Below are 56,761 nucleotides of genomic sequence, written 5' to 3'. Positions count from 1 at the left end.
GCGCGAGGCGTCTTCGGGCGCCTCGCGGCCTTCGCCGGACAGGCGGCAAGCCCGTTTTCGTCGCTCAGACGGCCTGGTCGACGAGTTCCCGGTAGGAGCGGTTGCAGTAGACCAGCGGCTTGCCCGCGTCGCTCAGTTCGATGCCCTGGACATACCCGAACATCACGTGATGCGTGCCCTGGCGCTGGTGCCCGGCAAGGCTGCAGTCGAGAGCGGCGAGCGCCGTCGTCAGCCGCGGCGAACCCGAATTCGTATCCGCCCATTCGCCATAGGCGAATTTGTCGAACCGTTGCCTGGCGAGCCGGCCTCCGAACGCATCGGAGATCATCCGCTGATCGTTGCGCAGGATATTCACGCAAAAGGCCCGGTTTTCCAGGATCGATTGCACGGCGCGGCTGGCATCGTTGATGCAGACCAGCACCAGCGGGGCGCCCCCGTCCGCGGAAACCGGCGTCATCGCCGAAACGGTTATGCCGGCGCGCCCGGCGGGGCCGCCGGTCGTGACGACCGTGACGGTGGCCGCCGTCAGGCTCATCGCGTCGAGGAAGGACTGGCGTAACATGCTCTCTTCCCGGCTGTATCCCGGCATTGCCGGGTCGAACGCGCCCATCACTCCGCCGCCTGATGCAGGACGAGGGAGCGGCGGTCCGTCCCGTCGCTGCGGCCGATGCCGGTGTAGCTGATGCCCGCGACGCGCACCGTGGCTGCGTCGTAGATGTTGCGCAGGTCGACCATCACCGGGGCGGCCATCGTCTGTTTCAGGCGGGCGAGATCAAGGTCGCGGAAGACGCCCCATTCGGTGACGATGACGAGGGCGTCCGCGCCGGCGGCGGCGTCATAGGCGTCTTCGCAATAGGCTATGTTCTTCAGGATCGTCTGCGCCTGTTCGGTGCCTTCCGGATCGAAGGCGCGGATGCGCGCGCCGGCGTCCTGCAGGGCGGTGATGATCGGGATTGCGGGCGACTCGCGCACGTCGTCGGTATCCGGCTTGAAGGTCAGGCCGAGAATGGCGATCGTCTTGCCGCGTACCGTTCCGCCGCAGGCGCGGATCACCTTCTTCGCCATCGCGCGCTTGCGCTGGTCGTTGACGGTGACGGTCGTTTCGACGAGGCGCACCGGGCTGTCGGCGTCATGCGCGGTCTTGACCAGCGCCAGCGTGTCCTTCGGGAAGCACGATCCGCCGATGCCCGGTCCGGCTTGCAGGAATTTGCGGCCGATGCGCTCGTCCATGCCGATGCCGCGTGCGACGTCGAGCACGTCGGCGCCGACCTTCTCGCACAGATCGGCGATCTCGTTGATGAAGGTGACCTTCATGGCGAGGAACGAATTGCCGGCATATTTGGTCAGTTCGGCGGTCCGCCGGCTCATCATCAGGATCCGGTCGTCGTCGAGATTCAGCGGCGCGTAGATGTCGTGCATCACGCAGCGCGCGCGCGCATCGTCGGTGCCGATCACGACACGGTCGGGTTGCATGAAATCGCCGATCGCAGAGCCTTCGCGCAGGAATTCCGGATTGGAGACGACGGCGACATCGGCGGCGGGGTTCTCTTTCGCGATGACGCGTCCGATCTCGTCGCCGGTGCCGACGGGGACCGTCGATTTCGTGACCACGACCGTATGTCCGGTGAGGTGCGGTGCGATTTCGCGGGCGACCGCATAAACATGCGTCAAGTCCGCCAGCCCGTCGCCGGCGCGCGACGGCGTGCCGACGGCGATGAAGACGGCGTCGGCGTCTGCGACCGCTGCGGCGAGATCGGCGGTGAATTGCAGCCGGCCGGCCTGCATGTTGTCATGGACGATCGCTTCGAGCCCCGGCTCGTAGATCGGGATCTGGCCGCGCCGCAACGCCTCGAGCTTGGCCTCGTCCCGGTCCACGCAGGTGACCGCGTGGCCGATATCGGCGAAACACCCGCCCGAAACCAGCCCGACATATCCCGCACCGATCATCGTGATTTTCATGTCCGTATCCCTGTCGATTTCCCGGTCTTTCCGGATTGCGGATCGACCGGCTTGAACGGCGTCTCCGGCATCGCCCGCGCCGCGCCGGGCGGCCGGCGCGTGACGGCGATGTCAAACGCAATTGTGCGGCTCTGGAAGCGGGGAGGAGGTGGCGGGACGAAGGACAAGTTGAAAACCGCTCTTATGCAAAACAGGAAAGAACGAGATGGAACCGTCTATCCGTCCTTGTTGAAATCAGTCGCGCTCGCACCATCATGCCCATTGTCGAAGAATCCGTTAAATGCGCACCTGCATCATGCCCGGGCGTATAAGCCGGATCGCCCCGGTGGGGCGGTCAGGTGGCGGAAATATCCATGAAATTCAGGGGGTTGATCAACGAGCGTTTGGCGATTAGGAATATTCCATCCCCTTTCAGGGTTTCCAAATTCCTAATTTTCTTCCTCGCATTTTAATCAGTCCATTTTCGGGAATTTCGTTTCCCGCGCCGCCACGCGATCGCCGCCCGGCTGCTCACGCGTGTTTTGGCTCGCGCCAGCCCCGAACGGGAGTGTCGTTGCGCTCGAATTGCCGGCGTTTCCTGATCTCCCGGGCGGGATTTCCCGCGTAAACGGTCCAGGGTTCGAGATTTTTCGTCGTGACCCCATGCGTTCCGAGCACGGCGCCTTCGCCGACCTTGGCGCCCGGACCGACGAAAGCGTCAGCGGTGATCCAGGCATAGGCCCCGATTGTGATCGGAGAGGTCACGAGCGGGAAAAGCGCGTCGTTCATGTCATGGGTGCCGGTGCAGATATGCGCCCGCTTGGAGATGACCGCGTATTTGCCGACAACGATCGGCGCCATGCAGTAGATGTCGGCGTGATCGGCGATGGCGGCGAAATCCTCGAGAACGAGGTTGGCCGGATACCAGATCCGCGCCGAGGGCGCCACATAGACCCCCTGACCGACCTTTGCGCCAAAGGCTCTCAGAAGGAACCGGCGCCAGCCATAAAACGGCTGCGTCCATGACGCGAGAAGCACCCAGGTAACGCCCCAGGCCAGACGCAACAGCCTGTGCCGCAACCCGAATCTCGGTTCTTCGTCGGCGACCATCGTTTCCCCGGTGTCGAGAGATGCTGGCTTGATCCCCATTTCGGCCTCCGCGGCAGAGCCGTTCAAACGGCGCTCCGGCGTTGTCTCCCTGTGCCCGGCACATGCCGGGAAGGAGAGCTTTCACGCTTTCTTTAAGGCTCAATAGTAGATTTTGACTTAAGGAATGAGCCCGCCGTCCTTTCCGATGATCGAGGCCGCAGGGGGACTTGCGGGCCGGTTTCCCCACATCCCCGGGAAGGGAAGCTTGCCGGGTTCGGACGCGTCGCCGGGTGCTGTTGTGGCGCATTCCCGCAAAAAGGAGTCGATGAGGTTGCCCGCTAAGGAAACGAGACATGCCGGGCCTCGCATTTTGCATGTGAGCGCCGATTATCCGAACCCGCATCGGGGCCGGACGACCACCGCGATTGAACGTCTGGTGAAAAGCGCGGGTATCGGCGACCATGTGGTGGTGTCCCTGAACCGGACCAGCCTGCCGTGGAAGACCTATCTCATCGACTGCGGCGAAACGGATGGCATTCGCCTTTTCGCCTATCGCTATTTCGGATTGCCGATGGGACTGGGCCTGGCGGCAGCCATGCGCCGCGTCGCCCGGAAGATTGCGCGGGTGCTCGAGGCGGAGGATTGGCGTCCGGACCTGGTTCACGCGCACAAATTCGCCTTCGAAGGCATAGCCGGACTATGGCTGGTCGAGTATTTCGGGCCCGGGACACGGTTTTTCGTCTCGGTGCGGGGCGAGTCCGAACGCAATGTCTTCCTGCGCAAACCCGGCTACCGGGCCCTGATGCGGCGGATCGCGGAACGCGCGGACATGATCTATCATGTTTCCGCCTGGTTCCTGTCCACCTATCACCGGTATGTGCCCGATCAGCCCGCCAAGGAGCGGCTTTTGCCCAACATCGTCGGCAATACGGTGCCGGACCTTCCTTCGGTCGCCGCCGAGCCGCGTTTCGCCACTGTCCTGCATCTGGATTTGCGCAAGCGAAAGGGCCTGTCGGACCTTCTGCGCGGCTTCGCGGACTTCCTCAAGTCGAACCCGGGCATCGGTCTGGACGTCATCGGGCCCGGTGACGCGGCAAATATCGAGGCGGTGACCGGCGAGATCAGGCAGTTGGGACTTTCCGACAGCGTCCGCCTCCGAGGCGGCATGGACGGAAAGACGCTTTTCACCCACTTGCCTCACTATCTGGCGCTGGCATTGCCCAGCCACCAGGAGACCTTCGGAATGGTCTATCTGGAGGGCCTGTTCGCCGGGATTCCAATCCTGTACAGCCGCGGCACGGGCATCGACGGCTATCTGGACGGCATTCAGGCGGGCGTTCCGGTCGAGGCGGGAAATGTCGCCGAAATCTCGCAGGCCCTGACGGAGCTTTACCGGAACAATTCGTCCTACAGGGAAGCCATACGGCAGGCAGGCAAGGCCTTGCACGAACGGTTCGACCCGGGCGCCATCGCCGCAGGCTACCGCTCGGATATCGATCGGTTCTGTCCGGAAACGATACTGCGCAGTGCGGCGGAATGAGGCGGCCGTGAGCGCCGCGCGTTCGCACAGGCTCCTGCGCAACGTTCTGATCGGCATGGCGGCGGCCGCGTCGCTGGGTGCGGTCGCTCTTGCGGTTTTCGCGCCGAGTCCCGCACCTCCCGTCTGGACACCGCCGGCCGCGGTCCGGGACGGCGCCGCGTCGGCGGCCTCCGGGGCACAATCCGTTCCGGCCGCGCCGGTTCGCGAAGCGGAGCAGGTTCCGGCCTTCCGGCGCGGTGTCAACCTGTCACGCCTGCTGAGTTTTTCCAGCCGCGACCCCGCCCGGCCGGGCAAATACCTCTCGCCGCCGTTTCAGGGCGATCTCGCCGTCGTGACCGATGCCGAACTGGATCGCCTGCGCGGCCTCGGTTTCGACTTTGTCCGCCTGCCGGTCGATGTCGGCCCGTTCCTGGAAGCCGGCGAGGACGAGCTTGGTTCGCTGTTCGACATGATGCGCCAATCGGTCATGCGGCTGCGCCGTCACGGCCTGACGGTCCTGCTCGACATGCATCCCTCCACCTACCGGTCGAACTGGCGTCCGGAGGACATTCTGGCCGATCCCCGGGGCGCGAAGTTCGAACGCTACGGGAAATTCCTCGAGCAGGTGGCCGGACTCTTCGGGGATCAGCCCGCAGATGGTTTCGCTCTGGAACTGATGAACGAGCCGCAGCCCGCCTGCGACCGCAAGGACGGCGAGGACTGGACGATATCGCAGAAACGCCTGTTCGACGCGGTGCGCGCCGTTGCACCCGAAATGCCGGTCGTTCTGACCGGCGGTTGCTGGGCGTCCGCGGATGGCCTGATGCGGCTTGATCCCGTCGGCTACGACGCCGCGACGCTCTACGACTTTCATTTCTATGAGCCCTATTACTTCACGCATCAGTCAATTCCCTGGGCCTCGCCGCCCGGCCGCTATCTTGCCGGCCTGACCTATCCGGCGGCGACCGGCAGCCTGGAGGTGACGCTGAACAAGACGAAAGCCCATATCGCCAGGATGGAGAAGGACGGAACGCCTCAACCGGCCGACGCTTTCGCGTCCGCCAGGAAATATGCCTCGTCCTATTACGGCCGCGGGGAAGCCGGGCCGAAAACCATCGCCGCGCGCTTCGACGAGATAACCGCCTGGGCGAAGGCGAACGGCGTCGCGCCGGGCCGCATCGTCGTCGGCGAGTTCAGCGCCATCCGCTGGCCGGACGGCGTCGAGGACGACGGCAGCCGCTTGCGCTGGATCGCCGATGCCCGCGCGGCGGCGGAAGATCACGGGTTCGGCTGGGCCTTGTGGGACTACTACGAAGGCTTCGGCCTGCTCGCCGACAACGCCAGCCGCACCGTCGACAGCGGCACCGCATCGGCCCTCGGCCTGGACGTCGACGCCCTCAGGCAATGATGCCCGCGCCGGATTGTTACGGACCCCGCGGCGAATCGCATACAGTGGGCACAGGCGGGATATTCAGGCAGCGCTCATGACGGACGAACCATACCAGCAAGCGGGTCTCGCGACGGGCGAAGGCGAACACGCGCTTGCCCGTTTCGTGCTGCGCTGGATACCGGCGATTATCATCGCCTATGCGCTGATGATTTCGCCGGTCCTGATGCAATGGCGATCCTCCGGCGCGGTCACCGACATCAACGTCGCCGCCGCGCAATCCAATCCGCTCAATCAGCTGTTCTGGATCGGTATGCTCGCCGCCGCGGTGCTGTCGGCCTGGCGCAATTTTCGCGAGATCGGCCGGCTTCTGTCCGAACCGGTTATCCTGCTGGTGTTTTGCTATCTCGGCTTCGCGGCGCTCAGCGTGCTCTGGTCGCCGGTGCCGGCAATCGCCTTCCGGCGCCTCGCCTTGCAAGGCGTCGTCGTTCTGGCTCTCGGCATATCCACCGCGCTCGCCGATGACCGCGACGCCATGCTCGATCGCGTGCTGGCGATATTCGCCGTGACCGTCGTCGTGAACTTGCTGTCCGTCCTTCTGACGCCGCCCGGTCCGATCGGGCACGAGGGCATCTATTCGCAGAAGAACGGCCTCGGCGCCGCCATGGCGTTCAGCGTGCTGTTCTGCATCTATGGCGCGGCTATCAAACGCGGCCGGCTTCGCCTGTTCTTCATCGCGTTGATGCTCGCCGCCTTCTACGCCCTGGTGATGAGCAAGTCCAAGACCTCGCTCGGCCTCGCCGTCCTGCTGCCGGTACTCGTCTTTCTGACGATCGTGATCACCCGGCCATTGCGCATGAATGCCGCCCTGTTCGTTCTGTTCGCCGTCGCGACGGGGCTGGTCGGCTGGTTCTATTTTTCGGCGTTGACCGGTTTCGATTTCGCGGACCTGTCCATGCTGCTGTTCAACGACGAGACCTTCACCGGGCGTACCACGATCTGGGCCTTCGTCACCGACGTGATCTCCCGCAATCCGGTTTTTGGCCAGGGTTACGCATCGTTCTGGGGCATCGGCGCCGGATCGATCGTCGAGCGCGAGGCGCCCGGCTTTGTCGTCGGGCTTCTGCAGGCGCATAACGGTTATCTCGATACCCTGGTGGAGACCGGTGCCATCGGCCTTTCGATCCTGCTGGCGCTGGTCGCCGCCGCGCTGTTTTCGGCCGCGCGCGCCGCCGTCAGGCAGCCGGCCCTGTGCTGGCTGTCGATGACGGTGGTCCTGACCGCCGTCAGCCACAACATGCTGGAGAGCAGCTGGTTCCGCGGTTATTCACTGATCTGGATGGTGTTCCTGTTCGCCGTCTTGCTGCCCCGCGCCGCTGATTCCCGCCCTGGCGAAACAATCGCGTTAGCGAAGTCCTAACCAAAACCATCTACCGATCGTTAGGAATGTTTCGTAGTCATTAAGGACGCGGCCTTGCACGCTCGTCACCAAACATCTCCCGGCCCGGTTCAGTTCGATATCTGGGCGATTGTGAGAATTTTGCGCCGGCGGCTGTGGGTCGTGGCGCTGACGGCGTTCGTGCTGGCCGGCGCGACGGCGGCGTATACGCTGAGCGTGCAGCCCGTCTACCGCGCAAGCGCGCGCCTGCTGATCGAGCCGTCCGTCCGCCAGCCTTTCGATAACCCGAATGTGCCGACGCGCGGTGGCGACGACAGCCTCTTCGTTGACAGCCAGGTGGCGGTAATCGCCTCGGATACCGTGTTGCGGCCGGTGGCGCGTCAATTCGATCTCAAGAACGATGCCGAATTCGGCGCCGATGCCGAACCGGGCCTGCTCTCGTCGGTTCTGGCGCTGTTGCGCGGGCCGGGAGACGCGGGCACGCCGGCGGGCGAGGCGCGGCGCGAGAACGAGGCGGTCAGGGCCTTCGGCAAGGCCGTTGCGGCGAAGCGCGAAGGCCTGACCTACGTCGTCAGCGTCACCGTGGATTCGGTGAACCCGGACAAGGCGGCGAAACTTGCCCAGGCCGTCGCCGATAGCTACCTCGCCGACCGCAAGCGCCATCAGGCCACCTCGTCCATGGACGTCAACAAGCAGATCGAGCAGCGTCTCGTCGGGCTGCGCACGCGGCTGCGTGACGCGGAATCGGCGGTGGAGCGCTTCAAGGCGGAGAACCGCCTGCAGAGCACCGGCGACGCCGGCCTGCTGTCGAACCAGGAACTCGGTGGCCTCAACACGCAGCTGACCGAGGCGCGAGCCGCGCTGGCCGAGAAGCAGGCGCGCTACGACGAGATCACCGCCTTTCTCAAGAAAGGGATCAGCCCGAACTCGATCAACGAGATTTCCGTATTGCCGAATGTCTCCAATCTGCGCGATCAGTTCACGCTCGCTTCCCGGGCCGTCGCCAATCTGGAGGCCGAACTGTTGCCGCAGCACCCGCGGCTGATCCGGGCCAAGTCCGAGGTCAGGCGGCTCGAAGGCCTGCTGCGGGCAGAGGCGCAGGATGCGGCAAGCGCCGCAAAGGTCGAGCTCGGCGTTGCCCGGGAGCGCGTGGCCAATCTCGAGCGCGCCGTCGACACGTCCCGCTCGCAGACCAATGTCGGCAATACCGCGTCGATCCGGCTGCGCGAACTGGAAACGGAAGCCGAGACGACGCGCGCCCTCTACGAGAACGCGCTGGCCCGCACCAAGGAAATCTCGGAGCTTGACCAGGTCGTGGTTCCCGGCGCCCGCATCATCGCGCCCGGCCTTGCCTGGGACAGCGCGGTCTGGCCTAAGAAGAAGCTGCTGGTGGCGCTCGCCGGTTTTCTCGGACTGTTGCTGGGAACCGCCATCGCCATTGGCGGCGAGGCGATACGGCAGCTCTCCGCGCAATTCCGGCAGGCGGCTGGTGAAGCCGACACGTTCGCGGACGAAGACGTGCCCGGTCCGGTCAGGGAAACCGAAATGGAGCCGGTCGTGGCGGTCGGAGAACCGGACGTGTTTGACAACACCGTCGACCTCGACCAGGCGCCGCGCAAACCCTTTCGCCCCCATCGCGCCGGTGGCTATTCGCTGCTCAACGTCCCGCCGGCCGCGGAATAATCCCTTTTTCCGATCGGGCTATGCCAAGCGTGCCGCGAAGGTGCGCAGACGGCCGAGCAGTTCCGCCCGCGCGGCCGGAGGTGTCAGATTGTGATCGGCGTCCGCGATGAAGAAGAGCTCCGTATTTCGATACGGTGAAAGCCCGCCGAAATCGTCACCGAACCAGGTCTTGAGTTCCAGTACGCCGCGATCGCCTTCGCTGAAGACCATCGTCAGCGGCACGCCGCGATCCCGCAGGGTCCGCAAGCGCTGATGCACCACGCTGGCGAGCCGGTGGTGTTTCGAGAACCCGCGCAGCACCGGCGCCAGCTTCCTGTCCGCCACGCGTGTTGCCGCCCGGAGAACCTTCGACGCCGCGACGGCGGGTGACAGTTCGCCGGACAGGACGCGCGCAAACTGCTTCCGGTCGACCATTTTCCGGCGATAGGTGTCCAGCGTCTGGATCGGTTCCCGGATTGCCTTGTCGACGTCCTCGTCCGGATCCCAGACCAGCCGGCGCGGATTGAGGATGAACGCTCCGGCGATCCGCGGATCGGCGACGGCGGCCACGAATGCGAGATAGGCGCCGCTGCATCGCCCGAACAGCATGATCTTTTGCGCGCCGCCTTCTCCGGCCAGCCAGTCGATGGCGGCTTTGACATCTTCCAGTTGCCGGTCCGAATACAGAACCTGGCCGGTCTGGCCCGGCCAATGGAGGCTTTCGCCGATGCCGGCCATGTCCATGCGCAGCGAAGCGAAGCCGTCGCCGGCAAGCGCGCGCGCGAAGTCCACGGTCATCCGGCCCCAGCCGGCCGAATGATCCTGGCCCGAATTCACGAACAGCACAGCGGTCTTTTCCCGCTTGCCTGCCGGGGTCGTTAGTGCGCCGAAAAACATCCGCTCCGGCCCGAACCGCAACAGGGTCTGTTCGTAGTTTTCGCCTTTCAGCGCGGACGGCAGATCGGAGACGGCGGCAGCCGGTCTGGCGCCTTGCGGCGGCCCGAAATTGGCGGCGGTCCACGACACGATCCTGTCGACCGTCCCGGCCGGAACGATCGAAAGCGTCGGATCGGAAATGTAATCGAGATAGCCCGCAAACGGGATCCGGTCCGGCGTGAGACCGTTTGCGGATAGCCCGTCCGCCAGTTTGGCGTCGCTCGGGTGATCGGGGCGCTCGACCAGCAGGATCTTGTCCGTGCGGGGCTTCCAGTCCTTCACCAGGTTCAATGCCCGGAATTCGTTCGCGGTCGCCGCCGAGAGGACGAAGCCCCCGGCCATCAGGCCGCCTTCCGGGCCGTCCGACGCATCGACGAGAAAGGTCGGCTTCGTCATCGCCGTCCATGCGGCCAGTTCGCGCAGATAGGCGCGGCCCTGGGCGACGGGCGCCAGAAGGACGAGGCCGTCGATTTCGTTGTCCCGCGCGAGGTCGCCGGCAAACGCGCCGCCGATCCCCTGGCCCATGACGACGATGCGGGCCGGATTGCAAAGGGCGCGGAGTTCGGCCAGTGCGCGGCGAATGCCGTTCCGCCACGCATGGTCATCGTCAATAGCGGCGCTGTCGCCAAACGAATGCCCGGTCCCCGGATAATCGAACCGCAGGCACGGAAAGCCGGCCGCGGCGAGGGTCTCGCCCAGGATGCGGAAGGTCTTGCGCGAGCAGAGTTCCTCGTAGCCCCACGGGCTCAGCAACAGCACGGCCGTCTTTCCCGCCGCGGCATGGAAATAGCCGGCCAGCCCCTCGAAGGTTACCGGCGCGGCGGGCTGTACGGCAACGGCGTCCGGCGAAGCTTGCGCGTTCGAAAAGGAGGCGTGGGAAAGTTCCATCTGTTCGGCGGTGATCTCTCAAGGCAGCGCGATAGGCACGGCCACGCGGGCGCCCGTGCAAGGGACCATCTCAACACAAACTTCCTAGCCGTCCTTTAACGATGCTTCAAAGATCGTTCGGGCATAGTGCGGCCCGGTTCGACCGCCCCGGAACCCGGAGAGAAACTGCATGGAGAAGCTGGCGAAGATGGATGCCGTTTCGATTGCGATCGCCAGCATCGGCCGCCCGTCGCTCGCCGACACGCTGCGCTCGCTTGCGAAAGTGACGACGTCGCAAGCGGCCGCCGTTTCGGTCGTGGTCGCCGACGATTCTCCCGACGGCGCCGCGACGAGGCTCGTCGAAAGCCTCGACCTCGACGGCTTGCCGGTCACCTGCCTGGCCGTCGCGTCGGGCAATATCTCCACCGCGCGCAACGCGCTTCTCGACGCGGTGGCGGGCGACTGGATCGTCTTCGTGGATGACGACGAATGGGTCGAGCCGGACTGGCTCGAGCGTCTGTTCGTCTGCCAGCGCGAATATGCCGCCGATGTCGTGATCGGGCCGGTTCATCCCGCCTATCCGGACGATGCGCCGGAATGGCTCGTCAGGGCCAATTTGCTGCACCACGATTGGGGTCATCGCGGAAAACGCCTCATGACGGGACGCGGGGGCAACACGCTGGCTAGGATGGATCTGATCCGCGGACTCGGTCTGCGCTTCGATCCCGCACTCGGCGTCACGGGCGGCGAGGACACTGCCTTCTTCGCGCAAGCGGCCTCCAACGGCGCGGTCATCGTCGTCTGCGACGACGCGATGGCGCATGAACATGTTCCGCCCGAGCGCCTGAAACCGTCCTACATACTTCGCCGGGCGGTCAGGTCGGGGCAGTCCTATGCGATCGCGCGCAGGGCCGACAATCCGGGCTTCGCCTGGCGGGGTCTGTTCGCGCTCGACGCCGCGGCGAAATGCGCGGCCGCGGCCTTTCTGGCGCTGGTCTTCATGCCGTTTGACCGCGCCGCCCATTTCCGCATGCGGCACAAGCTCGCGCTGAACTACGGCAAGCTGCGCGCCGTCTTCGGCCTGCCGCTGGCGGAACTCTACCGGCGGGCTGACTAGATCCGGTAGCGCAGACGCCGCAAGGGCGCATAGGCGGTGCCGCGCAGGATCTGCCGCAAACCCAATCGCGGCGCGATATCGCGGTCGGGATCGAAGCTTTCGGTGACTGACCAGCGCGGACAAAACCAGGCGCTGTCATAGGACATGCCCATGGTGCTGGTGTAGACGCGGCTGTAACCGGCCTCCTTCAGGTGGCGCAGAACGTCCTTGTCGAAGGCCCCGAAAGGGATCGCCGCTTCGGTGACCGGCACGCCCGCCTCGTCCTCGATCCGCCGACGCGCGTCATGCAGTTCGCGCTTTCGCCCGGCTTCATCCAGCTTGCGCCAGTCGACATGGTCCCAGCCATGGCTTCCGATACGCATGCCGGCGGCGATCATGGCGCGGATCTGTTCCCCGGAGAGATAGCCCTTTTTGCCGATCCGGCCGGCAAGCACGAAGAAACTCGCGTCGCGCCCGGCTTCGGCCAGCGCCGGCAGGCCGGCGGCGTAATCGGACAGGTTGCCGTCGTCGAAGGTGACGCGGATGCGCACATTGTGCGCGGCTTCGAGGCCGGCAAGCGCGCCAATCGTCCGCCGCCAGGTCTCCGCCGTGATGAAATAGCGGCCTTCCCCGGGCGCGAGCGGCACGATCGGGTCGCCGATGCCGTGGAAGGTGAGAACGAGGGTCCGGGCCAGCATGGTCCGCCTATTCCGAGAAAAAGTTGCGGCGATCATGGCACGGGAAAATCAACAGCGGGTTAGCCGCAAGCGCGAATACGGCGGATTCGGAATATTAACCGCTGCTCCCTAATGATGGCCGCGGGCTGGCCGTATCGATTGCGTTCGTCAACGCCGATGCGGCCCGGATGGACACTCTCTCAATCGGGCTGGCTTTCTCCGCATTCCGGCGGACCGGCGATGCCCGCAAGACGCGGTACGGCAAATGGGCAACGACGAGGGGAAGCGCGGCACCGTTCTTGCGGATCTCGCAGGCAACGCGAAACGCCTCCACCGCTCGCCGCTGGTGCGCAATACCATCTATTACGGGATGAATTTCTCGCTGCAGATTTTCACCCAGTTCGGCTTCTTCGCGCTGATCAGCCGCGCGCTCGGCCCGGGCGGCTACGGCATTTTCGCAAGCGTTTCCGCCGTCGCGCTCATGGTCAGCGTGTTCGTCGGCTGGGGCAGCGATCACCTGCTCATCCAGCGCGTGGCGGTCAACCGCGACCAGTTCGCCGAATATTTCGGCCGGGCGCTGGTGCTCATCGGCGCCACGCTGCTTCCGGCGATCGCCTTCGCGTTCTTCGTCCTGTATTTTCTCGAAACGACGAATCTCAGCGCGTGGGGCATCCTGGCCCTGATCGTCGCCGAATGCGCTTTTCGCAAGATCACCTTCCTGGGCTCGGCGTCCTACATGGCGCACGACCGGGCGGGGAAGCAGTTCCTGATCGACAATGGCAGCCTGATCCTGCGACTGGTGGCGATATTGGCGCTGTTCCTGTCGTTCGACATCGTCACTATAGACATGTGGGCCATGGCGTATCTGACCGCCAGCGCGTTCGCGGCACTCGTTACCATGACCATGGTGCTCAGGGATTTCGGACGGCCCAAATTCGTCTTCACCGGCTTCGACTTCAAGCTGGGCCTTCTCTTCAGCCTCGAATTCGCGTCGGTTTCCGGCTTGCGCGACATGGACAAGCCGGTGATCGTACAGGCGCTTGGCGCCGAGCATGCCGGTCTTTATACCGCCGCCTTTCGCATCATCGACGCCGCCACGGCCCCGGTCAGGGCGGTGCTCTACGCGACCTACACCCGTTACTTTCGCCACGCCGACAAGGGCGCCGAACACGGCATCGCCTTCGGTATCCGCGTCATGCCGTTCATCCTCGGCATCGGTGTTCTCGTCGGCGTTTTCGTCTTTTTCGTCGCCGGCTACGTGCCGCTGCTGATCGGCAGCGAGTACCAAGAATCCGTCGGACTGATCCGGATGCTCGCGATCTACCCGCTGCTGCTCGGTGCTGCCGGCATCGGCGCCGACATCATGCGTTCGATCGGCATGCAGGGAACCCGCGTTGTGCTGATTTTCCTGTCCAACTTCGCGATTGTCGGCGTGGTCTGGGCCGGTTGCGTCTATGGCGGGCTCGAAGGCGCCGTCGCCTCGCGGATGGGGCTGCAGATCGCCATCGTGTTCACGACCTGGGCGATCATCGGCCGCAGGAAAAAGAACCCGTAATCGCCTCAGGCGTGGACGCGGCCCGTCCAGTAGGCCACGGCGTCCTTCAGTCGCCGCCGCGCGCGCCGGTGCCAGACATGCTGCTGCCGGGCGGACGACAGGTCGAACATCGAATTGTTGATGTCGTAGTCGCCGCGTTGCTCGTCCGGAATGTCGTCGCGCTCGATCCGGGCGATGATGTCCGGCAGCGCGTCGTGGAACGCCGGGAAATGGAGCGGCGGATGCAGCGAATACATGCCGGCGCCCGACCCCCGGAAATGCATGTTCCCCAGTCCGTTGGCCTCCAGTGCATTGCTGAGCACCCATTCCGCGCTCAGCGCCTCGATCGGATTGCCGAGCAGGAAGCCGCGCAGCCGCTGGCTGAAAGCCGGCGGGTCGAGGGGGAGGGAGCCGATCCTGGCCTTGAACCGCGCCATGTCCATCAGGAAAATCCGCGTGCTCACCGTCCTGAACCGGTAGGCCGGGCGATCGCCGATCGTCTCCGCTCTGAAGGCGTGCGACGCGTTCACATGCGCGCCTTTCAGCCCGTCGGGATGTGGCGGCCCGGCGAGCGGGCTGACGAACAGCAGGTCTTCGCGGCGCTGCAGCAGGTCGATCCCTTCCGCGATCCATGTCTGGCTCTGCCCGCCATAGAGCATGTCGGCGTCCATGTGCAGGACATAGCCGTCGCCGGCGGATTTCAGGCCCTGGAAATAGCAATAGAACGGGCCGCCGTCCCAGGCCTTGTCGGGAATGGAATCGCGACCGAAAAAGTATCGGGATACCGCCGACTTGGCGTCCGCGCCGTAATCGACTTCCTCGAACGACAGATTGTCGTATTTGGCCTCGAATTCGCGATAGAGCTGGCGGACCTTTTTCAGGCTCTCGGCATACCGGTCGCCCTTCGTATCGCCCTTGTAGCGTCCCGATTGCGGCGCGCGCACGTCGACGGTGACGATCGTCCGGTCCACCTGGCCGCCGAATGTGCGCATCTGGTGCGCGAGGCTGTGCGGCAGGTGCGGCAGGTCGAGCGGATAGGTATTGATCTGCATCGTGACCGGATGCTGCACCTTGCCCGAACGAGCCGTCATCATGTGTTCCCGTGTTTCGCTGTCAGTCATTCTTGTACGCGATCCGGCCCGTTGCATTAAGCGCCATGACCGTGCCGTTCGGCGCGACCTGTTGATCTGCGCCATCCCGCCGGATCATCCGCACGATCTTCTCCGCGCCCGGCGCCAGATGGAACCAGTCGTCCCCGGCGCGGAAATTGTCGTCTTCGATATGGATCGACTGGGCAAAGCGGTCTGCGGTCAGTTTCAGCCGCCAGTCGCCTTCGCTGTCCTGCCCGATCTCCACTTCGAGCGCCAGCGGCGCGCGTCCCTTCGGATAACCGAGCGGGAAGTGATAGGCGTCCGCCAGAACGGCGCCCGTTTCCGCGTCGAGCAACCGCGCCACCGTGACGTCGTGGGCGGGCGGGCCGAACCGGTAGGCATAAGTCGTATCGAAAAACGCACCGAAAAGATCTGTCGCGGCGATCTCTTCATTTGCCCGCGGCGCCAACGAAAGCTCCCGGCGCCCGGAGACGACCGGCGTCGCGCCGTCGCGCAGGCAGGAAAGCGTCGCCACGACGTCCCTTTGCGCTTCGGTCTCGTTGATCACGTGGACCGAAAGCCCGTTGTTGCCCTCGTCGGTGAGCATCACCTGCAGCGGCCGGAAGGCGCGTTTCAGCCCGTACCAGGCCGGTTTCGGTTCGCCGGTCGAGTCGATCACGCCCCAGCCGGCTCCGGGCAGCAGGTCCTGAAAAGTGAAGACCAGCGCGCCCTTGCAGGGCGAGGCGGCGCGGCGCCATTCGGCATAGGTCGCCTCCATCACCTCCCCGGATACGGCGCGCGACAGGTCGAGATAACGCGCCGGGTCGCCGTAGCGCATGTCGATCGGGTCGACATCGTGCAGCAGCTTGAAATAATGGTCGCGCACATCCTCGAAATCCCAGCCGACGCCCCTGTCTCTTGGAACCCTGTCCTTCCAGCGCGGATCGTGGACGGGCATCACCGGCAGATGCGCGTCGAGCGTGCGCTGCTGCGGCACGTTGGAAAACGCGAGGCATTCGCCGGCGAAACGCACATGGGCGCGGCGCGCATCCTCCAGCGGGCGGCGATAGGCGCCGACGCCGTAATAATGCGCGATGCCCTCGTTCGGCGAGAACGGCTGCGCGCCGTCGCAGGGCGAATTGGCGACATAGGGAACATCCGGGCGCAGCGCCGCGCAGATCTCCGGCAGGATGTCTTCCGTCAGCGGCCCTTTCCAGCGGTCTTCCGGCAGGCCGAGCATCGCGCCCTGCTGGTAGATCTCGCTGCCGCCGCACAGAACGGCGAGCGACGGGCTGGCCGCGCTGCCTTCGAGGAATTGTCTTGCCTCTTCGCGCACCGAGGCGGCGAAGGCCTCGTCGGCGACCGGATAGTCGTAATTGGCGAACTGGAAGTCCTGCCAGACCATCACACCGAACTCGTCGCACAGTTCGAAGAAGGCCGGGCTTTCATAGACCGTGATGCCGGCGACGCGCAGCATGTTCATGCCGGCTTCGGCGGCGAGCTCAAGCCATGGCCGGTAGCTCTCTTTGTCGCCGGGCAGCCGGACGATATCCGCGTTCGTCCAGACCGCGCCGCGGCAGAACACCTCGGTGCCGTTGACCTTCAGCCCGAAGCCCTTGCCGTCCGCGCTCCGGTCGATCTCGATACGGCGGAACCCCGTCTTTCCGAGATCGAAACGCTTTCCGCCGATGTCGAGACGGACGTCGTACAGCACCGGTTCGCCATGCGTGTGCGGCCACCACGGCGCGACGCCGGGAATGCGCAATTCCGCCGTCCAGGTGCCGTCTTCCTGCCCGGTCGCCTTCGCCGTTTCGCCGGCGCAATGCAGCACGGGAACTCCGGCCGTTCCCGTCACCGAAAACGTAACCGTAAGAATGCCATTACCATTCGTATCGAGCGCCGCCGCCATCGTCTCGACGGCAAGCCCGAATGCATCCTGCTTCACCAGCGAGACCGGCCGCCACGGGCCGACCGCGTGAACCTCCGGACACCAGCCCGGCATGTGGCCGAGCAGCGTCGTGCGCACCAGCCGGAGCCCTTGCGACACCGCCAGTTGCGGCCGCCAGCGGGCGCGCGGACCCTTCTTTTCCAGATGCGGCGCGAGCGCGCGGAAGCAGATCGCGAGTGTGTTGCCGGTCCCGGCCTTCACCGCCACTTCGTGGCGCAGAAACATGCTGTCGCTGTCGAGGACCTTTTCGCCGCCCCAGAACACCTCGGCGATCGTCGCGAGTCCCTCCAGGACGAGCAGATAATCGCCGGGCTCGTCGACGCGGATATCCGCGACGTACCAGACGTCCCGGTCGTGCAGCGGCGCGGGCGCTTCGGCGCTGAACCGGCCAGCGTCGGCGAGCGCGCCGGCCGCCGTGCCCGGAACGGGCGCGGCTATCCAGTCGGAAAGGGACGCGAGATCGGCTGGGACGGCGACGGCGCCGGGATCGCCCAGCGCCATTCGCCAGCCGGTGTCGAGCCGCAAGACGGTCGCGTCGGATGGCGTTATTCGACGTGTCATGGCCCGTCCTGTCCGGAAATTCGCGCGGTCAGGCCGCCTTCGATGCGGCCTTGCCGAAACTCTTGTCCAGCCCGGTCACCAGCGTGTCCCACGCATCGACGGCGGGTTCCAGCGCGGGCCCCAGCTTGTCGAATTTCTTGCGCATGACGGCGCGCGCCAGCTGGAACTGCACGACCTTGCAGGTCTCCGAGATCGTCTTCGCGTCCTGGACTCGCGCGGCGAGATCGGAAAAACCGTTTCCGGCCATCCATTCCAGATGGCTGGAAAACAGTTCGAAATTCGCTCCGAGCTGGCGCAGCGTGTTGAACGCGTAGAGATGGAAGAACCCGAAGGGGCGTTCGGCGATCGCCTCGACCTGTCGCGGAAACACCTCGGCGAAGGCGCGCACCGGATTTTTCACCGGCCGACGCGCGAGGTGATGGCGCAGCAATTCCTCCGCGCCCGTCGCCAGTTGCTTCGCCGACGGCAGTTTTTCGGGGAACTTCACGAACTCGGTATAGGGCAGGAACGGCAGCGCGCCTTCGGCCGCTTTCATGTGGAAGATGCCGTCGAAATCCTCGCCCTCCAGCCTGTGCAGGCCGAGATTGTGGAAATAGTCCATCACCCGGTTCTCGACGTCGAGCCGGTTGATGGCCACCGTCGTCTTGCCGTGTTCCTTGCGGTAGGCCGTGCCCTGCGTGTCCGGCAGGTAGAACGAGTCCATCTCGACCAGCGTCAGCCGGCCGCGCCGGATCTGCTCGCGAACGTGATTCTCGACGCGGTCGTAGATCGCCAGTTCCGTGACCCGGATGCCGTACAGGCTTTCCAGATCCTCCAGCGGCACCTTGAAGAAGGTGAACTGGTCGCCCTCGAAATCCTGCGTCACAGCATAGGCGAGGCAGGCTTCCGGCGGCAGGCCGAGGCTTGCCAGCACCTCGATCCAGATGTCGAGATAACAGTTGGTCTCCGGCCAGTCGCGCGTCATCGCATGCAGCGGATGGCGCGCGTAATTTTCGGGATCGAGTCCCGGAAAGACGGCCGGAATGTCGGCGCGTTCTGCCATGCTCAGCCCCACAGCGTCTTGCGGACGTTCGCCGGCCAGGCCTTCGGGTCGAGGCCGTGGCGCACGAACAGCGCCAGCGCGATGCGCTCGAGCCCCCAGCCGACGCAGGCGGTGTGGCAGGTTTCGCCGCCGGCGAAAGCAAGGCCCCATTTCGCGCCGAACGCGTCCTGATGGTAGTTGAAGCTCATGCAGGCCGTCGGCTTGGCCGCCGAGTTGACCGGAATCAGCAATTCGAATTTCAGGTTCTGGTCGCGCTGGTTGTTGGCGAGCATCTTGCCGGCGCGGCCGAAGAACGGATCGTTGGCGACATCGATCTCGACGTCGAGGCCGACCGACTCCATCATCTTCACGCCCCGGTCCATCCAGGTTTGGCGGAACTCGGTGACGGCCTCCTGCGTGCCGATGCGGACATATTCACGCATGCGGAACATCTGCTGGCGGTCCGGATCGGTCGAGGGCTCGTGGCGGAAGCAGTAGGACTGCAGGTCGTAGAGCCCGCCTTCCGGCGGCAGCGGTCCGCGTTTGGCGATGGTCGGATAGAGCGGGTAGCAGGCCGCCGGCGTCAGCGCGATGTCGGTCGCTTCCTGGGTTTTGGTCCAGTCGCCGCCCTCGTCGATGCATTTGAGCAGGTTCATGTGGTCGAGTTCGCAGCCGCAGAACGAGTGCACCGTGCCGGCGAGCTGCGGGAAGCTCTTCATGTAGCCGCTTGTCTCGAAATGGGCGCGGTTCATGCCGGGCGGAAAGCGGATCATTTCCGCGCCTTCCGCGCCGCCATAGGCGCTGATCAGCCCCTCGAAACGGGAAATCACGTCCTCGAAGACGCCCGACCGGCCATAGAGGCCGTCGACGCCGGTTTCGATCAGCAGGCCGGCGTCGAAGAGCCGGTCGAGAAGGGAAGTCTGCATGTCCATCGGATCACCCCAAAAGGCTGGTGTCTTGTTTATGCACGAGCAGCATATTCGACGTGTTGCCGAGGATGCGGTCGTTCGAGATCATCAATTGCGCCGAATGGGCATCGCGCAGATGCCGGCCGAGGCTGAAGGGCGTGCCGTTCTTGTAGCCGAGGATGCCGCAGATCAGCATGCAGTGGTTGATGATCGTGAGGATCGTCTGCGAGGAGGCGATCTTGACGTTGTTCATCGCGACCGCGAAGGCCATCGACGACAGCTTTTCCTCGTCAGCCTGGGCCGCCTCGAACTTTTCGAGCGCGGCCTGGACGTTCGATTTGACGAGCTGCAGCAGGCTCGACACTTCGGCGAGGCGCAGCGCGCCCGGCGGAACCGTGCCCGGCTGCTTGCGGGCGGCGCCGCGCACGAAGGCCTGGGCGCGGTTCACCGCGTCGGCGGCGATGCCGTACCAGACGGCGCTCCACAGGATATGCGAATTGGCAAGCATCGACTGGGCCGCGATTTCGGCGAACGGTTTCGGCAGGATCTGTTCGGCCGGCGCTTCCGCCTTGAACAGGAAGCCGTCGGAGCAGGTGCCGCGCATGCCGAGCGTGTCCCAGACATGGGTCTTTTCCAGCGTGTACTGGCCCTTCAGGAACACGGTCATCACCTGGTCGGACCCCGCAGCGTCCGCATGGGCGCGCGAGGTTACCAGGATGGCGTCGGCCTGCTCGCCGTAGGAGATGACGGTGGCGTCCTTCTCCAGCCGGCAGGTGTCGCCGTCGACCTCGATCGCGCAGATCGAGTTGCGCAGATTGCCGCCGATGCCGCCTTCCGTGGTCGCCGAGCCGAGCAGAAGCTGTTCCGCGGCGATCCGCTTCATGAAGTCCTGGTGCCAGGATGCGTCGACGCCGTGCGACACGACGCTCGACGCCTTGATCTGGTGCATCGAGAACGTCATCGCCGCGGCCGCGCAGGCCTGGCCGAGGATCGAGCAGATTTCGGCGATCTCCGCGGTCGAGGCGCTCTCGCCGCCGAAAGCGGCCGGGATCTGGATGCCGAGCAGGCGTTCCGCCTTCATCGCGTCGATGGATTCTTGGGGGAATCTCCCCTTGGCGTCGACGTCATCGGCATGTTTCGAGGCGACGGCCGCCACGCGGCGCGCGCGCTCGACAAGGCTCATGGCCTTGATTTCGGAGATCTTGTTCATCACGCCACCTGGCTGTCGGGGGCGATCGACGAGATGGCGGCGGTGATGGCCGCGATCGACTGGAACGATTTCCGGTTCAGGAGGTTCTCGGGGAATTCGACATCGAACTCGTCCTCGAGCGCCAGCATCAGCTGGACCGAGGCGAAGGACGACAGGCCTGCCTCGTAGAGATCGGCATCGTCGGCAAGGGTTTCGACGGATACCGGCAGGCCGCCGTGTTTGGAAAGCAATTCCCGAATGGTGGAGTTCATGCCTTTATTTCCCCGTTTTGATACGCGCCGTTGGCCCGGCACGCTTGTTGTCCTTGGGGAACGCAATAGGCGATTTTCTATAAAACCAGCTTAAGGCGGATGGTTAATTCCGCTTAACCGTGCGCGGACCGGCCTGGCCGGATTCGGGGCATTCCGGATGTCCGTCAGGGCCGTTGCGTAACGGTTACGCCCGTTTCGCGTTTTTCGGCCAGCGCGTGCGTGATGATCTGCCACGACGACGACAGGAACAGCGAGGCCATGACGGCGGCGACGATCAGGTCCGGCCAGCCGGTCGCGGTGCCCCAGACGCCGAGCGCGGCGGCCATCACCGCGACATTGCCGATCGCGTCGTTGCGCGAACACAGCCACACCGAACGCACATTGGCGTCGCCGTCCTTGTAGGCCATCAGCAGCAGCACGCTGGTGACATTGGCCGCAAGCGCCATGAAGGCGACGATGCCCATCACCTCGGCTTCCGGAACGCCATGGACGAAAACCCGCCACGCCGTCGAGCCGAGCACCCACAGGCCCATGGCGAGCAGGCTCGCGCCCTTGACCAGCGCGGCATTCGCGCGCGTCGATGCCGCCGCTCCGATCACCGCCAGCGAAATGCCATAGGTCGTCGCATCGCCGAGGAAGTCGAGCGCGTCGGCTTTCAGGGCCTGCGAGCCGGCAAGCTGGCCTGCAACCATCTCGACGGCGAACATCGCCGCATTGATCGCGATGACCATCCACAGCCGGCGCTTGTAGTCCGCCGACATGCCGTCGAATGTCTTGTTCTCTGTGCAACCGCAACTCATCGCGGGCTCCCTGCCGGGCTCCTTGTTTTGCCTTTTTGTCAATGTAACATCTATAGCCGCTATAGCTTCAAGGGGAGATCTCCATGCTGTCCATCGGCGAAATGTCGCGCCGTTCCGGCGTCAAGGTGCCGACCATCCGCTATTACGAGCAGATGGGCCTGATCGATGCGCCCGAGCGCTCGGCCGGCAACCAGCGCCGCTATACCAGAAAGGAACTCGACCGGCTGACCTTCATCCGCCATGCGCGCGATCTCGGTCTCTCGCTCGAGGCGATCCGCGAACTCGTCCGCCTCAGTGAACATCCAGACATGCCCTGCGCCGAGGCCCATGTCATCGCCACCGCGCATCTCGCCGCGATCCGCGAGCGCATCGCCCGGCTCAAGCGGCTGGAGAAGGAACTGACCCGCATCGAGGCGGCCTGCCACGCCGACCACGTCGGCGACTGCAACATCATCCAGGTTCTCGCCGACCACGCCCTGTGCGAGAGCGAGCACTGAGCCTTCAAACGGCCAGTTTTCCGAACAGGATCGGCAGCGTCGAGGCGAGCAGCAGCACGGCCATCGCGATATTGAACGCGTGCGCGCGGCGCGGCGCGTGCAGGAAGCGGCTGAGCCAGGTGCCGAAGATGATCCACAGCGTGGTGGCGAAAAGCGCCACGCCGGCCATGATCGCCGCGCCGGCGGCGACGGTCGGAAAGCCGGCGCTTTCGGGCATGTAGGTCGCCGCCGCGCTCATCGCCGCCGCCCAGGATTTCGGATTGACCCACTGGAAGGTGACCCCGGTGCCGAAACCGAGAATGGTGAGATCGTCGTGGTCGCGCTTCAGCGGCCCGGCCGTGGCGATCTTCCAGGCGAGCCATAGCAGGAACGCCGCCGACAGCACGCGCAGCGCCAGTGCCAGCGCGGGCAGGGCGGCGAAAGCCGCGCCGAGTCCGAGCCCGGTCGCGGCGAACAGCACCGCCATGCCGACGGCGACGCCCGCGGCAAGCGGCAGCGAGCGCCGCGTGCCGAAGCGTACGCCGGATGCGAGCATCATCATGTTGTTCGGGCCGGGTGTTGTGGCCATGATCAGGCAGAACACTGTATAGGATAAAAGCAGGTCGTGGCCGTTCATCGCGCATGTCCGTTTGAGCTTCTATCTTGCTGGGGAAGGGACCTCCGATCTTGTCGAAAAGTGACATGGTGACGATACCGTCCGACCCGGCCTTCGAGTCGCCGAACGATCGCGCCCGCTTCCGCCGCATGCCCGGATTTTCGGCCGTCGACCTGATGGACGCGTCATTTCGCGATCACCATTTCGCGCCCCACACCCATGACGTGCTGATGCTCGGCATCATGCGAGAGGGCGCCATGCGCTTTATGCGGGAAGGCGTGATGGAAACGATCGGACCGGGTGGCATCACCGTCATCAATCCCGGAGATGTCCACACCGGCGGCCGCTGCGCCGGCGAGAGGCTCGTTTATACCGGCATCTATGCTCCCGATCCCGTCCTCGCCAAGGCCGATCTCGGCGGCGGCCTGTCATTTGCCAGGGGCGTCGTGATCGACCCCGAATGCTGGCGGCTTCTCCTGCGCGCGACGGCGCCGGCGGCCGATCCGCTGGCCGCCCAGGAAGACATTCTGGAAGGGCTCTCCCGCCTCGGCCGTCACGGCGACCGCCGGCCGCCGCGCCAGGATCGCGCCTGTTCCGCCTCCGCCGCCCGCGCCGTCGACTATGTGCACGCCCATTACGCCGAGGCCTTCACCATCGAGGATCTGGCGGGCCTCGCCGGCATCACGCCGCGCCACATGATCCGCTCCTTCCGCAAGGCGACCGGCATGCCGCCGCATGCCTATCTGCGCCAGGTCCGCATCGAGCACGCCCGCGCACTTCTCCTGGACGGCATGCCGCTCGCCGAAATCGCGCTGGCGACGGGTTTCGCCGACCAGCCGCATTTCACCAAGGCCTTCCGGCAGATCTTCGGAACGACGCCGGGGCGCTACCGCACGGATGTCGCGCGCGCCTCGTAATCCTATCCGCGCAGCGTGCGCTCCAGGCAGGCAAGCCAGTTGTCGCGCGCCAGCTTCGCGAGCAGCGCGTCGTCGTAGCCATGTTCCCGGAACACCTCGAACAGCTTCTGCACGCCGGTCACGTCGCCGATCGGTTTCGGCACGATGCAGCCGTCGAAATCCGAGCCCAGACCGACATGGTCTTCGCCCAGATGCTCGATCAGATGGTCCGTGTGCCGCAGCAACTCGTCCCAGCCCATCTCCGGCGAAGCCCGCCCGTCCGCGCGCAGATAGAAGGTCGCGAAATTCAGCCCGACGAGGCCGCCGGTTTCGCGGATCTGCGCCAATTGCCGGTCGGTCAGGTTGCGCGGCGAGGCGCTGAGCGCATGCGCGTTGGAATGTGTCGCGACCAGTGGCGCGTCGGAAAGCGCGGCCACGTCATCGAACCCGGCCTGGTTCATGTGCGACAGATCGATCAGGATGCCGAGTTCGTTGCACAGCCGGACAAGATCCTTGCCGGCATCGGTCAGGCCGGGACCGGTGTCCGGGGTGCCGGGAAACTTCATCGGAACGCCATGCCCGAAAATCGTCGGCCGGCTCCACACCGGCCCGAGCGAGCGAAGCCCCATCTCGTGGAAGAGATACAGGGCGTCGAGGTCCGGCCCGATCGCCTCGGCGCCTTCCATGTGCATCACGCCGGCGATGATGTTTCTTTCCATGGCCGAGCGGATCTCGGCGGCCGTGCGGCAGACCTTGAAGTCGTCCGGCGCCGAGCGTTCCATCCAGTGCAGCAGCCCCGCCATCGTCAGCGCGACGGGTTGTGCGGTCTCGTGCGGCATCAGGTCGGGAAGCGGAACGTCATAGGGCGGGCTGGACATCGCCGCGCCCGGATCGGGCGGCGGACCTTTCGAGGCCGGCGGCACGAAGATCGCGAAAAGGCCGCCGGCAAAGCCGCCCTCCTTCATTCGCGCGAGGTCGAGATGCCCCTTTTCGCGCGGGCCGAACCAGACCTCGTCGCGCGGTTCCTTCGCCATCATCAGGCGCAGCAGGAAATCATTGTGTCCGTCGAAGAACGGTATGCGGTCTGTCATCGGATGTCCTTGGAATGCGGTGTGCCGGCCGGCGCGTTTTCAGGGAGCCTGGAGCGATTTCATGTAGGATTCGGTGTCACGGAGCAACGCCGAGACGTCCTCGTCCTCGATGCCCAGCGCCGCGAAATGGCTCGCGATGTTTTCAAGATACTCCAGGCTAGTCCCGAGGAATCCGGTTCCGGTCGCAAGATAGTGGATCTGTTCGTCGCGGGTCAGGCTGGCGTCGATGAGTTCGGCCTCGTGGTCCGCCACGAATGCGAGCGCCGGGACGCGCTCGCCCGAGACGACGGCGTCGACGAAGGTCGGTATGTAGGCGGGGCCGACCTTCTCGCGCCGCCATAGGACTTCCGTTTCCTCCTCGACATGGTCGTGGACAATCCTGAAAAGGAGCCCCTCGCAGCCCGGTCCCTTGTCGAGCGCGGCCATCAGGCCGGGCGCGTCGCGCGTCCCGCGTCCGCCAAGGATGTCCTTCAGGATGAAGCGCCGCGCGTAGCCTGGCACATGCGCACGCCGCACCTCGGCAAAGCGGAACGCCGGGTCCCACATCAGTGATCCGTAGGCGAAGACCCACAGGTCGCGGTCCCGGTTGCCGGCAAGCGCCTCGGCCCGTGAGGCCTCCCGTTCCTCGTCCGAATACCACCATCCACCCGGCAAGCCCTGCTCTTCGATTATTTTTGCCAGTCTCGCGGTCGTGAATGTCCGGAAAGACGACTGCAGCGGATCGACGATCTTTCCGCGCAGTTCGGGATGATGCGCGAATGGATCGGCAACAGGGGGCATCATGCGCTTCCTCGCGGTTGGGGCGTTGTCCGCCGACGATGTTGTATCCGAGATGCGCGGCGAAATCAGAAAAATGTCGGGCGGCATTGCGCCATTCCGTCTCCGCGAAGGGTCGAAACAAGGCTGGGCGAGCCGCGTTGCCGGTGCCGTCACCCGTTGACAAATCCGTATAAACATATCACGTTATATAACGTGTTATATTAATGGCGGGGCATGAGGATGATCAGGGATGTCACGAGGGAGCTCGGCTACCTGCCGCTCGGCAGCCGTTTGAAGCGCATAGGCGAACGCATGCAGGCCGAAACCGCGCGTTTCATGCAACAGGCCGGCATCGACGTGCCGCAAGGCGTCTGGCCGTTGCTGGTGACGCTGGATCAGGAAGGGCCGCTGACCGTCGGAAGCCTGGCCTCGGCGCTCGGCGTGTCGCAGCCGGGCGTGACCCGCAGCATCCGCCAGCTCGAGGCGGCCGGCATTGTCGAGGCGGTCCGCGAGGACGGCGATCAACGCCGCAAACCCGTGGCGATCACTAAAAAGGGCGCGGCGGTTCTGGCGAAGGCGCAGAACGATTTATGGCCGCATGTCGAAAACGCCGTGCGCGAGATGTGCCTGCCGCTCGACGGACCGATCCTTCGCCAGCTCGACAGGATCGAGGAGGAACTGGACCGGCTCCCGCTGGACCGCCGCGCCGCGGAGAAAAAGGAACAGGGAGGAGATCATGGCTGACCATCCGCTCGACCGGCCGGCATGGGCCGCATTGACATCCCGTCAGGCGCATTGGGCCGAGGGCGGTCCGGACGCCCTGCGATTTCCGTCCGACGTGTCGCCCTTCGCCGCGTCCCGCGATGACAGTCCGGAAAATCTCGCCAAACTGGCCGCGTTGACGCCGGAAGGGGGCGGCATCCTTCTGGCAAGGCGAGGAGGCGGCCCGATTCCGCCCGGGCTGGTCATCGAGGTCGAGGCCGAGATCGTCCAGATGCACGCCGTCGAACTCGTCGCGCCCGATCCTTCGCACGAGGTGATCCCGCTTGGCGACGCCGACGCGCCGGAGATGCTGGAACTGGCGACGATGACAAGGCCCGGCCCGTTTCTGCTGAACACCCACCGGCTCGGCCGTTTCATCGGTATCCGCCGCGAAGGGCGTCTGGCCGCCATGGCGGGAGAACGCCTGCATGCCGACGGCTACCGGGAGGTCAGCGCCGTCTGCACCCATCCCGATTTCCGCGGTCGCGGCCTTGCCGGCCTGTTGTCGCGCATCGTCGCGGACCGCATCGTGCGTGATGGCGAAACGCCGTTCCTGCATGCCTACACGACCAACGCGGCCGCGATCCGGCTCTACGAGCAACTCGGCTTTCGTTATCAGCGCACGATCACGGTGCAGTGGCTGAAGCGCGCCTGAGCGGCGCGGCCTGTCGCTTGGTTAAAACACGCTTGCGCCCTGGTCGGCGTGGCCCGCCACGCGGCGGAAGGTCTCGAACAGTTCCCGGCCCGTGCCGAAGGAATTGCCGGTGAGGTCCTCGCTTGCGGCATCGCGCGCCGTGAACTCATCTGCCGGAACCAGCACTTCCAGCGTGCCGGCGACGGCGTCGACGCGCACCATGTCGCCGTTCCGCACCCTGGCGATCGGCCCGTTGTCGAGCGCCTCCGGCGTCACGTGGATCGCCGCCGGCACCTTGCCCGACGCGCCCGACATCCGCCCGTCGGTCACCAGCGCCACCTTGTAGCCGCGATCCTGCAACACGCCCAGCGCCGGCGTCAGCTTGTGCAGTTCCGGCATGCCGTTCGCCTTCGGGCCCTGGAAGCGGATGACGGCGACGAAATCCTTTTCCAGTTCGCCCTTGCGGAAGGCTTCCTGCAGCGCCTCCTGGGTGTGGAAGATCACCGCCGGCGCCTCGATGACGTGGCGCTCCGGCTTGACGGCGGAGATCTTGATCACCGCCTTGCCGAGATTGCCGGTCAGCATCTTCAGCCCGCCATTGGTCTGGAACGGCGCGGAAATCGGCGCCAGGACCTTCTCGTCGCCGGATTTCTCCGGCGCCGGTTCGCGCACCACCGCCTCGCCGTCCAGTTTCGCCTCGATCATGTAGGGCTCCAGCCCCTTGCCGAAGACCGTGCGCACGTCGCGATGCAGATAGCCGCCGTTCGCCAGTTCGCGGATCATGAAGCCGAGCCCGCCCGCGGCATGGAAGTGGTTCACGTCGGCAAGCCCGTTCGGATAGACGCGCGCCAATAGCGGCGTCGTGTCCGACAGGTCGGAAATGTCCTGCCATGTGAGCTTGATGCCGGCCGCCGCCGCCATCGCGATCAGATGGATCGTGTGGTTGGTCGAGCCGCCGGTCGCGTGCAGGCCGACGACGCCGTTGACGATCGAGCGCTCGTCGATCATCTCGCCGACGGGCGTGAACTCGTTGCCGAGCGCGGTGATGGCGAGCGCGCGTTTCGCGGCTTCCCTGGTCAGCGCGTCGCGCAGCGGCGTGTTCGGGTTGACGAACGAGGCGCCCGGCATGTGCAGGCCCATGATCTCCATCAGCATCTGGTTGGAGTTCGCCGTGCCGTAGAAGGTGCAGGTGCCCGGCCCGTGATAGGAGGCGCTTTCGGATTCCAGCAGTTCCGCCCGGCCGACCTTGCCTTCGGCGTAGAGCTGGCGGGTCTTCGCCTTCTCGTCGTTCGGAATGCCGGTCGTCATCGGCCCCGCCGGGATGAACACCGCCGGCAGATGGCCGAAGGTCAGCGCCGCGATGACGAGGCCCGGCACGATCTTGTCGCAGACGCCGAGATAGACGGCGGCGTCGAACATGTCGTGCGACAGCCCGACGGCCGCGGCCATGGCGATCACGTCGCGCGAGAACAGCGACAGTTCCATGCCGTCCTGACCCTGGGTGACGCCGTCGCACATCGCCGGCACGCCGCCAGCCACCTGCGCAACGCCGCCGGCGTCGCGCGCCGCCTGCTTGATCAGCGCCGGGAAATTCTCGAACGGCTGGTGCGCCGACAGCATGTCGTTATAGGCGGTGATGATGCCGATATTCGGCACCACGTCGCCCTTCAGCGCGTCCTTGTCGTACGGGCCGCAGGCCGCAAACCCGTGCGCGAGGTTGCCGCAGGAGAGTTTCGAGCGTTTCGGCCCCTGCGCCGCGCGCGCATGCAGCCGCTCCAGATAGGGTTCGCGCGTCGGCCTGGAGCGTTCGCGGATGCGTTCGGTGACCTCGGCCACGGTTTTCTGCACGTCATGGATGCTCATGCTTCCGGCTCCCTGGCGAATTCGCTTTTCGTATGCGGGCGCGTCACGGCGCCCAGAAGACATGCACCGGCGTCTTGTCCTGGTGCAGCACGGCGCGCACCGGCATGGAAGCGGCGTCGACCCCGTCGAGCGCCGTCTCGAACACGTCGAGCTTTTCCTCACCCTCGATATGGAGCGCAAGGAACCGCGCGTCCAGCAGCGCCGGCAGCGTCAGCGTCAGCCGCGGTTCGCCCGCGCCCGCCGCCTGCATCGGCAGCACCCGGTCTTCGCGGTCCGTATCGAGCGCGTCGGCCAGCCGGTCGCCGTTCGGAAAGAACGAGGCGGTGTGCCCGTCCGTTCCCATGCCGAGGATCGCCGCGTCGAGCGGCCACGGCACGGCGGCGAATTGCGCCGCGCTCTTTTCGGCATTCTCGACCGGCGTCGCAAAGCCGGTCTCGAAGGCGACGAAATGCGCCTTTGCCGCATGTCCCGTGAGCAGCTTTTCGCGCACGAGCCGCTGGTTGGCGCGCTCCGAATTGGGCGGGGCGATGCGTTCGTCGACGAGGATCACCGTCACCCGGTCCCAGGCGATGTTGGTGTCGGACAATATCTCGAAAAGCCGTTTCGGCGTCGAGCCGCCGGAAACGGCGAGCGAAGCCTCGCCGCCTTCGGCGATCGCGCCGGCGAGCACCGCGGCGACGCCCGCCGCCAGCGCGATGGCCAGCGCCTCGCGGTCGGGATAGGTGTGGCGGTGAACACCGGCTTTCTCGTCACGCATGCCGGTCAGCCCTCGTGCCACGTGCGCCCGTCGCGTTCGATCAGGGCGATGGAGGCGGACGGGCCCCAGGTTCCTGCGGTATATTGCTGCACCGGCTGCTCGGTCGTTTCCCAGGCCTTCAGGATCGGGTCGACCCACGTCCAGGCGGCTTCCACCTCGTCGCGGCGCATGAACAGCGTCTGGTTGCCGCGGATCACGTCGAGGATCAGCCGCTCATAGGCGTCCGGATTGCGCACGTCGAAAGCCTCGGCGAAGCTCATGTCGAGCGGGACGTGGCGCAGCCGCATGCCGCCGGGGCCAGGATCCTTGATCATGATCCACTGTTTCACGCCCTCGTCCGGCTGCAGGCGCATCACCAGCTGGTTGGCGATCATCCGCCCCGCCGCCGGGCCGAAGATCGAGTGCGGCACCGGCTTGAACGAGACGACGATTTCCGAGACGCGCTTGGCCAGCCGCTTGCCGGTGCGCAGGTAGAACGGCACGCCGGCCCAGCGCCAGTTGGCGATCTCCGCCTTGATGGCAACGAAGGTTTCCGTGTTGCTCTCGCCGCCTTCCAGTTCCTCCAGATAGCCTTTCACCGGGCCGCCATTTGAGGCGCCCGACGAGTACTGGCCGCGCACGGTCATCCGTTCGACATTGCCCTCGCGGATCGGCTCCAGCGAGCGCAGGACTTTCAGTTTCTCGTCGCGCACCGCGTCGGCATCCATCGAGGAAGGCGGCTCCATCGCGACGAGGCAGAGCAGCTGCAGCATGTGGTTCTGTACCATGTCGCGCAGCGCACCGGCCTTGTCGTAATAATCGGCGCGGTTTTCCAGCCCGACCGATTCCGCCACCGTGATCTGCACGTGGTCGATATGGGCGGAGTTCCACAGCGGTTCGTAGAGGGCATTGGCGAAGCGCAGCGCCATCAGGTTCTGCACCGTCTCCTTGCCGAGATAGTGGTCGATGCGGAAAATCTGGTTTTCCGCGAACACCTCGCCCAGCGTGTCGTTGAGCGCGTGGGCGGAATCGAGGTCCCTGCCGATCGGCTTCTCCACCACGATGCGCGTTTCCGGCGTGATCAGGCCATGCGCCTGCAGCCCGGTGGCGATGTCGCCGAACAGCGACGGCCCGACGGCGAGGTAATAGGCGCGCTGCTTGCGCGAATCGGCGTCGAGAAGGCCCTTCAGCACGTCCCATCCGCGATCCGATTTCGCGTCGATGGAGACATAATGCAGCTTGGACAGAAACCGCGCGACCTCCCCGTCGTCGAGCGGCTCCTTGATGTATTGCTTCAGCGCCTCATGCGCGAAATTGCGGTAGTCGTCGTCGCTCATCTCGGCGCGCGAGACGCCGTAGATGCAGGTCGGATCGACGATCTGGCCGTCGACCTGGCGGTGATAGAGCGCCGGCAGGAGCTTGCGCTCGGCGAGATCGCCGGTTCCCCCAAAGACGACATAGTCGAAGGGATCGACGGGGATGATCTGTGCGGACATGGAGTTTCCTGTCAGTCGAGAGGAGTCGGTCGGACTATAATCTAATCGATTTAAAAGTTCCAGATCGAATCCGGAAATTTCTAGCGGCTGCTGCTGTCTGTGGTAAATCTGCGATGACGAACATCCGCCACGGCCGTGAGTTTGCAGGGAAACACGACATGCTCAAGACACCGGACACGAAACTGCTGCGTACCGTCGCCCAGGACCGCGCCGCCCTCAATATCATCGCCGGAAAAATGGTCGGCGCGCAATCCGGAGCGCGAATCGAGATTGCCTGTCCGTCTGACGGCAGGGTATTCGCATCGATTCCGCGCAGCGGGCAAAGCGACGTCGATGCGGCGGTCCGCGCCGCCCGGCAGGCCTTCGACGCCGGACCGTGGAGCCGCATGACCGCGACGGAGCGCGGCCGCATCCTGACCAGGCTCGGCGAACTGGTCGCCGAAAACCGCGACGAACTCGCCGCGCTCGAATCCCGCGACACCGGCAAGCCGGCCCGCCAGGGCGCAGCCGACGTGGCGGCAACGATTCGCTATTACGAATATTACGGCGGCGCCGCCGACAAGGTGCACGGGTCGCAGATTCCGTTCCTCGACGGCTACACGGTCTTCACCACCCGCGAACCGCACGGCGTCGTCGCCGGCATCATTCCGTGGAACTATCCGCTGCAGATCCTCGCCCGCGTCGCCGGCGCGGCGCTCGCGATGGGCAATACACTGGTGATCAAGCCGGCCGAGGACGCCTCGCTGACGACGATCCGTATCGCCGAACTGGCGCTCGAGGCCGGCTGTCCGCCCGGCGTCTTCAACGTCGTGACCGGCTATGGCGGCGAGGCGGGTGCGGCGCTGGCCGGTCATCCCGGCGTCGATTACGTCACCTTCACCGGCTCGCCCGCTACCGGCACGGCGATCCAGTCCGCCGCCGCGCAAAACAACCGCGGCGTGACGATGGAACTCGGCGGAAAATCGCCGCAGGTGATCTTCGCCGACGCCGATCTGGACGCCGCGCTTCCCGTCGTCGTCAACGCGATCATCCAGAATGGCGGCCAGACCTGCTCGGCGGGCAGCCGCGTGCTGGTCGAAAGGCCGGTCTTCGCCGAATTCACCGCCGAACTTTCCCGGCGTTTCGCCGCCCTCGTCGCCGAGCCGCATTGTGCGGACGGCGATCTCGGGCCGCTGATAAACGTCCGGCAGGCACAGCGCGTCGCCGCGATGATCGCCGACGCGCAGGCCGCCGGCATTCCCGTTCTCGCGAAAGGTGGCGTCGCCGACGACGCGCCCGACGGCGGCTACTACCAGGCGCCCGTCCTGTTCGGTCCGGTCGATCCGGCCGCCGTATTGGCGCAAGAAGAGGTTTTCGGACCGGTCCTGGCCGCCTTTCCCTTCCAGGGCGAGGAGGAGGCGGTTCGGCTTGCCAATGGCACCGATTATGGCCTCGTCGCCGGCGTCTGGACCCGCGACGGCGGCCGCCAGCACCGGGTGGCGAAACGCATTCGCGCCGGCCAGGTCTATGTCAACGGCTACGGCGCCGGCGGCGGCATCGAACTGCCATTCGGCGGTTTCGGCAAATCCGGCCACGGCCGCGAAAAGGGTTTCGAGGCGCTGATGGACATGTCGGCGACCAAGACCACGATCTTCAATCACGGCTGATCCGTATCGGCCTGACAAGTCATTCCGGAGAGGTATCGATGTCGGACGAGAAATATCTGGTGGCCCGCGAGGAGATCGAGGACATGCCGGGGTTGAAAAAGACCCATTTCCTCAATCCCGATGCGGTGCGGATAAACAAGTCGCTGGGTGATGAAACGGGACTGACCGGCCTCGGATTTCACATCATCGAGGTCGGGCCGGGCCACGACACGACTGAGCACCATGTCCATCATTACGAGGACGAGTGCGTCTATGTCCTGTCCGGCGAAGCGACGGCCCATATCGGCGAGGAGTCATTCCCCGTGAAGGCCGGTGATTTCATTGGCTATCGCAAGGGCGGTCTCGCCCATTCGATCACCAACACCGGCTCCGAAACCTTCCGCTGCATCGTGGTCGGCGAACGTCTGGCGCACGACGTCGGCGATTATCCCCGGCTGAAAAAACGCATCTATCGCAATGCCGGGATGAAATGGAACCTTGTCGATCACGAGCATATCGGAGAGCCTGTAGCCGGCGCGAAGAAGTAGACTCGTTTGGTGGAACCGGGGAGAGGCGAATTGGCAAGGCTTGCAGGCAAAACGGCGGTCGTGACGGGCGCCGCATCGGGTTTCGGCGAGGGGATGGTGCGGCGTTTCGCCGAGGAGGGCGCGAATGTGATCGTCGCCGATCTCGATGGCGACCGCGCCGACGTCGTCGCCTCCGAAATCGGCGACAGTGCCGTGGCGCTCACCTGCGACGTGTCGGTCAAAGCCGATGTCGACCGCATGGCCGCGACCGCGCTCGACCGCTTCGGCCGCATCGACATCATGGTCAACAATGCCGGCTATACCCATCGCAATGGCGACATGCTCGGCGTTGGCGAGGACACCTTCGATCGCATCTTCGCCGTCAACATGAAGGCGATCTACTACGCGGCGCTCGCCGTCGTGCCGGTGATGGAGACGCAGGGCGGTGGCTCGATCATCACCACTGCTTCCACGGCCGGCCTGCGCCCGCGGCCGGGCCTGACCTGGTACAATGCCTCGAAGGGCTGGGCGATCACCGCCACCAAGTCGATGGCAGTCGAACTGGCGCCGAAGAACATCCGCGTCAACTGCCTCTGCCCCGTCGCCGGCGAGACCGGCATGCTGGCGCAGTTCATGGGCGAGGACACGCCGGAGAAACGTGACCAGTTCCGCGCCTCGATCCCGCTCGGCCGCCTGTCGACGCCGCTCGACATCGCCAACGCCGCGCTGTGGCTCGCCTCCGACGAGGCCGAATTCATCACCGGTGTGGCGCTGGAGGTCGATGGCGGCCGCTGCATCTGAGCGCGGGGCCGTGTCGGGCGGAACGAACATCCGCGCGGGCCGTTGTCGCGTCGAAACGCCGGAAAACCATACGGGAGCGCCATGACCGGCGATCAGATCTTCCTCTTCGCCCTTTTCGGGATCGCCTTCGTCTTCTTCGTCTGGGGGCGCATTCGCTACGACCTCGTCGCCTTCACCGCGCTGCTCGTCGCCGTCGTCGCCGGCCATGTCGCGCCGGAAGCCGCTTTCGCGGGCTTCGGTCATCCGGCCGTCGTCATTATCGCGCTGGTGCTGATCGTCTCGCGCGGTCTCGTCAATTCCGGCGCGGTCGAGCGGATCGCCCGCATCGTGGTCGATGCCGAACGCCCGATGCCCGTCCATATTGCGGTCATGGCCTTTGTCGGCGCCGCGCTCTCCGCCGTCATCAACAATGTCGCGGCGCTTGCGCTCCTGATGCCGCTCGACCTCGAGGCCGCCGCCAAGGCGAAGCGGTCCGCTTCGCTGACGCTGATGCCGCTGTCCTTTGCCACCATCCTCGGCGGCATGATCACGCTGATCGGCACGCCGCCCAATATCGTCATCGCGCAATATCGCGAGCGCGCGCTGGGCGAACCGTTCTCCATGTTCGACTTCGCCCCGGTCGGCCTGGCGGTGTCGGTCGTCGGCATCGCCTTTGTCGCGCTTGCCGGCTGGCGCCTGATCCCGGCGCATGAGCGCGCGGTCCCGGTCAAGGCCGACGAGGATGCCGGCCTCTATGTCGCCGAGGCCCGCGTCAAGGACGGCTCGAAATCGTCCGGCAAGAAGGTGCACGAGCTCTATCCGCTCGCCAATGACAACGACATCGCGATCATCGGGCTGATCCGGCGCGGCAAGCGGCGGCCTGGCTTTTCGCGTAACGAGACGCTCGCCAAGGGCGATTTCCTCGTATTGGAGGGCGATCCGAAATCGATCGAGGCCTTCATGGGCGCCGCAGATCTCGATTTTTCCGGGTCCGAGAAACATGCCGGCGGCGTCGCCGGCCCGTCGCTGATACTGGTCGAGGCGATCGTTCCCGACAATTCGCGCATCGTCGGGCGTTCCGCCATGGACATGCGCCTGCAATACCGCCACGGGATCACGCTGCTTGGCGTTTCGCGTAGCGGCCGGCGGTTCCGCGACCGCGTGCGCAACCTGACGATCCAGCCGGGCGACGTCCTGCTGCTGCTCGGGCCGGAGGAACGCATCGGCGACATCGCCCAGTGGCTCAACGTCCTGCCGCTCGCCGAGGGCAGGACGCAATTGCTCCAGCGCGGCAAGGCGACCATGGCCATCGCCGCCTTCGCCGCCGCCATCGCGGCCGCGGTCCTGGGTTTCGTCTCGCTCGACATCGCGCTCGGCCTCGTCGTCGTTTCCTATGTCCTGATGGGATTGCTGAACGGGACCGAAGTCTACGAGGCCGTCGACTGGCGGGTGATCGTGCTGCTCGGCTCGCTCATCCCGCTGGGCTTCGCGCTCGAGGATTCCGGCGGCACCAAACTGATCGCCGAGACCATCGTCGCCAACACATATGGCGCGCCAGCCTGGGTCGTCCTCGCCGTGCTGATGGTCATCACCATGACGCTGTCGGATTTCCTCAACAATGTCGCGACCACGCTGATCGCGGCGCCGATCGGCGTCGGTGTCGCCAATGCCTTCGGCGTCAATCCGGATCCCTTCCTGATCGGCGTCGCGGTCGCGGCGTCATGCGCGTTCCTGACGCCGATCGGGCACAAGAACAACACAATCATCATGGGGCCGGGCGGCTATCGCTTCGGCGATTACTGGCGCATGGGCATTTTCCTGGAACTGATCGTCCTCGTGATCGCCATCCCGGTCATTCTCCTCGTCTGGCCGCTGTAACGGGGCATCCTGCCGCAAGATCGCCCGATTGCCGCCGCGAGGCTGCTGGAATTGACGAATAACGCGATCTGGGAAAGGAATCGGGACATGGCCATACAGGAAGCGATGATCGTGCTGAGCCTGCTCGGCTGCGACGACAGCGGGACGCAGTGCGAATATCTTCAGACCTCCGACACCCGTTTCGAGACCGTCGAGGCCTGCAGCGCGGCGTCCGATGCCTTTCTCGCGGCGAGCCAGGACGAGGACTATCCGGCCGTGGTCGCGATCTGCGCGCCCGCGCTGAAAACGGCGGGACGGCCCGTCCCGCCGGAAGCGCCGCAGGAAGGAACGCCGGTCGAACCCGCCGCCGAACTCAACGAGCCGGGATTTCTGAAACGCGTCGCCACGGCGATCGCCGACGTGACGCCGACGCGCGAAACCATCGAAAAGCCGATCGGCGCGGCCGCGGACGGCGTCGTCCGGGTCGGCGACGCCCTCATCGTCGGCGTCAAGCGCGTCGCCGGCGCGGTCAATCCGTTCTGATCGTTCAAGCCTGTCCAGCTTGCCATTGAATTGACGCGCCGAAGGGCCTATGCCGCCGCAACCATTTTGGGAGGCGCGGGCTTTCATGCACACAGTGTCGATTTCCGGGACCGGCGTTTTCACGCCGGAAGAAAAGATTTCCAACGCGGAACTGGTCTTGGCGTTCAACGCCTATGCGGACCGGCAGAACGCGCTCCATGCCGAGGCCATCGCGCGCGGCGAGATGGAGCCCGTGCCGCATTCGAACGAGGATTTCATCGTCAAGGCGTCCGGCATCGAGAGCCGTTACGTCCTCGACAAGACCGGCACCCTCGATCCTGAGATCATGCATCCCGTGCTGCGCGAGCGCTCCGACGAGGAGCTCTCGGTGATGGCGGAAATGGCTCTGAAGGCGGCGACGATCGCGCTTGAACGGGCCGGACGCACCGTCGCCGACATCGACGCGGTAATCTGCGCCGCCTCCAATCATGAGCGCGCCTATCCGGCGATCGCCATCGAGATCCAGAATGCGCTCGGCATTGAAGGCTTCGCCTTCGACATGAATGTCGCCTGCTCGTCGGCCACCTTCGGCATTCAGGCCGCAGCCGACATGATCCGCTGCGGTTCCGCCCGCGCGATCCTGATGGTCAATCCCGAGATCTGTTCGGCGCATCTCGAATGGCGCGACCGCGACTGCCACTTCATTTTCGGCGACGTCTGTACCGCCGTGGTCCTGGAGCGCGCCGATCTCGCCACCGCGCCTGGCCGCTACGACATCGTCTCGACGCGTTGCCTGACGCAGTTCTCCAACAATATCCGCAACAACAATGGCTTCCTGCGCCGCACCCGCGAGGGCCACATGCAAGACCGCCGCGACATGCTGTTTCGCCAGGAGGGCCGCAAGGTCTTCAAGCAGGTCGTGCCGATCGTCTCCGAGCTGATCCTCGGCCATCTGGCGGACCAGGACCTGAAGCCGCAGGACCTGTCGCGCCTGTGGCTGCACCAGGCCAACAAGGGCATGAACGACCTGATCGGCGCCCGCGTTCTCGGCCGCACGCCGGAGCCGGGCGAACAGCCCAACATCCTGCAGGACTATGCCAACACCTCCTCGGCAGGGTCGATCATCGCCTTCTCGAAATACTCCGACGATCTGAAACCGGGCGATGTTGGCGTCATCTGCTCCTTCGGCGCCGGCTATTCGGCCGGCAGCGTCATCGTCCGCAAGGCGGCCTGAGCCGGATTGTTTTCCTGTCCGTTTGGGGTCATGCGCAATTCGCGAGAATGCGTTATGGCTGGATTCGCCTGTGAACTCGCGACGATGGACGGTACGCGCCGATGATCCGTGGATACATGAACGAGGCGGGACGCCTGCACCCGGTGGACGACACTCTGGAGCCCTTCGAGGCCGTTGTCTGGATCGATGTCGTCGATCCGAGCGCCGAGGAGGAAAAGCTGCTGGAGGATCGCCTCGGCATCGACGTCCCTACCATGGAGGAAATGGAGGAGATCGAGATTTCGTCGCGGTTGTACTCGCATGACGGCGCGTCCTTCATGACGGCGATATTGCCGGCGCGCGCCGATGGCGACTATCCGGAGATGGCGCCGGTCAGCTTCGTCCTGGCCGGAGACCGGCTGATCACCGTGCGCTATCACGAGCCGCGCGCCTTCCAGACCTTTCCCGCCCGCGCCGGCAAGGTTCGCCTCGGCTGCGAGAGTGGAGAGGGCGTGCTGATGGCGCTGCTGGAGGCGATCGTCGACCGGCTGGCCGACATTCTGGAGCGGGCGGGGCGCGATATCGACGGCATCTCGCGCGGCGTGTTCAAGCGGACCGGCGGCAAGCCGACCAAGACCAGGGATTTCCAGACGGTTCTGGAAAATCTCGGCCGCAAGGGGGATCTCACCTCCAATATCCGGGACAGCCTCGTGACGCTCGAGCGGCTGGCGGGCTTTCTTGGCCAGGTGGCAATTCAGCGCAAGAGTTCAAAGGACATGCGCGACCGCGTCAAGACGCTCTACCGCGATATCCGCTCCCTGGCCGATCATGTCGGCTTCCTGTCGCAGAAGATCACCTTCCTGCTCGACGCCACGCTCGGCATGATCAGCATCGAGCAGAACGCCATCATCAAGATCTTCTCCGTCGCCGCCGTGGTGTTCCTGCCGCCGACCCTCGTCGCGTCGATCTACGGCATGAATTTCCATTTCATGCCCGAGCTGAGCTGGCCGTTCGGATACCCCTTCGCGATCGGGCTGATGATCCTCTCGGCGATCCTGCCCTTCCTCTATTTCAAGCGTCGCGGCTGGCTCTGAGCAATTCCGGGAAAAGCGGAAACCGGTTTTCCGTCAGGAATTGCGTGAAAACAGACAGTTGGAGAGGTTCATCGATTCCGTGAAACGATGAACGCCTCCAATTGACCCTTGCGCGGTCAGACCCGGTTTTCTTCCGCCGAGCGGACGGGATCGTCGAAACCGTTGGTGAGGTCGCGCATGAGCACCACCGCGCCGAGCACGTCATTGTCGGCGTCGCGCTGCGCCAGCATCCGGCACTCCATGAGCTGGCGCCCGTGGCGCTTGCTGTCGAGGTAGTAGTAATAGCACTGGTCCTCGCCGCCGAAGCATTTGTCGAAATAGCGCTTGGCGCGCTTTTCGTAACGTGCGTTGCCGATCAGCTCCGAGACATGCCTGCCGCAAATTTCCCGTGCCGGCATGTCGTGGTACCGCCCGTTAGCCGGCGACACGTAGGTATAACGCAGGTCCTTGCCAAAGGCCGCGATGCGGAGATCGGTCTTTTCGATCATCGCGGTGAAGTCGGTCGTTTTTTCCGGTTTCTTGATCAGCTGGCCGCCCGGGCCGACCGGTATCTCGACCTGGTTGTGCGCCGCCGGTGTCTTGGCGATGTACCGCGTGACGATCGCCCGCAGGTCCGAAAAAAGCGTATCGACCGGGGCGATATCCGAAGCCAGCGAAATCGACTCCATGAAGAACTCGATCTGCATGAGCTTGTCGGAAGGCGAGGTAGCGACGTGCTCCCGGATGATATTGCGAAGCCAGTTCATCCGGATGTCGTACTCGCGGATGCTCGCCACACGTTCTGCCTTGATGGCTTCGTGCAGCGCTCTTTCGCACACCCGGTATTCACTGATGAGTGACGGCAATTTCATGACGCCGGACTTTCCTCCCCCGGAAACAGATTCCAAAATATGCATGTAACATATATCTATTCGCGGTCAATTGAGTGACGCGTGGGAAATTGTTCCAAAGTAGAACACATTTGGCTCAGAAGCCCCCTGTTTGCTTCTCTCCCCATGTCTCGCGATGCAAAAGGCGGGGCCATCGCCCCGCCTTTTTCGCGTTTTGCTTCCCGGAACCCGCTTTTATCTGTGCGCCGACAGCAACGGCGTGATGTTGCGGAGGGTCACGCGCCGGTTCTGCTGCTCGGCCTGTTGCGTGTCCACTTTCAGGAATTGCTCACCGTAACCCTGAACGACCAGGTTCTCCGGCGGCACGCCGTAGCGCGACGACAGGATCCAGGCCACGGTTTCGGCCCGACGGTCCGACAGCGCCAAGTTGTAGACGTCCGAACCGACGGCGTCCGTATGGCCCTCGACCAGCAGCACTGTGGACGGATCCTCGTCGATCAGCGCCAGCGTGGCGCGCGCGATATCCTCGAGCAGGGGCACCTGGCTCTCGCGCACGATCGCGGACCCGGTCTCGAAGGTGATCGTGTCGAGATCGACGCGGCGCACCTTGGCGCGAAGACGCTCGTTTTCGCGCACCTCGCGCAGCGTATAGGCATTTTCGACCGCGTCGACCGGCGGCGCGGCGAATGTGTCGTAAATCGCCTGCCGGTCGGCGCGCCGTGCCTGCACGATGTAGCGATCGCGCGGAATGTCGACATGAAGCGGCGGCAGCCGGTTGCCGTAATCGACGCGGCGGCTGTCGTCGCGGCCGCGATTGTCGATCAGCACGATTTCGCGCCCGTCGGGCAGGATGCGCGACCTGCGCAGGATGTAGCCGCCCTCGTCGCGCACCGTCTCGATGCGCACGCCGTTGCGGCGCGTGACGGTTTCGAGGGTCCGGCCGCCGCGCAGCCGCTGCACGGTCACCTCGGCGTCGCCCTCGCGCAGCAGGCTGCTCTCGTCCTTGCGCACGTAATATTGGCCGTCGCGCTCGACGATGATGCGATCGCCCTCGTCCCCGACGACCTTGCCGCCGAGCGCCGGAATGAGCGCGCCGATGACCGCACCGACCGCCGCCGCGCCGAGCAGTTCGCCGCGGCGCTGGCGCGCGTCTTCGCGCCGTTTGGTTTCCTCGGTCTGGATCTTGGCCCGCTGCTTGTCCGTCACCTCGTCGGGTACCACGAGGGTCGGCTTCTCGGGCTCGCTCACCTCGACCGGTTCGCCGGCGGGCGCGGCGGTTTCCGGGCTGGCGGTCTCGGCCGCCGGCTGCTCGGTCTGCATCTGTTCGCCGGACTGCTCGTCCGGCGCTGGCTGCTCGGCGGGAGCCTGTTCGTCCGCTGGCTGTTCCGTCGCAGGCTCTTCGGCGGCGGGCTGCTCTTCCACGGGTTGACTTTCCCCGGCGGCCGGTTGTTCAGCCGGCGCAGCTTCCTCAGTGGCGGGCTGTTCGGTTGTTTCCTGCGCCGGCGGCTGTTCCGCCGCCGGTTGCTCGGCCGGCGCTTCCTGTGCTGCAGGCTGCTCCGGCGCGGGTTCCTCCATGGTTGGTTGTTCCGGTACCGGTTGCTCCGCGGCGGGTTCTTCTGCAGGTGGTCGTTCGGTCGCGGGCTGTTCGGCTTCGGCCGGGGCTTCTTCAGCGGGCGTAGCCTCGGCGCAGGCGGGGTCGTCCGGGTCGGTCTCGCAATTGACCGTCTCGCCGTTACCCTGCTGGGCAAGGGCGAGGTTCGCAGGCGAGGTGACGCCAAGGGCGAGCACCAGCGCGAGCGCGGTGGAATTCTTCAGGATTGTGGGTTTTCCCATGATTCATGGCCTCTTTTTGGCATGCCCCTTCTGGTCCGCGCCCTTAGGGACGGCGACGACGTCAGATAAGAACGTGCCACTGCGGCAAATGTTCCGCCGCGAGGTCACAAACATCGATGGGTAGACACCGGGCGTGATCACGCCCGGTGGAATTGAATCCGGCTCAGATGCGGTCGAGCATCGCGTACCAGGTCAGCGCCAGCGTCAGCATCGGCTTGCGGAAGCGGCGGCCGCCGGGGAAGGCCGGGACCTTTAGCTCGCGCAGGATCTGCAGCGTGTCGCGGTTGCCCGTCACGGCGTCCGCATAGAGCTTGCCGGTATAGTTCGACAGCATTACGCCATGGCCGGAAAAGCCGCCCGCCGCCGTCACGCCCGGCATGACCTCGCGCACGAAAGGCTGGCGCGGCAGCGTGATGCCGACGGACCCGCCCCAGGCATGCGTGATCTCCACATCCGCCAGTTCCGGATAGAGTTCGGCGATCTGCTTGCGGATATGGGTGGAGATGTCGAGGGGATTGTCGGCCGTATAAGCCTCGCGGCCGCCGAACAGCAACTGGTTGTCGCCGTATTTGCGGAAATAGCGCACCACGAAACGGGAATCGTCGACCGATTCCCCGCCCGGAATGATCCTGGCCGACAAGTCCGGCGAAAGCGGCGCCGTCGCGCCGATGAAGGACCGGATCGGCATGACATGCGCCGCTGATACGGGCTCGAGCTTTTCCGAACCATAGGCGTTGACGGCAAGGAAGGCGCGATCCGCCGTGATGACGCCCCTGTCGGTCGTCACCTTCACCTTGCCGCCTGCCTGTGCAAAGGCGGTCGCCTTGGTGTTCTCGAACAGATGCGCACCGTTCTTCGCCGCCACCTGCGCCGTCCCGACAACGAGGCGCAGCGGATGGATGTGGCCGGTCTCGGTATCGCGGATGCCGCCGTGGTAATAGTCGCTGCCCAGCCGTTCGGCGGTCTCCGCGCGCTCCATGAAGGTGATGTGCGGATAGTCGAACCGTTCCGCCATGATCTCGGCGTGGCGGCGGTAATCGTCGATGTAGCGGCGTTTGTGGATCACCGAGAGCTGGCCCGGCTGGAAGCCGATGTCGATGCCGTTCTCGGCGGCGAAATCCTTGACGTGGTGCTTGGCGCCCTCGGCGAGATCGAACAGCGCCTTGGCGCGCTCGAAACCGAGCGAGGCTTCCAGTTCCTCCGCCCAGGCGCGCTGGCCGGTGCCGAACTGGCCGCCATTGCGCCCCGAGGCGCCGTCGCCGAAGCGGTACGCCTCGATCAGCACGACATTGACGCCGGCCTTGGCGAGTTGCGCCGCGGCCGACAATCCGGTGAAGCCGCCGCCGATGACGGCGACGTCGCAGGTCCGGTCGCCGTCGAGCGCCGGATATTCCGGACGCTCGCCGACTGTTGCCTCGTACCAGGAAAAGCCTGGCGAGATCGGGCTCTGATAGGTCATGGTCTGGAACTCACACGTTGAGGAGCAGGTATTCCCGTTCCCACGGGCTGATCACCCGCATGAAGGTTTCGAACTCGCCGCGCTTGACGCCGGCAAGCGTCGCGGTGAACTCGCGGCCGAGAATGTCGTCGAAGTCGCGCTCCTCGTCGAGAAGCGAAACTGCCTCCAGCAGGCCGCGCGGCAGCGATATCTTGCCCTCGTTCGCACTCTCCGCCGTCGGGCTGGTCGGCACGATGCCCTTGACCATGCCGAGATAGCCGCAGGCGAGCGACGCCGCGAGCGCCAGGTAAGGGTTGGCGTCCGAGGATGGCAGCCGGTTTTCCAGGCGCCGCGCCACAGGTCCCGAGGTCGGCACCCGGAACGCGGTCGTGCGGTTGTCGTAGCCCCAGGCGGTGTTGACCGGCGCGGCCATTTCCGGCGTCAGCCGCCGGTAGGAGTTCACATAGGGCGCCATCATCACCAGCGCTTTCGGGATATAGTGCTGCATGCCGCCGATGAACGAGCGGAACAGTTCCGTCTCCGAGCCATCCTCGGCGGAGAAGATGTTCTTGCCGGTCTTGATGTCGACCACCGACTGGTGGATGTGCATCGCATTGCCGGCCTCGCCCTGCATCGGCTTGGCCATGAAGGTGGCGTACATGTCGTGTTTCAGCGCCGCCTCGCGGATCGCGCGCTTCATCAGGAACACCTGGTCGGCGAGCGCCACCGGATCGCCGTGGCGCAAATTGATTTCCAGCTGCGACGGGCCTTCCTCGTGGATCATCGTGTCGATCTCGAGGCCCTGTGCCTCGCAGAAATGGTAGATGTCGTCGATCAGTTCGTCGAATTCGTTGACGCCGGCGATGGAATAGGCGTGACCGCCCGAAATCGGCCGGCCCGAGCGCCCGACCGGCGGTTGCAGCTGGTAGTCCGGATCGGTGTTGCGCGCGACGAGATAGAATTCCACCTCCGGCGCGACGATGGCCTTCCAGCCCTTGTCGGCATAGGCCTTGACCACGCGTTTGAGCACGTTGCGCGGCGTGTAGATCACGTCCTTGCCGTCGGCGTCGACAATGTCGCAGATCACCTGCGCCGTCGGGTCGCTTTCCCACGGCACCACCGAAAGCGTGGAGAGATCCGGCATCAGCTTCAGGTCGCCGTCATGCGGATCGTAGCGAAAATCGCCTGTTTCTTCCGGGTATTCGCCGGAAATCGTCTTGCGGAACAGAGCCGAGGGCAGCGCCAGCGAGGTTTCGGAGGTGAATTTCTTCGACGGCATCATCTTGCCGCGCGGCACGCCGGCGAGGTCAGGCGTGATGCACTCGATATCCTCGATGCCGCGCCATGCCAGCCATTGCTCGGCCTGCTTCCAGTCGGCGACGCCGTATTTGTTTTCCAGAAACGCGGGCTTCTTTGCCCTCGGTTTCGAGGAGGCGGAGCGCTTGGCTCCGCCGGTCTTGCTTATATCCTTGGCCATCAATCACCAGTTTGTTGCGGTTGACAGCTTATACGCCGGGCGATGGTGGGCTGGGAAGGGGGGCGCGGTCTTCTGCCACAAGCCGTAAGGTAAGGCGCACGAATCGGGCAAGCGCCGGCTCGCCGCTTGAAGGCGGGATAGCAGGGGCCGCCAGCGGCTTGCCGCTTGAGGGCGGGATAGCAGGGGCCCGCCAGCGGCTTGCCGCTTAAGGGCGGGATAGCAGGGGCCCGCCAGCGGCTTGCCGCTTAAGGGCGGGACAGAGGAGCCCCGCGACCCCTTTGGCGCGATCCACTCCGGCAGGGCTCTGGCGAGCGCCGTGCCCCTCGGACAGATGGGCGGCCGGCCTTACACCGGCCGTTCGATCAGGCCGAGCCGCAATGCCTTGGCGACCGCGTGCATGCGGTTGCTGGCGCCGAGCTTGCGCGCTGCGCTGCCCAGATAGTGGTTCACCGTATGCGGCGACAGGTCGAGAATGATCCCGATCTCCTCCGACGTCTTGCCTTCCGCCGTCCAGGCGAGGCAGGACTGCTCGCGGGTCGAGATACGCGGCTGGTCGCCGCCATTCTTGACGCCCGGCAGGGCATCCGCGCCCTCCATGATGCAACGGCTCGCCAGATACATCTCCGCGATCGCGGCGAATGGTTTCTGTTCAACCGAAAGACAGGCGATGACCAGCTGGCCATGCGCCTTGGGGCAGGCGGGAAAGGCGTAGATGAAGGCTGAGGCCCCGCCGATCCGCCATGCCGGGATCATCATCGGCAGGGTTTCCGTGTGGCCCTTGCCCGCCACAGCCTGTGTCGCCCGGTCGATAACGGCATCGGCGAGGACGGGATCGATGCTGTGGGCGGCCAGCGCCTCGCCTTCCGGCTTCATTTCGCTGGCGCGGATCTTGAAAAGGATCGCGCCGTCGCCGCCATATTGCCGGCAGAGCGTTTCCAGGGAGGCGGAGAGCGTGTCGCCCCCCGCGCAGGGAATCTGCCAATTCGAGGCGATTTCCCGCATTGTGAGTGGTGTGGACATTGGACGGACCGCGACAGTCATATCGCATTCGTCCACGCCGTGCCGGCGGGGGCGGGCGAACCGATCATCCAGGCCCCGCCTTTCACCGGCTGGCGTGAACGTCTGGCGGAGTTCTTGACATAGAGTTGCGCCATGCCGGTCTTGTCGCGCATGCCGTCGATGGTCGTGCGGCTGACTTCGAACAGACCGCAGCATACCGGCCTGCGTCCGTAGCCGTCGGCTTTGCCGATCTCGATCAGCGGCGCGCCGGCCCGGTTGTAGATTCGCTTCATGTGCGGCTCGTAATTGGAAACCAGCGTATGGATGCCGTGCTCCAGCGCGCATTCGCCGAGCGCCACCAGCATCATCGCCATGGCGTCCTGCGGCGCCACGTCCGGAAGGCCGTGTGCGATCTCGTCGGTGTCGACGCACATGCGCGTGCCTTCCCAGATAACCGGATGACACAGATCGATGTCGGTCGGATAGGTGGAGCGGAAGACGTCGTTGAGCAGCGTCGGCCCGGTCGTCGGCAGCAGCCGCAGCGAACCGTAGAGCGTCGTCTGGTCCTCGTCGGTCCACAGCAGATAGGCCGGCTTGAGATCGTCATAGCCGTCGCGCTCGACATCGCCGTCAACCGGCACGTCCCAGCCGAGTTCGTCGAAGAACACGCGTTTTCTCAGCCTGAACATCTGGTCGAGGAGGGTGCGGTGCTTGTTGTAGTCTGTCGCCTGCACGAGAAAGAACATCGTTTTGGCCCCATGTTCGTTGCGGAATGGTCGCCAGTATGAAGCGCAGGGCATTTCGGGCAATTCCGCCAGATGGGCCGACCCATTTGGGGGGATTGCATAAAGACAAGCGGTAATGATCGCCCGGCTGTCAGCCGGAAATGATTTTCAGCGAGACTGCCTTTGCGACGGCTTGCGCCAGGGTCGCGCACTCGAGCTTGAACCGCGCGCTTTTCAGATAGCCGCGCACGGTATGGCCGGACAGGCCGAGTATCTCGGCGATCGCGGCATAGTCCTTGCCGCGCGCCGTCCACATCAGGCATTCGATCTCGCGCGGACCGAGCGGCGGCATCGGATCGATGTCGCCGTGCAGGTCCGCCAGCGCCTTGCGGTGGATGCGGTGGGCGATTTCCTGAAAGTCGCCGGCATGGGCGGCAAGGAACTCGTCCCATGCCGTGTCCGTCAGTTGCGACGTGACGGAGAACAGCGACCGGCGCGCCGACCGGTCGATGACCGGGACGGAATAGCCGTTTGCGCCGATATCGTATTGTGCGGCGTCCATCATCATTTCCATCGCCGTCTCGTCGATTTCGAGATCGCGCCAGTCGAACGGCAGCATGCGCAGAAACCCTTCGCGCGCGACCGGATCGACATTGACGTAACCCTTCAGGAGGTAGCGCGAGATCCAGGTGTCGGGATAGGTCGTCTTCACATAGGGGCGGTCGAGCGCGTCCACCTTGGTTTGTCCGAGATGGAATACGCAATGATGAAGGCCGTAGAGATCGCGGATCTGGTCAAGGATGCTCTGTACGTCATCCGTGGAGTCCACGATGCCGTAAGCAGCTTCCAACAAGTCGCGTTTATTTACCATCGAAAGCCACTTGGTTCTTATTTTTTGCTTGGGCGCCGATGTCGAACGTCATCCGCGGTCGGGCGATTTCAGTTCAACCCCCTCATATGGGGGGATTGTAACGTTTGCCCCGATTAATGGAAGCCCAAAGCCCGCGCACATGGCTTTTCGCGCGGAAATGGTGCGCTTCGGGTTTGTGTCCTCGCCGCAATTTCCCTTAATTTTTAGTCTTTTCCGGACATCGCGAAACTGCAGCGAAACGGTTACGGCAACACGAAAAAGTCCTTCCCGTATGGCGGGAAGGACCGTAATTCGTAAAAATGGCAGGTTGTGCCGCGATGGGATGTGTTTCAGTCGCCCTTGGTGACGATCACGGGGATGAGCAGGTCGCCCCAGGTGCCGTCGCCGCCGTGGTGGCGCGCCGAACGGATCAGTTCCACCGAGACGCCGGCCTCGACCGCACGCATCACGGACTGGTTCAGCCGGTGCAGGTCGTTGGCAAGCATGCGGATCGCCGCCTGCTGGTCGGTGCTCATGGCAGAGGATTGTTCTTCTGCCCGTTCCTTGACGTGGGTTTTGGGTCTCTCATGCGCGGTCATGATGGTCTCCGGTCTTCTGGTTCTGGCGGGCGCGCCGCCGCTTGTTGCTTACATAGACTAGTCGGCTGCCGGTTTAAACAGGGCAGATTCGGCAGCGGCGACATTCTTCCCGAACGCCTGACGCGCCGGTTTGTAAATTCCTGTCATTGTCGCATTAAAATCGCTGCGCATGGCTTCGTCCGGCTGTCACGCCACGTAAATATTACGGGCCTCAATTGTGACTTTTTTGACATCGTCTAACCGGATACGCACGCAAAACCGGTTTTCAGGCGGAAAAATTCGGGTCCGCTTGTCACGCAGGCGACAATAGCATCTTGTGAATTTGTAAAAATTGTAAAATAATTACGCCGGGCACGCCATGCCCCGACTGTGAAGATTCCGACAGAACCGATGAGTGAACAAAAGATTTTCGCCGGCCCGCGCGTGCGCCGGATTCGCAATGCCGCGGGACTGACCCAGACCGCGATGGCCGCCGATCTCGGCATCTCGCCGTCCTATCTCAACCTGATCGAACGCAACCAGCGGCCTTTGACGGTGCAACTGCTGCTCAAGCTCGCCTCCGTCTACAAGATCGATCTGGAGGAACTGCAGGCCGGCGGGGATTCGCTGCTGCCGCAACTGAAGGAGATGTTCGCCGATCCGCTGCTGGTCGGTGAGCTGCCCGGCGACCAGGAGTTGATCGAGGTTTCCGACGCCGCGCCGAATGTCGCCACCGCCATGCTGAAACTGTACCGCGCCTACCGCGAGGGGCAGGACCGCTTGACCGACCTCTCCGACCTGCTGGCGCGGGAGGGACACGAGACGCGCCTGTCGGGCGCCCGGCTTCCCGTCGACGAGGCGCGCGACGCGTTCGAGAAGCGCCCCAACCATCATGCCGCGATCGAGGAGGAGGCGGAAAGCTTCGTCAAGCTGCTGGCGCCCGGCGACGACCTGCTCGGCGCGCTCAAGGCCTGGCTGCGCAACGAGCACGGCATCGCCGTCAAGGTTCTGCCGGTCGCCACCATGCCGCAGTGGCGCCGCCGCTACGACCGCCACTCCAACCGGCTGTTCATCTCGGAACGCCTGTCTTCGCACGACCAGTTGCGCGAGGTGGCGATGGAAGCCGCGCTGTTGCGCATGCGCGTCGCCATCGACGCCGAAGTGGCGGCGCTGAAGCTGTCGAGCGACGAGGCGCGCCGCATCGCCCGTTTCGAACTGGCGCGCTACGCCGCCCACGCGCTGATGATGCCGTATCAGCCGTTTCTCGCCGCCTGCGAGCGCACGAAATACGATGTCGATGTGCTGCGCTCGCGCTTCAACGTCTCCTTCGAGCAGGCGGCGAACCGGCTGACCATGCTGCAGAGGCCTGGCGCCTCCGGTATTCCGTTCTTCATGCTCGAGGTCGATCACGCCGGCAATCGGTTCCGCCGCGCCGGCGCGGCTGGCTATCCGCAGGCGCGCTTCGGCGGAAGCTGTCCCAAGCTTCCGGTCCATTCGGTCTTTTCACAGCCCGGCCACATCGCCGTCGCTGCGGTGGAGATGCCCGATGGCGCGCAATTCCTGGTGTTCGCGCGCACGCTCGAAGGGCCGCAGGGCGCGTTTCACGAACAGCCGCGCCGCACCGCCTTGCTGCTCGGATGCGATCTTTCCCACCGCGACCAGGTCATCTACGCGTCGGCGCTGCCCGGACAGAAGGATCAGCCGGTGACGATACCGGTCGGCCCGGCCTGCCGCGTATGCGAGCGGGCCGGCTGCCTTGCGCGCGCCGAGCCTCCGATCACCAAGCCGCTCGGACTGGACGAAATGGTAACGGGCCTTAGCGCCTTCGATTTTGGGTAGAGTTCCGCTACGTCGTCTTCTGCCGGCGGTTGTTCGGCCGGCTGCGAAACGCATTTTCCGGCTTCCGTTAGAGACCCGCGACCGTTTGCCCGGATTGACAAATTCGCTCCGAACGCATCCTTTTGGGACATCGTAAATAGCACCCGGTGCGAAATTGCCGTCTGTCAAACCAGCTGAACTCACTTCTTTCGACAAAACCCCCGACATCGAAGAATACAAAACCTTCATGGCCGCAAATCCCGATTTGCAGGCCGTGGAGTTCCTGCTCGTCGATCCCAACGGCGTCATGCGCGGCAAATGGGCGCCGGCCGACAGCCTGAAGAAGGCCTTCGAGGAAGGCGTCAATTTCCCGATGTCGATCCATGGCCTCGACATCTGGGGGCGCGAGGTCGCCGCAACCGGGCTGCATATCGAGACCGGCGATCAGGACGGCTATTTCCGCGCCGTGCCCGGCACCCTGAGCCGCGTGCCGTGGGCCAACCGGCCGACCGCGCAGATCCTGTTGCAGGGCTTCACGCCGGAAGGCGAGCTGCTTCGCTTCGACTGCCGCAACGCGCTCGCGCGCATCACCAAGGCGCTCGCCAAGCGCGGTTTCTACCCGGTCGTCGCCTTCGAGCTGGAATTCTATCTTCTCGAGCCGGGTACCGACTGGGACGACGGCATGCCGGCGCCGGTCGGCGCATCCTCGGGCCCGGACCGTCAGCGCATGTACGGCCTTGACGACCTCGACGAATACGGCGTGCTCTTCAACGATATCCGTGTCGCCGCCGAGGCGCAGAGCCTGCCCATCGACACGATCATCAAGGAAGCCGCGCCTGGCCAGTTCGAGGTCAATTTGAAGCATCGCGGCGATCCGCTGCGCGCCGCCGACGATGTCATCATGCTGCGCCGGATCGTTTTCGGCTGCGCCCGCAAGCACGGGCTGCAGGCCACCTTCATGGCCAAGCCCTTCATCGAATATGCCGGCAACGGCATGCATGTTCACGCGTCCATGCTCGACGAGAACGGCGACAATGTCTTTTCGGGCGAGAAGGGAGAGAAAAACCTCGGCGGGGTCATCGCGGAACTGATCCGCACCATGCCGCAGGCGCTGCTTCTCTTCATCAATTCCTGGAACGGTTTCCGCCGCATCCAGCCGGGCTCCTACGCGCCGACGCGCGCCGTCTGGGCGGAAAACAACCGCTCCGTCGCGCTGCGCATTCCGGCCTCGACGGAGACCAACCGGCGCGTCGAACACCGTATCGCCGGCGCCGACGCCAATCCCTATATCGTTCTGTGCGCAATCCTGCAGGCGATGATGGACGGGCTCGAGAAGCTGGAAACGCCGCCGCCTCCGGTCATAGGCAATGCCTACGAACACGCCGGTGGCGAACAGCTGCCCGACGACATGGACGAAGCGCTGCAGCTGACCCAGGCCGGCGAGTTCTGCAACCGCGCGCTCGGGCCTGAATTGTCCAAGATTTACAAGGACCTGAAACGCGCGGAAATCCTCGCCTTCTGGGCCGAAATCACGCCGCTCGAACGCACGACCTATCTGTGAGTCGGGCGGCGGAGTGCCTATTTTTGCGGCAGTCTGAAAGGGTGGAAAATCCTTGTGCGGTCGCGAAATCCCCAATAGTCTTTCGGCGGGGCTTGTCAGGGAACAATCCGTACGCCGCTTCGTATCGAACATCTCGAACATCAGGGAGTATCAGATGATCCGTTCGAAACTGCTTTTCACCACCGTCGCTGCCTTTGCGGCGCTGACCGTCGCGGCCGGCGCGCAGGACCGCGTCGTCAACATTTACAACTGGTCCGACTACATCGACGACTCCATCCTCACGGATTTCACCGCCGAGACGGGCATCAAGGTCGTCTACGATGTGTTCGATTCCAACGAAGTGCTGGAAACCAAGCTTCTCGCAGGTTCGACCGGCTACGATATCGTGGTGCCGACCGGCACGTTCCTCGCCAACCAGATCAAGGCCGGCGTCTTCCAGAAGCTCGACAAGTCGAAGCTGCCGAACCTCGCCAACATGGACCCGGAGATCTCGGCGCGGCTGGCGAAATACGATCCGGGTAACGAATACGCCATCAACTACATGTGGGGCACGACCGGCATCGGCATCAATGTCGACATGGTCAAGGAACGGCTCGGCGACGATGCCAAACTGAACACCTGGGACCTTGTGTTCAACCCCGAGATCGCGGCCAAGCTCGCGGATTGCGGCATTTTCGAGCTGGATGCGCCGACGGAAATGATCCCGGCCGCGCTCAACTACATGGGCATGGACCCCGATCTCAAGGATCAGGAATCGATCGACAAGGCCAAGGAACTGCTCCTCAAGATCCGTCCCTATGTGCGCAAATATCACTCGTCGGAATACATCAACGCTCTCGCGAACGGCGATATCTGCGTTGCCGTCGGCTGGTCGGGCGACGTCCTGCAGGCGCGTGACCGCGCTGCCGAGGCCGATGCCGGCGTCAATGTCGAGTACATCATCCCGAAGGAGGGCGCCCTGATGTGGTTCGACAACATGGCCATCCCGTCCGACGCCAAGAACGTCGACGAGGCGCTTGAGTTCCTGAACTACATCATGAAGCCGGAAGTGATCGCCAAGGCGTCGAACTACGTCTACTACGCTAACGGCAACGCCGCTTCCAAACCGTTCCTCAACGAGGACGTGATCGGCGATCAGGCGATCTACCCGAACGAGGAAACGATTTCCCGGCTTTACACCGTCTCGCCGGACAACGCCAAAGAGAAACGGATTCTCAACCGCGCATGGACCGAGGTCAAATCGGGCCAGTAATCGAACCGACCCCGGCGCCTCCCGCGCCGGGGTTTTTCATGTTTGCGACAGGGTAGGATCCATCATGCCATCGCTCGGGAGCATTCGGCGTTCATTCACGCCTTGGGAAGACGCCGGCGCCAAGCCTTACATTTCCTTCAAGAACGTCACCAAGCGGTTCGGCGATTTCACCGCCGTCGACAATCTTTCGCTCGATGTCTACGAGCGCGAATTCTTCTCGCTGCTCGGACCGTCCGGCTGTGGCAAGACGACCCTGTTGCGCATGCTCGCCGGCTTCGAAGAGCCGACGGAGGGCGAACTCTATCTCGACGGCCAGCCGCTGAAGGGCGTGCCGCCGCACAAGCGCCCGGTCAACATGATGTTCCAGTCCTACGCGCTTTTCCCGCACATGAACGTTGCCGACAACATCGCCTTCGGCCTTCGTCAGGACGGCATGGAGAAGAGCGCGCGCGAGGAACGCGTGGCGCAGATGCTCAAGCTGGTGAAGCTGGAGGAGTTCGCGCGCCGCAAGCCGCACCAGCTGTCCGGCGGCCAGCGCCAGCGCGTGGCCCTTGCCCGCTCCGTCGCCAAGCGGCCCAAACTGCTGATCCTCGACGAACCGCTCGGCGCGCTCGACAAGAAGCTGCGCGAGGAAACGCAGTTCGAATTGATGGATCTTCAGCAGCAACTGGGTCTTACCTTCATGATCGTTACCCACGATCAGGAGGAAGCGATGACCATGTCGGATCGTATCGCCGTCATGGACAAGGGCATCATCGCGCAGACCGGCACGCCCGCGGAGATCTACGAGGCGCCGAACTCGCGCTATGTTGCCGATTTCATCGGCTCCGTGAATATCCTGGAAGGCAAGGTCGTCTCCTCCGGCGACGGGCATGTGGAGATTGACGGTCCTGACGGAAAATTCGTCGGTGCGGTCCGCTCCCACGCCCCTGCGGATGGCGCGACGGCCTGGTTCGCGATCCGGCCGGAGAAGATGCGGGTCAGCCGCGAGAAGCCGGACGGAGTCGACAATGCGATAAAGGGCGAAGTCTGGGATATCGGCTATCTTGGCGACATGACGATCGTCAACATACGCCTCGAGTCCGGCAAGGTCGTCCAGGCGGCGATGATCAACCAGTCGCGCATAGTCGACGATCCGATCGGATATGACGAGCACATCTGGCTTTCGTTCAGCGCTGACGCCGGCGTTGTTCTGGACCGGTGACGATCATGCTGCGCGCCATATCCAACCGGCTGGTCATCCTCATTCCCTATGTCTGGCTGCTGTTCTTCTTCCTGCTGCCGTTCCTGATCGTTTTGCGCATCGCGCTGTCCGATCTCGAATACGGCGCGCCGCCCTACACGCCGCAGTTCAGCTACACCGACAGCTGGGCGGTGATCTGGGACAAGCTCTCGCAGTTCGACTTCGAGAATTTCACCTTTCTCTTCAGCGATTCGCTCTACATCAATTCCTATCTCTCCAGCCTGCAGATCGCATTCGTCTCGATGATCCTGACGCTGTTGATCGGCTTTCCGCTCGCCTACGGCATGGCGCGCGCGCCGCTGGGATTGCGTCCGACCCTGCTCATGCTGGTCATCCTGCCGTTCTGGACCTCTTTCCTGATCCGCGTCTATGCCTGGATCGGCATCCTGAAACAGGAGGGGTTGCTCAACCAGCTGCTGCTCTGGCTCGGCGTCATCGACACGCCGCTGGAAATCCTCTCCACCAACAAGGCGGTCTATATCGGCATCGTCTATTCCTATCTGCCCTTCATGGTGCTGCCGATCTATTCGACGCTGGAAAAGATGGATGAATCGCTCGTCGAGGCCGCCCGCGACCTCGGCTGCACGCAGATCGCCGCCTTCTGGAAGATCACCGCCCGGCTTGCGGTGCCGGGTATTCTGGCCGGTTGCCTGCTCGTGTTCATTCCTGCCGTCGGCGAGTTCGTCATCCCCGATCTTCTGGGCGGATCGGGCACGCTGATGATCGGCAAGACGCTGTGGATCGAGTTCTTCAACAACAGCGACTGGACCGTGGCCTCGGCGATCGCGACGGTCCTGCTGGTCGTCCTCGTCGTACCGATCGTCTGGTTCCAGAACGCGCAGGCCCGCGCGACGGAGACAGGCAAATGACGGGACGCTGGTCGTGGTTCAACATCTCCTCGGTCGTTTTCGGATTCGCGTTCCTGTATCTGCCGATCGTTCTGCTCGTCATCTATTCGTTCAACGAGTCGCGCCTGGTGACGGTCTGGGCCGGTTTTTCGACCAAGTGGTACGGCGAACTCTTCCGTGACCAGAGTATGCTCAACGCCGCCTGGGTGACGCTGCGCGTCGGCCTGTTGTCGGCGACGGTGGCGACCGTTCTCGGCACGCTCGCCGCGGTTTCCCTGGTGCGGATTTCGCGCTTCCGCGGCCGCACGCTCTTTACCGGAATGGTCTACGCGCCGCTGGTCATGCCCGACGTGATCACCGGCCTGTCGCTGCTGCTGCTGTTCGTGTCCATCAATTTCGACCGCGGCTTCTGGACCGTCACGCTTGCCCACATCACCTTCTCGTTGTGCTTCGTCGCCGTCGTCGTGCAGTCCCGCCTCGTCACCTTCGACCTCTCGCTGGAAGAGGCCGCCCAGGATCTGGGCTGCACGCCATTCCAGGCCTTCATGAAGGTCACCCTGCCGGTGATCCTGCCGGCGGTCGTTTCGGGCTGGATGCTCGCCTTCACGCTGTCGCTCGACGATCTCGTGATCGCCAGCTTCACCTCCGGCCCGGGCGCGACGACATTGCCGATGAAGATCTACAGTCAGGTCCGGCTTGGCGTGACCCCGAAAATCAATGCCGTTTGCACGATCCTTATCGCCCTGGTCACGACCGGCGTCCTGATCGCCAGCATCATGAACAAGCGGCGCGCGATGCTCGACGCCCGGGCCGCGCGGGAAATGAGCTAGGTCCTGACCTAGCCGCGGGGCGGCCGCAGCATGTAGGCGATGCACCACAGCGGAACGATGATCATCGATCCGAGCACCATGTTGGGCAGGGCCCAGCCGGCAGCGGTCCGGACGATTTCGAGGATCCTCTCCGGCGTCATCCCGACCTTTTGCAGCATTTCGGCCGCCGACAGGTCAAAGGCCGACAGCAGCGCGCCGCATAAAAGCGACGCGAGCGCAATCTTCACGACCATCGACAGCAATTGAAACAACGAGACCCGTGCCCCCGGTGAAACCGGTTCAATTATCGCCGAAAGGGCTAAAAACTCTTTAAAATCGCCACGATGGCATTCAGGGTCTGTTAACTTCCGCTTACTGGGCGTTATGCGGCAGCAGCACCGGCGTAGCGTAGGGATTGCTCCACGACCCGCCGATGAAATGCTGGATCACCGGGGCATCGCCGTCGCCCGCGCGCGGCTCGGCGATGGTCGTCAGGGCGATACTGGCGGTTCCGTAGGGGATGACGCCGTTGAGCTGGACCGTGCCGTCCGGATACTCGATGGTGCCGCCGTCGATGATGATCACCCCGTCCTTGATGATCGCGTCGATGTTCATCGTCGAGAAGACATCGCTGGTCTGGGCGTTGTCCTGCAGGCGGAAAAAGGTCTGCGGTTCGCTGTTGCCGCCGAGCGTCTCGAAGCCGACGCCGTTGATCAATCCGTTGGCGATCCTGATCTCGGTTTTTCCGGTCGCGCGCTTGAAGAGATCGCTCCAGTTTTCCAGCGGCGCGGTGACGTTCAGATTGCCCGACGTCGGGCCACGCGGGAAAAGCCCGCCAAGCGACAGCGCGTCTGCGACGGCGGCGCTGTTGACGTCGGTGCATGTCACGCCGAAAGAGGCGGTCAGCGCTCCCTTGTCGCGCGCGATCTTCAGTTGCGCCTGCACCTTGCCACCATAGGCGGTGGCGTCCGGCATTTCGAAAACGGCGCTGTCGTTCCTGATCTGCGTGACGGCGGCGATGTTGGTGAATTGCAGCTTGCCGGCCTTCGCGCTCGCCGCCGACAGCCGCAGGTCGACATCGAGCTGGTCGAGGAAGGACGGCGAGACCGGCACATCGAAATCGTCCGTCACGCCCGGAAATCCGGCGAATGCCGACAGGAACGACAGGATGTCCACCTGCTCGAAATCGAGCGTTGCCGTCATCGCCGGTTTGGCGTTGTCCTTGAAGGCGAGTTCGAGCACGCCCATGCCGGAGCCGCCCTGGAACGCCAGCTCCAGATTTTCGAACCGGATCTTCCTGGCGTCGCCCCGGATCGTCGCCTTCAGGCCGACATTGCCGACGGCGGAGCCGGGCTGAATGCCGGCCTGCAGCCATTCAAGCGCCTGGCGCAGCGACGGCGTGCTCATCGTCACGGCGCCTTCCACGAAAGGCGTCGGCCCCGCGCTCATTTTGCCGTCAAACGCGTAGGTCAGCGTGTCGCTTGTCAGGCCGAGTCGGGCATCGGTGATCTGGCCGGCGAAGAAATGGATGGCATTGTCGATATCGATCTTCTGCTCGAAGGCGGTGCCGCGCCAGATGCCCTTTACCGATGCGCTGAGCCGTTCTGTCAGCCGCGGCCACGACACGCTGCCGTTGACCGCAGTAATCGTTTCCGGCGT

At 64.5% G+C, this 56,761-nt stretch carries 52 protein-coding genes (1 of these 52 running past the window's edge); 24 read left to right on the top strand and 28 right to left on the bottom strand.

Annotated features, from left to right (window positions below; genetic code table 11):
- Nucleotides 1–64: 64 nt before the first annotated feature.
- The 3 genes from IG169_RS15870 to IG169_RS15860 form a co-directional block, all read right to left on the bottom strand.
- Nucleotides 65–562, bottom strand: coding sequence for a flavin reductase family protein (locus tag IG169_RS15870; protein WP_210326053.1), 498 nt, complete (start codon nucleotides 560–562; stop codon nucleotides 65–67).
- A 47-nt stretch (nucleotides 563–609) separates the two neighbouring features.
- Entirely contained in the window at nucleotides 610–1,959 is a 1,350-nt protein-coding gene (locus tag IG169_RS15865; protein WP_193177195.1) for a UDP-glucose dehydrogenase family protein, read from the bottom strand.
- Nucleotides 1,960–2,469: 510 nt separating this feature from the next.
- Nucleotides 2,470–3,087 carry an LbetaH domain-containing protein gene (locus IG169_RS15860; RefSeq protein WP_210326052.1) on the bottom strand — a complete coding sequence of 206 codons (618 nt, stop codon included), beginning with the start codon at nucleotides 3,085–3,087 and terminating at the stop codon, nucleotides 2,470–2,472.
- Nucleotides 3,088–3,403: 316 nt separating this feature from the next.
- Here IG169_RS15860 and IG169_RS15855 point away from each other — a divergent pair, with 316 nt between their 5' ends.
- The 4 genes from IG169_RS15855 (at nucleotide 3,404) to IG169_RS15840 (ending at nucleotide 9,015) form a co-directional block, all read left to right on the top strand.
- Nucleotides 3,404–4,567: a glycosyltransferase gene (locus tag IG169_RS15855; protein ID WP_193177194.1), complete on the top strand. Its 1,164-nt coding sequence runs from the start codon at nucleotides 3,404–3,406 to the stop codon at nucleotides 4,565–4,567.
- A gap of 7 nt (nucleotides 4,568–4,574) precedes the next feature.
- Complete coding sequence (locus IG169_RS15850) at nucleotides 4,575–5,954, top strand: cellulase family glycosylhydrolase (protein ID WP_193177193.1); 1,380 nt, start codon at nucleotides 4,575–4,577, stop codon at nucleotides 5,952–5,954.
- Between the two features lie 76 nt (nucleotides 5,955–6,030).
- A complete protein-coding gene (locus tag IG169_RS15845) occupies nucleotides 6,031–7,353 on the top strand; it encodes an O-antigen ligase family protein (protein ID WP_193177192.1) in 1,323 nt (440 codons plus the stop codon).
- 54 nt (nucleotides 7,354–7,407) lie between these two features.
- A complete protein-coding gene (locus IG169_RS15840; RefSeq protein WP_281435941.1) occupies nucleotides 7,408–9,015 on the top strand; it encodes a GumC family protein in 1,608 nt (535 codons plus the stop codon).
- A gap of 18 nt (nucleotides 9,016–9,033) precedes the next feature.
- Here the strand turns inward: IG169_RS15840 and IG169_RS15835 are convergent, their stop codons facing one another.
- The gene (locus IG169_RS15835; RefSeq protein WP_193177190.1) at nucleotides 9,034–10,818 is read right to left on the bottom strand and encodes an alpha/beta fold hydrolase; all 1,785 of its coding nucleotides are present in this window, start codon (nucleotides 10,816–10,818) and stop codon (nucleotides 9,034–9,036) included.
- A 169-nt stretch (nucleotides 10,819–10,987) separates the two neighbouring features.
- Here IG169_RS15835 and IG169_RS15830 point away from each other — a divergent pair, with 169 nt between their 5' ends.
- Nucleotides 10,988–11,914: a glycosyltransferase family 2 protein gene (locus IG169_RS15830; protein WP_193177189.1), complete on the top strand. Its 927-nt coding sequence runs from the start codon at nucleotides 10,988–10,990 to the stop codon at nucleotides 11,912–11,914.
- Here the strand turns inward: IG169_RS15830 and IG169_RS15825 are convergent.
- Complete coding sequence (locus IG169_RS15825; protein ID WP_193177188.1) at nucleotides 11,911–12,591, bottom strand: polysaccharide deacetylase family protein; 681 nt, start codon at nucleotides 12,589–12,591, stop codon at nucleotides 11,911–11,913. The genes IG169_RS15830 and IG169_RS15825 overlap by 4 nt on opposite strands.
- Before the next feature lie 244 nt (nucleotides 12,592–12,835).
- Here IG169_RS15825 and IG169_RS15820 point away from each other — a divergent pair, with 244 nt between their 5' ends.
- On the top strand, nucleotides 12,836–14,125 hold the full coding sequence (locus IG169_RS15820; protein WP_193177187.1) for a lipopolysaccharide biosynthesis protein: 1,290 nt from the start codon (nucleotides 12,836–12,838) through the stop codon (nucleotides 14,123–14,125).
- A gap of 5 nt (nucleotides 14,126–14,130) precedes the next feature.
- Here the strand turns inward: IG169_RS15820 and IG169_RS15815 are convergent, their stop codons facing one another.
- The 7 genes from IG169_RS15815 to IG169_RS15785 form a co-directional block, all read right to left on the bottom strand.
- Nucleotides 14,131–15,225 carry a hypothetical protein gene (locus tag IG169_RS15815; protein ID WP_193177186.1) on the bottom strand — a complete coding sequence of 365 codons (1,095 nt, stop codon included), beginning with the start codon at nucleotides 15,223–15,225 and terminating at the stop codon, nucleotides 14,131–14,133.
- Entirely contained in the window at nucleotides 15,218–17,704 is a 2,487-nt protein-coding gene (locus IG169_RS15810; RefSeq protein ID WP_193177185.1) for a glycoside hydrolase family 2 protein, read from the bottom strand. Before IG169_RS15810 ends, IG169_RS15815 begins: the two co-directional genes overlap by 8 nt.
- Nucleotides 17,705–17,732: 28 nt before the next feature.
- Nucleotides 17,733–18,746: a DUF1839 family protein gene (locus IG169_RS15805; protein WP_193177184.1), complete on the bottom strand. Its 1,014-nt coding sequence runs from the start codon at nucleotides 18,744–18,746 to the stop codon at nucleotides 17,733–17,735.
- 2 nt (nucleotides 18,747–18,748) lie between these two features.
- Nucleotides 18,749–19,657 carry an amino acid--[acyl-carrier-protein] ligase gene (locus tag IG169_RS15800; RefSeq protein WP_193177183.1) on the bottom strand — a complete coding sequence of 303 codons (909 nt, stop codon included), beginning with the start codon at nucleotides 19,655–19,657 and terminating at the stop codon, nucleotides 18,749–18,751.
- A 4-nt stretch (nucleotides 19,658–19,661) separates the two neighbouring features.
- On the bottom strand, nucleotides 19,662–20,843 hold the full coding sequence (locus IG169_RS15795; protein WP_193177182.1) for an acyl-CoA dehydrogenase family protein: 1,182 nt from the start codon (nucleotides 20,841–20,843) through the stop codon (nucleotides 19,662–19,664).
- Complete coding sequence (locus tag IG169_RS15790; protein ID WP_193177181.1) at nucleotides 20,843–21,094, bottom strand: acyl carrier protein; 252 nt, start codon at nucleotides 21,092–21,094, stop codon at nucleotides 20,843–20,845. The genes IG169_RS15795 and IG169_RS15790 overlap by 1 nt, the downstream gene beginning before the upstream one ends.
- 164 nt (nucleotides 21,095–21,258) lie before the next feature.
- Nucleotides 21,259–21,894 (bottom strand): cation efflux transmembrane domain-containing protein, encoded by a 636-nt coding sequence (locus tag IG169_RS15785; RefSeq protein ID WP_193177180.1) that lies wholly within the window; start codon nucleotides 21,892–21,894, stop codon nucleotides 21,259–21,261.
- A gap of 83 nt (nucleotides 21,895–21,977) precedes the next feature.
- Between IG169_RS15785 and IG169_RS15780 the strand changes: the two genes are divergently transcribed.
- A complete protein-coding gene (locus IG169_RS15780; protein WP_193177179.1) occupies nucleotides 21,978–22,391 on the top strand; it encodes a MerR family transcriptional regulator in 414 nt (137 codons plus the stop codon).
- 4 nt (nucleotides 22,392–22,395) lie between these two features.
- On the opposite strand, the gene IG169_RS15775 is transcribed toward IG169_RS15780, so the two are convergent.
- On the bottom strand, nucleotides 22,396–23,007 hold the full coding sequence (locus IG169_RS15775) for a LysE family translocator (protein WP_193177178.1): 612 nt from the start codon (nucleotides 23,005–23,007) through the stop codon (nucleotides 22,396–22,398).
- Nucleotides 23,008–23,057: 50 nt separating this feature from the next.
- On the opposite strand from IG169_RS15775, the gene IG169_RS15770 reads away from it, so the two are divergent.
- Complete coding sequence (locus IG169_RS15770) at nucleotides 23,058–23,903, top strand: helix-turn-helix transcriptional regulator (protein ID WP_193177177.1); 846 nt, start codon at nucleotides 23,058–23,060, stop codon at nucleotides 23,901–23,903.
- A 2-nt stretch (nucleotides 23,904–23,905) separates the two neighbouring features.
- Here the strand turns inward: IG169_RS15770 and IG169_RS15765 are convergent, their stop codons facing one another.
- The gene (locus IG169_RS15765; protein ID WP_193177176.1) at nucleotides 23,906–24,973 is read right to left on the bottom strand and encodes a dipeptidase; all 1,068 of its coding nucleotides are present in this window, start codon (nucleotides 24,971–24,973) and stop codon (nucleotides 23,906–23,908) included.
- A gap of 39 nt (nucleotides 24,974–25,012) precedes the next feature.
- Nucleotides 25,013–25,756, bottom strand: a complete 744-nt coding sequence (locus IG169_RS15760; RefSeq protein WP_193177175.1) for a gamma-glutamylcyclotransferase — start codon at nucleotides 25,754–25,756, stop codon at nucleotides 25,013–25,015.
- Between IG169_RS15760 and IG169_RS15755 the strand changes: the two genes are divergently transcribed.
- From IG169_RS15755 to IG169_RS15745, 3 genes are read left to right on the top strand one after another with little or no spacing between them, the layout of a single operon-like run.
- Nucleotides 25,755–25,913, top strand: coding sequence for a hypothetical protein (locus tag IG169_RS15755; RefSeq protein WP_193177174.1), 159 nt, complete (start codon nucleotides 25,755–25,757; stop codon nucleotides 25,911–25,913). The genes IG169_RS15760 and IG169_RS15755 overlap by 2 nt on opposite strands.
- Before the next feature lie 59 nt (nucleotides 25,914–25,972).
- Nucleotides 25,973–26,476 carry a MarR family winged helix-turn-helix transcriptional regulator gene (locus IG169_RS15750; protein WP_210326051.1) on the top strand — a complete coding sequence of 168 codons (504 nt, stop codon included), beginning with the start codon at nucleotides 25,973–25,975 and terminating at the stop codon, nucleotides 26,474–26,476.
- The gene (locus IG169_RS15745) at nucleotides 26,469–27,149 is read left to right on the top strand and encodes a GNAT family N-acetyltransferase (protein WP_193177173.1); all 681 of its coding nucleotides are present in this window, start codon (nucleotides 26,469–26,471) and stop codon (nucleotides 27,147–27,149) included. Before IG169_RS15750 ends, IG169_RS15745 begins: the two co-directional genes overlap by 8 nt.
- A gap of 21 nt (nucleotides 27,150–27,170) precedes the next feature.
- Here IG169_RS15745 and edd read toward each other — a convergent pair whose 3' ends face one another.
- Genes edd through zwf form a run of 3 tightly spaced genes read right to left on the bottom strand, consistent with a single transcriptional unit; the run spans nucleotide 27,171 to nucleotide 31,223 of the window.
- Entirely contained in the window at nucleotides 27,171–28,991 is a 1,821-nt protein-coding gene (gene edd / locus IG169_RS15740; RefSeq protein WP_193177172.1) for a phosphogluconate dehydratase, read from the bottom strand.
- Nucleotides 28,992–29,034: 43 nt separating this feature from the next.
- Nucleotides 29,035–29,748 carry a 6-phosphogluconolactonase gene (gene pgl, locus IG169_RS15735; RefSeq protein ID WP_193177171.1) on the bottom strand — a complete coding sequence of 238 codons (714 nt, stop codon included), beginning with the start codon at nucleotides 29,746–29,748 and terminating at the stop codon, nucleotides 29,035–29,037.
- Between the two features lie 5 nt (nucleotides 29,749–29,753).
- Entirely contained in the window at nucleotides 29,754–31,223 is a 1,470-nt protein-coding gene (zwf, locus tag IG169_RS15730; RefSeq protein ID WP_193177170.1) for a glucose-6-phosphate dehydrogenase, read from the bottom strand.
- A gap of 158 nt (nucleotides 31,224–31,381) precedes the next feature.
- On the opposite strand from zwf, the gene IG169_RS15725 reads away from it, so the two are divergent.
- The 7 genes from IG169_RS15725 to corA all read left to right on the top strand — a co-directional run bounded on the left by IG169_RS15725 (nucleotide 31,382) and on the right by corA (nucleotide 38,841).
- On the top strand, nucleotides 31,382–32,869 hold the full coding sequence (locus IG169_RS15725; protein ID WP_193177169.1) for an aldehyde dehydrogenase family protein: 1,488 nt from the start codon (nucleotides 31,382–31,384) through the stop codon (nucleotides 32,867–32,869).
- A gap of 38 nt (nucleotides 32,870–32,907) precedes the next feature.
- Complete coding sequence (locus tag IG169_RS15720; protein WP_193177168.1) at nucleotides 32,908–33,396, top strand: cupin domain-containing protein; 489 nt, start codon at nucleotides 32,908–32,910, stop codon at nucleotides 33,394–33,396.
- A 30-nt stretch (nucleotides 33,397–33,426) separates the two neighbouring features.
- Nucleotides 33,427–34,176 carry an SDR family oxidoreductase gene (locus tag IG169_RS15715; protein ID WP_193177167.1) on the top strand — a complete coding sequence of 250 codons (750 nt, stop codon included), beginning with the start codon at nucleotides 33,427–33,429 and terminating at the stop codon, nucleotides 34,174–34,176.
- 81 nt (nucleotides 34,177–34,257) lie between these two features.
- Nucleotides 34,258–36,033 carry an SLC13 family permease gene (locus IG169_RS15710; protein ID WP_193177166.1) on the top strand — a complete coding sequence of 592 codons (1,776 nt, stop codon included), beginning with the start codon at nucleotides 34,258–34,260 and terminating at the stop codon, nucleotides 36,031–36,033.
- 87 nt (nucleotides 36,034–36,120) lie between these two features.
- Nucleotides 36,121–36,555, top strand: a complete 435-nt coding sequence (locus IG169_RS15705) for a hypothetical protein (protein ID WP_193177165.1) — start codon at nucleotides 36,121–36,123, stop codon at nucleotides 36,553–36,555.
- 85 nt (nucleotides 36,556–36,640) lie between these two features.
- Nucleotides 36,641–37,768 (top strand): beta-ketoacyl-ACP synthase III, encoded by a 1,128-nt coding sequence (locus IG169_RS15700; RefSeq protein WP_193177164.1) that lies wholly within the window; start codon nucleotides 36,641–36,643, stop codon nucleotides 37,766–37,768.
- A gap of 101 nt (nucleotides 37,769–37,869) precedes the next feature.
- A complete protein-coding gene (corA, locus tag IG169_RS15695; RefSeq protein WP_193177163.1) occupies nucleotides 37,870–38,841 on the top strand; it encodes a magnesium/cobalt transporter CorA in 972 nt (323 codons plus the stop codon).
- 116 nt (nucleotides 38,842–38,957) lie between these two features.
- Here corA and IG169_RS15690 read toward each other — a convergent pair whose 3' ends face one another.
- The 8 genes from IG169_RS15690 to IG169_RS15655 all read right to left on the bottom strand — a co-directional run bounded on the left by IG169_RS15690 (nucleotide 38,958) and on the right by IG169_RS15655 (nucleotide 47,592).
- Nucleotides 38,958–39,692 (bottom strand): PAS domain-containing protein, encoded by a 735-nt coding sequence (locus IG169_RS15690; RefSeq protein ID WP_193177162.1) that lies wholly within the window; start codon nucleotides 39,690–39,692, stop codon nucleotides 38,958–38,960.
- Between the two features lie 213 nt (nucleotides 39,693–39,905).
- Nucleotides 39,906–41,504, bottom strand: coding sequence for an OmpA family protein (locus tag IG169_RS15685; RefSeq protein ID WP_281435940.1), 1,599 nt, complete (start codon nucleotides 41,502–41,504; stop codon nucleotides 39,906–39,908).
- Between the two features lie 163 nt (nucleotides 41,505–41,667).
- Nucleotides 41,668–42,963, bottom strand: coding sequence for an NAD(P)/FAD-dependent oxidoreductase (locus IG169_RS15680; protein WP_193177161.1), 1,296 nt, complete (start codon nucleotides 42,961–42,963; stop codon nucleotides 41,668–41,670).
- 10 nt (nucleotides 42,964–42,973) lie between these two features.
- The gene (locus IG169_RS15675; RefSeq protein WP_193177160.1) at nucleotides 42,974–44,419 is read right to left on the bottom strand and encodes a glutamine synthetase family protein; all 1,446 of its coding nucleotides are present in this window, start codon (nucleotides 44,417–44,419) and stop codon (nucleotides 42,974–42,976) included.
- Nucleotides 44,420–44,764: 345 nt separating this feature from the next.
- Complete coding sequence (locus IG169_RS15670) at nucleotides 44,765–45,439, bottom strand: helix-turn-helix domain-containing protein (protein WP_246717411.1); 675 nt, start codon at nucleotides 45,437–45,439, stop codon at nucleotides 44,765–44,767.
- 17 nt (nucleotides 45,440–45,456) lie between these two features.
- Nucleotides 45,457–46,164 (bottom strand): acyl-homoserine-lactone synthase, encoded by a 708-nt coding sequence (locus tag IG169_RS15665; protein ID WP_193177158.1) that lies wholly within the window; start codon nucleotides 46,162–46,164, stop codon nucleotides 45,457–45,459.
- A 130-nt stretch (nucleotides 46,165–46,294) separates the two neighbouring features.
- The gene (locus IG169_RS15660) at nucleotides 46,295–46,972 is read right to left on the bottom strand and encodes an autoinducer binding domain-containing protein (RefSeq protein ID WP_193177157.1); all 678 of its coding nucleotides are present in this window, start codon (nucleotides 46,970–46,972) and stop codon (nucleotides 46,295–46,297) included.
- Between the two features lie 371 nt (nucleotides 46,973–47,343).
- On the bottom strand, nucleotides 47,344–47,592 hold the full coding sequence (locus IG169_RS15655; protein ID WP_193177156.1) for an SMc00767 family acetate metabolism repressor: 249 nt from the start codon (nucleotides 47,590–47,592) through the stop codon (nucleotides 47,344–47,346).
- Between the two features lie 390 nt (nucleotides 47,593–47,982).
- Between IG169_RS15655 and IG169_RS15650 the strand changes: the two genes are divergently transcribed.
- The 6 genes from IG169_RS15650 (at nucleotide 47,983) to IG169_RS15625 (ending at nucleotide 55,123) form a co-directional block, all read left to right on the top strand.
- On the top strand, nucleotides 47,983–49,410 hold the full coding sequence (locus IG169_RS15650) for a helix-turn-helix domain-containing protein (protein ID WP_193177155.1): 1,428 nt from the start codon (nucleotides 47,983–47,985) through the stop codon (nucleotides 49,408–49,410).
- Nucleotides 49,411–49,636: 226 nt separating this feature from the next.
- Nucleotides 49,637–50,950 carry a glutamine synthetase family protein gene (locus tag IG169_RS15645; protein ID WP_193177154.1) on the top strand — a complete coding sequence of 438 codons (1,314 nt, stop codon included), beginning with the start codon at nucleotides 49,637–49,639 and terminating at the stop codon, nucleotides 50,948–50,950.
- A gap of 154 nt (nucleotides 50,951–51,104) precedes the next feature.
- Entirely contained in the window at nucleotides 51,105–52,202 is a 1,098-nt protein-coding gene (locus tag IG169_RS15640) for a polyamine ABC transporter substrate-binding protein (protein WP_193177153.1), read from the top strand.
- A gap of 64 nt (nucleotides 52,203–52,266) precedes the next feature.
- The gene (locus tag IG169_RS15635) at nucleotides 52,267–53,406 is read left to right on the top strand and encodes an ABC transporter ATP-binding protein (RefSeq protein ID WP_193177152.1); all 1,140 of its coding nucleotides are present in this window, start codon (nucleotides 52,267–52,269) and stop codon (nucleotides 53,404–53,406) included.
- Nucleotides 53,407–53,411: 5 nt separating this feature from the next.
- Nucleotides 53,412–54,314, top strand: coding sequence for an ABC transporter permease subunit (locus IG169_RS15630; RefSeq protein WP_193177151.1), 903 nt, complete (start codon nucleotides 53,412–53,414; stop codon nucleotides 54,312–54,314).
- Nucleotides 54,311–55,123, top strand: coding sequence for an ABC transporter permease (locus IG169_RS15625; protein WP_193177150.1), 813 nt, complete (start codon nucleotides 54,311–54,313; stop codon nucleotides 55,121–55,123). The genes IG169_RS15630 and IG169_RS15625 overlap by 4 nt, the downstream gene beginning before the upstream one ends.
- 8 nt (nucleotides 55,124–55,131) lie before the next feature.
- Here the strand turns inward: IG169_RS15625 and IG169_RS15620 are convergent, their stop codons facing one another.
- Both IG169_RS15620 and IG169_RS15615 read right to left on the bottom strand, forming a co-directional pair.
- Nucleotides 55,132–55,374, bottom strand: a complete 243-nt coding sequence (locus tag IG169_RS15620; RefSeq protein WP_193177149.1) for a DUF6460 domain-containing protein — start codon at nucleotides 55,372–55,374, stop codon at nucleotides 55,132–55,134.
- A 100-nt stretch (nucleotides 55,375–55,474) separates the two neighbouring features.
- On the bottom strand, nucleotides 55,475–56,761 hold the 3' portion of the coding sequence (locus tag IG169_RS15615; protein WP_193177148.1) for an AsmA family protein. It continues 573 nt past the right edge of the window; the window shows 1,287 of its 1,860 coding nt (coding positions 574–1,860); the start codon falls outside the window, past its right edge; the stop codon is at nucleotides 55,475–55,477.

It is taken from the genome of Oricola nitratireducens (assembly GCF_014904745.1).
In the GTDB taxonomy this organism is placed as follows: domain Bacteria; phylum Pseudomonadota; class Alphaproteobacteria; order Rhizobiales; family Rhizobiaceae; genus Oricola; species Oricola nitratireducens.
Note: the sequence above shows the minus strand (reverse complement) of the source record. Positions and strands in the feature narration are given on the sequence as shown.

Coding starts and splice junctions, on each gene's coding strand:
- IG169_RS15670 (WP_246717411.1), bottom strand. CDS start 45,439: ATGTCCACACCACTCACAATGCGGGAAATCGCCTCGAATTGGCAGATT.
- IG169_RS15650 (WP_193177155.1), top strand. CDS start 47,983: ATGAGTGAACAAAAGATTTTCGCCGGCCCGCGCGTGCGCCGGATTCGC.
- IG169_RS15685 (WP_281435940.1), bottom strand. CDS start 41,504: ATGGGAAAACCCACAATCCTGAAGAATTCCACCGCGCTCGCGCTGGTG.
- IG169_RS15630 (WP_193177151.1), top strand. CDS start 53,412: ATGCTGCGCGCCATATCCAACCGGCTGGTCATCCTCATTCCCTATGTC.
- IG169_RS15655 (WP_193177156.1), bottom strand. CDS start 47,592: ATGACCGCGCATGAGAGACCCAAAACCCACGTCAAGGAACGGGCAGAA.
- IG169_RS15705 (WP_193177165.1), top strand. CDS start 36,121: ATGGCCATACAGGAAGCGATGATCGTGCTGAGCCTGCTCGGCTGCGAC.
- IG169_RS15750 (WP_210326051.1), top strand. CDS start 25,973: ATGATCAGGGATGTCACGAGGGAGCTCGGCTACCTGCCGCTCGGCAGC.
- IG169_RS15645 (WP_193177154.1), top strand. CDS start 49,637: ATGGCCGCAAATCCCGATTTGCAGGCCGTGGAGTTCCTGCTCGTCGAT.
- IG169_RS15720 (WP_193177168.1), top strand. CDS start 32,908: ATGTCGGACGAGAAATATCTGGTGGCCCGCGAGGAGATCGAGGACATG.
- IG169_RS15795 (WP_193177182.1), bottom strand. CDS start 20,843: ATGAACAAGATCTCCGAAATCAAGGCCATGAGCCTTGTCGAGCGCGCG.
- IG169_RS15870 (WP_210326053.1), bottom strand. CDS start 562: ATGTTACGCCAGTCCTTCCTCGACGCGATGAGCCTGACGGCGGCCACC.
- IG169_RS15725 (WP_193177169.1), top strand. CDS start 31,382: ATGCTCAAGACACCGGACACGAAACTGCTGCGTACCGTCGCCCAGGAC.
- IG169_RS15810 (WP_193177185.1), bottom strand. CDS start 17,704: ATGACACGTCGAATAACGCCATCCGACGCGACCGTCTTGCGGCTCGAC.
- IG169_RS15640 (WP_193177153.1), top strand. CDS start 51,105: ATGATCCGTTCGAAACTGCTTTTCACCACCGTCGCTGCCTTTGCGGCG.
- IG169_RS15825 (WP_193177188.1), bottom strand. CDS start 12,591: ATGCTGGCCCGGACCCTCGTTCTCACCTTCCACGGCATCGGCGACCCG.
- IG169_RS15625 (WP_193177150.1), top strand. CDS start 54,311: ATGACGGGACGCTGGTCGTGGTTCAACATCTCCTCGGTCGTTTTCGGA.
- IG169_RS15790 (WP_193177181.1), bottom strand. CDS start 21,094: ATGAACTCCACCATTCGGGAATTGCTTTCCAAACACGGCGGCCTGCCG.
- IG169_RS15865 (WP_193177195.1), bottom strand. CDS start 1,959: ATGAAAATCACGATGATCGGTGCGGGATATGTCGGGCTGGTTTCGGGC.
- corA (WP_193177163.1), top strand. CDS start 37,870: ATGATCCGTGGATACATGAACGAGGCGGGACGCCTGCACCCGGTGGAC.
- IG169_RS15700 (WP_193177164.1), top strand. CDS start 36,641: ATGCACACAGTGTCGATTTCCGGGACCGGCGTTTTCACGCCGGAAGAA.
- pgl (WP_193177171.1), bottom strand. CDS start 29,748: ATGCGTGACGAGAAAGCCGGTGTTCACCGCCACACCTATCCCGACCGC.
- IG169_RS15635 (WP_193177152.1), top strand. CDS start 52,267: ATGCCATCGCTCGGGAGCATTCGGCGTTCATTCACGCCTTGGGAAGAC.
- IG169_RS15745 (WP_193177173.1), top strand. CDS start 26,469: ATGGCTGACCATCCGCTCGACCGGCCGGCATGGGCCGCATTGACATCC.
- IG169_RS15675 (WP_193177160.1), bottom strand. CDS start 44,419: ATGGCCAAGGATATAAGCAAGACCGGCGGAGCCAAGCGCTCCGCCTCC.
- IG169_RS15760 (WP_193177175.1), bottom strand. CDS start 25,756: ATGATGCCCCCTGTTGCCGATCCATTCGCGCATCATCCCGAACTGCGC.
- IG169_RS15710 (WP_193177166.1), top strand. CDS start 34,258: ATGACCGGCGATCAGATCTTCCTCTTCGCCCTTTTCGGGATCGCCTTC.
- IG169_RS15680 (WP_193177161.1), bottom strand. CDS start 42,963: ATGACCTATCAGAGCCCGATCTCGCCAGGCTTTTCCTGGTACGAGGCA.
- IG169_RS15835 (WP_193177190.1), bottom strand. CDS start 10,818: ATGGAACTTTCCCACGCCTCCTTTTCGAACGCGCAAGCTTCGCCGGAC.
- IG169_RS15830 (WP_193177189.1), top strand. CDS start 10,988: ATGGAGAAGCTGGCGAAGATGGATGCCGTTTCGATTGCGATCGCCAGC.
- IG169_RS15665 (WP_193177158.1), bottom strand. CDS start 46,164: ATGTTCTTTCTCGTGCAGGCGACAGACTACAACAAGCACCGCACCCTC.
- IG169_RS15800 (WP_193177183.1), bottom strand. CDS start 19,657: ATGGACATGCAGACTTCCCTTCTCGACCGGCTCTTCGACGCCGGCCTG.
- IG169_RS15815 (WP_193177186.1), bottom strand. CDS start 15,225: ATGACTGACAGCGAAACACGGGAACACATGATGACGGCTCGTTCGGGC.
- zwf (WP_193177170.1), bottom strand. CDS start 31,223: ATGTCCGCACAGATCATCCCCGTCGATCCCTTCGACTATGTCGTCTTT.
- IG169_RS15845 (WP_193177192.1), top strand. CDS start 6,031: ATGACGGACGAACCATACCAGCAAGCGGGTCTCGCGACGGGCGAAGGC.
- IG169_RS15690 (WP_193177162.1), bottom strand. CDS start 39,692: ATGAAATTGCCGTCACTCATCAGTGAATACCGGGTGTGCGAAAGAGCG.
- edd (WP_193177172.1), bottom strand. CDS start 28,991: ATGAGCATCCATGACGTGCAGAAAACCGTGGCCGAGGTCACCGAACGC.
- IG169_RS15780 (WP_193177179.1), top strand. CDS start 21,978: ATGCTGTCCATCGGCGAAATGTCGCGCCGTTCCGGCGTCAAGGTGCCG.
- IG169_RS15765 (WP_193177176.1), bottom strand. CDS start 24,973: ATGACAGACCGCATACCGTTCTTCGACGGACACAATGATTTCCTGCTG.
- IG169_RS15805 (WP_193177184.1), bottom strand. CDS start 18,746: ATGGCAGAACGCGCCGACATTCCGGCCGTCTTTCCGGGACTCGATCCC.
- IG169_RS15775 (WP_193177178.1), bottom strand. CDS start 23,007: ATGAACGGCCACGACCTGCTTTTATCCTATACAGTGTTCTGCCTGATC.
- IG169_RS15820 (WP_193177187.1), top strand. CDS start 12,836: ATGGGCAACGACGAGGGGAAGCGCGGCACCGTTCTTGCGGATCTCGCA.
- IG169_RS15785 (WP_193177180.1), bottom strand. CDS start 21,894: ATGAGTTGCGGTTGCACAGAGAACAAGACATTCGACGGCATGTCGGCG.
- IG169_RS15755 (WP_193177174.1), top strand. CDS start 25,755: ATGCGCTTCCTCGCGGTTGGGGCGTTGTCCGCCGACGATGTTGTATCC.
- IG169_RS15860 (WP_210326052.1), bottom strand. CDS start 3,087: ATGGGGATCAAGCCAGCATCTCTCGACACCGGGGAAACGATGGTCGCC.